We start from the raw sequence: 56,311 nt of genomic DNA, 5'->3' as shown, positions 1-56,311 counted from the left end.
GCAACTGAGTTTTCATGAAAGGGGGCCTGCGACGGGTGAAAAGTCGCCAAGGATAGCCGCAAATGCCCCCTTGCGGTTAGCCGGCCAGCACTTGCAGGCGCGCTGCGGCGTCCACGGCGCCCATGGTTTGCGCTGCCATCAGCGCGGTGGAACCACGGGCATCCTGACGGGCCGGGTCGGCACCCTGGGCCAGCAGGTAGTCGAGGATTTCGCTGCGGTTGAACATGGCCGCCAGCATCAGCGCGGTGCGGCCATCCTGCGCGGCGGCATCCACCGGTACGCCGTGCTCCAGCAACAGGCGGATCATGGCCAGGTCGCCCTTGAACGCAGCGCCGGCGATGGGCAGCTGGCCGTTATCGTTGGCAATCAGCGGGTCGGCGCCATGCGCCAGCAGCACCCGCACTGCATCGTGGTGGCCATGGTAGCTGGCCAGCATCAGCAGAGTGTCCCCCTTGTGGTTGCGCAAGTTGGGCGGCAGGCCGCTGGCCAGCAGGCGCCCGAGCATCTCGGCATCGCCCTGGCGGGCACGCTCGAACACCTGCTCGGCAAAGGCGGCTGTTTCGTCGTCGGTCATGGTGGCGGGCGTGGGTTGGCTGGACATTTGGAACCTCCTGGCAGAAATCGTTGCCCAAGTTTTTGTCAGGCAAGGCTGCCGGGTCAAAGGTTCAGATTCTATCGGGCCGATAGTTGGCGGCGGGTCGTGCAATATGCACTGTGCAAAATGCACGACCGTGCAGGTTGCACGACAGAGCCTCAGAAAATTAAACGTAACTACCTGAATTTTAAGACCTTTTCTAGAAAAAACATCCTGGCACGGTCACTGCAAACATCAACTCATGTCTGCCACGCAACAGCCAGGAGTTGATATGGACCTCATCCAGGAAAAGTTCGTTTCGGTATTTTCGGCCTATCAGGTGGATACCCAGGCCCGCCCCGACGGCGGGGTGATGCTGACCCTGCGCGCTGCTGACGGCAAGGTCACCCGCCGGGTGCTGACCTATGCGCAACTGCACAGCGCCGAGCAGCTTTCGTGGGCGATCAGCGCCATCCGCCGGGATCTGGCCGAGCAGGCCAGCGAGTTGCCAGTGATTTCGATGCTGCAGAGCCAGCAGCGGTTTGCCTTGCCGACCTATCGCTAAGTTTTGGGTTGGGTGATCTGGCCTCTTCGCAGCGCAAGGCTGCTCCTACAGGTACCGGTGACACTGGCCCTGTAGGAGTAGCCTTGTGCTGCGAAGAGGTCGGAAAAGCCATCACAACTCATCAATGCCCAGGAACGCCCGCGCAGTCACATCGCCGGTAAACTTCGGCTGCATGCCCTGCTCGCTGCCATACAACCGCAACGCCAGGCAAAACGGTGCATCGCCCAGCTCGACCCAGCGCCGGGTCCCCGCTGGCACCGCCAACTGGTCACCCTTTTCACACAATACCGAATACACCCATTCCCCCACACGCAGGCCAACCTGCGCCCGCCCGCTGACCACGGCAAACACCTCGTCGGCGTCATGCACATGCTCATCGCGCACATCTACCTGCGCCGGGGCCTCACCATCACGGTTGAGCACCACGAAGGCCTTGCTGCCATGCGCGGTCATCAACTGGTCCAGGTGATCGCGACAGGCCTCCAGCACCTCGTCCTGAGCCGTGCCCGGGCGCACCCGCAGGCCATGCTCGGCATGGGCAAAGCGCACGCCCTGCTCGGCCAGGGTGACGGCGATGTCGTCGTGGTGGGTCAGCACCTTGTTCGGCAGGTCCGGGCTGGAGGGGTGGAAAACGCAGAGAATGCTCATCAGGGGCGGGTCCTGGTCGGTTGCGAACAAAGGGTAATGATAACGGCTGCAGCCAAGGCTGCGGCACTGGCCATACCAAAGGTGAAGGTTGGGCCCAGCAGTTTCCAGCTGTAGCCCGAATACAACGCCCCCAGCGCACCCCCAGTGCCCGACAGCGCCGCATAAAGCGCCTGGCCCTGGCCCTGCTGGCGGGCGCCGAAGCTGGCCTGGACGAAAGCGATGCTGGCAGCATGGAAGCAGCCGAAGGTGGCCGCGTGCAACACCTGGGCGAAAACCAGCACCGCCGGCTCATCGGCCAGGTTGCCCAGCAACAGCCAGCGCAGCGCCGCCAGCACGAAGCTGGCCAGCAGCACCCGCTGTACCGAAAAGCGCGCGAAGATGCGGCTCATGGCCATGAACACCAGTACTTCGGCCACCACCCCCAGTGCCCACAGCAAACCGATGGCACCCCGGGCATAGCCCAAGTGTTCCAGGTGCAGGGTGAGGAAGGTGTAGTACGGCCCGTGACTGAGCTGCATCAGGGCCACGCAGGCGTAGAACGCGACCACCCCGGGTGCCCGAAGCTGCTGCAGAAAACCACCCGCGCCGCTGCGCTCGCCCTGCTCCGCTGGCTGGGCATTGGGCACCCACAGGCTGGCGGCGACGATGCCGGCCATGATCGTGACCAGCGCCACCGGGTAGATATCCAGGCTCAGCCATTCGAACAGCCGGCCCAGGCCGACCACGGTGAGGATGAAGCCGATCGAGCCCCACAGGCGCACCTGGCTGTAGCGCGCGGTCTGCCCGTGCAGGTGGGCCAGGGTGATGACCTCGAACTGCGGTAGCACCGCATGCCAGAAGAACGCGTGCAGGGCCATGACCAGCGCCAGCCAAGCGTAGCTTTTGCCAAGGAAGATCAGGGCGAAGGTGGCCAGGGTAGATAGCGCGCCCAGGCGCACGATCAGCAGGCGCTGGCCGGTGCGGTCGCCCAGCCAGCCCCACAGGTTGGGGGCGATGCAGCGCATCAACATCGGAATGGCCACCAGCTCGCCGATGCGTGCCGCAGAGAAGCCCAGGTGGTCGAAGTACAGCGCCAGGAACGGGGCTGTGGAACCGAGCAGGGCGAAGTAGAACAGGTAGAAGCTGGACAGGCGCCAGTAGGGGATTGGTTGCATGGGGGTGGCCTTGTGGGGACCTGTGCCGGCCTCTTCGCGGGTGCACCCGCTCCCACAGGTACCTCACTGCCCTCAGGCCTAGTGATATTCCTGTGGGAGCGGGTTTACCCGCGAAGAGGCCAGTACTGGCGAATCAGAGCTGGCCCAGCACCGGGGTATTCACCTTCACATCGGCATTCTGCGCGCGGTGGCGCAGCAGATGGTCCATCAGCACGATAGCCATCATCGCCTCGGCGATCGGCGTGGCGCGGATGCCCACGCACGGGTCGTGGCGGCCTTTGGTGATGACGTCCACCGGGTTGCCGTCGACATCGATGGAGCGCCCCGGGGTGGTAATGCTGGAGGTCGGCTTCAGCGCCAGGTGGGCAACGATCGGCTGGCCCGAGGAAATACCGCCGAGGATGCCGCCCGCATTGTTGCTGAGGAAGCCTTCCGGCGTCATTTCGTCACGGTGCTCGGTGCCGCGCTGGGCCACGCTGGCGAAGCCGGCGCCGATTTCCACGCCCTTGACCGCGTTGATGCTCATCAGCGCATGGGCAAGTTCTGCGTCCAGGCGGTCGAAGATAGGCTCGCCCAGGCCCGGCATGACGCCTTCGGCGACCACGGTGATCTTGGCACCCACCGAGTCCTGGTCGCGACGCAGCTCGTCCATGTAGGCCTCAAGCTCCGGTACCTTGCTCGGGTCAGGGCTGAAGAAAGCGTTCTGCTCCACCGACTCCCAGGTCTTGAACGGGATTTCGATCGGGCCCAGCTGGCTCATGTAGCCGCGCACGGTGATGCCCTGGGTGGCCAGGTACTTCTTGGCGATGGCACCGGCGGCCACGCGCATGGCGGTTTCGCGGGCCGAGCTGCGGCCACCGCCGCGGTAGTCGCGGATGCCGTACTTGTGGTGGTAGGTGTAGTCGGCGTGGGCCGGGCGGAACAGGTCCTTGATCGCCGAGTAGTCCTTGGACTTCTGGTCGGTGTTGCGGATCAGCAGGCCGATCGAGCAGCCGGTGGTGCGGCCTTCGAACACGCCGGAGAGGATTTCCACCTCGTCGGCTTCCTGGCGCTGGGTGGTGTGCCGGCTGGTGCCGGGCTTGCGCCGGTCGAGGTCGTGCTGCAGGTCGGCGAGGGAAATTTCCAGGCCCGGTGGGCATCCATCGACAATGGCGACCAACGCCGGGCCATGGCTCTCGCCAGCGGTGGTGACAGTGAACAGCTTGCCGTAGGTATTGCCGGACATGGACGCTCCGCGAGATCTGCCTGAAGTGAACGAAAGCGGCAGTATACAGATGGATTGACCGCCTGTGCTGGCCTCTTCGCGGGTAAACCCGCTCCCACAGAGTCATCACAAGATGCGAAAATTGTGCTGTACCTGTGGGCAACTATCTTGCTCAATTTCCAAAAGCTGGCGCGATCCCTGTGGGAGCGGGTTTACCCGCGAAGAGGCCGAACCTGCATGCACGGTCCGAGAACCTTCCCACGCACGCTGGGTCAAACCTTCATCTCCCCAAGTAGTACCGCATGATGTCGCGCCTCGTCGCTCTCTTCTTCCTCCTGTGTACCGGCCTGGCCCAAGCCGCCGCCCCAACTGTGCTGCAGCGCCCGATCGACCTCGACACCGGCCAGGGCGTGCTGCACGGCAGCCTGCTGCTGCCGCAACAGGCCACCCCGCCGCCGGTGGTGCTGATCATCGCCGGCTCCGGCCCCACCGACCGTGACGGCAACAACCCGGCGTCAGGCCGGGTCGACAACCTCAAGCGCCTGGCCCTGCTGCTGGCCAGCGAGCACATCGCCAGCGTGCGTTACGACAAGCGCGGGGTGGCCGCCAGCCAGCCGGCCACGCCCGACGAGCGTGACCTCAGCGTGGATCGCTACGTGGCGGACGTGGTCGCCTGGAGCCACAAGCTCAAGGCCGACCCACGCTTCGGCCCGTTGATCCTGATCGGCCACAGCGAAGGCGCGCTGATCGCCAGCCTGGCGGCCGAGCAGGCCGGCGCCAGCGCGGTGATTACCCTGGCCGGTAGCGGCCGGCCGCTGGCCGAGGTGCTGCGCGAGCAACTGGCCCAGCGCCTGCCGCCGGCGCAACTGGCCGGCGGCAGTGCCCTGCTCGACCGCCTGCAGGCCGGGCAGACCAGCCTGGAGGTACCGGCGCCGCTGCGCCAGGTGTTCCGCCCCAGCGTGCAGCCCTACCTGATTTCGCTGTTCCAGCAGAACCCGGCGGCGGCCTTTGCCCGGCTGCCCATGCCCGCGCTGATCGTGCAGGGGCGCAACGATGTGCAGGTGAGCGTGGTTGACGCCGAACGGCTGAAGGCGGCCAAGCCGGACGCCCAACTGGTGCTGATCGATGGCATGAACCACATGCTGCGCATCAGCCCCAAGGCGATGAGCCAGCAGCGCGAAAGCTACCTCAACCCTGAACTGCCGCTGGCCAGGGAACTTGGCGAGCAGATTGTGACGTTTATTCAGCATTTGCCTTCGGCGTAAGGGAAATAGGCTCAGGTCCTGGACGCTTCTGCCGATAGGGTGGATAACGGCGAAAATTGGGGCCGCTGCGCGGCCCTTCGCGACACAAGGCCGCTCCTACAGCGTTACGCGTCGTCTCTGCTATGCGCGATCCTCTGTAGGAGCGGCCTTGCGTCGCGAAAGGGGCACGCAGTGCCCCCTCTTGCAGCCGGCACGCACTTGAGGACAAGCCCTGATGACAACCGCCCCCGCCGCCGTAGAGCCGGCCGAAGAGCCCGAGGAAAGCACCGCCCTGCCCTGGGCCGAGCTGGCCGTCGAACATTTCCAGCTGTTGCGCCTGGCCGCCCTGCCCACCGACCGCAACACCGGCGCGCGGCCGCTGCGCTTTGTGCAGTTCGGCTATGCTGAGCGCCATGACCAGGCCCACAGCCTGTTACGCATGGAAGTCCAGCTGCCCGGGCAGAAGGTACACAAGGAAAAGAACCGCCTGGACATACGCGTCGACCACGCCACGCGCCTGGTGCGCATTGGCAATGAACATGGCCTGCAACTGGAGCCGCTGAACCGTGGCATCGGCCGCTTTCTGCTGGCCCAGGCCGCGCAATGGCTGCAGCGCAAGTGGTCGCACTACCGGATCGAGGGCATGGCACTGCCGAGCAAGGATGCGCTGAACGAAGACTCACGCCTGCGTCGTGACCACTGCCTGCGCGGGGTGGGGATCGAGGTGGAGTACGAGGACAGCCAGCACCTCAAGGGCCGTACCGTGGAAATGACGGTGGGCCAGCTCAAGGGCGCGTGGAACAGCGAGCGCTTGCAGCGAGTGGAGATACTGGATGCCGCCGGCCTGCTGCAGCAGGCTGACCAGCAATTGCAGGAGAAGGAAGGGCAACTGCGTGAGCGGGATGAGCGGGTAGCCAAGTACCAGCGTGAAGACAGCGGGTTGCGCTTTACCATTACCTGCCTGGTGGCGTTTGCGGTGTTCCAGGCGGGGTTGCTGATCTGGATTGCCACGCGCTGACACCGCGTCGCCTAGCCGTTAGGAATTGGGGCCGCTTTGCGGCCCATCGCGACACAAGGCCGCTTCTACAGGAGATCGCGTAGCACAGGGATGACGCGTATCCCTGTAGGAGCGGCCTTGTGTCGCGATGGGCTGCAACGCAGCCCCAATGAATCAGACCCGGGCCTTGAACAGTTCCTGATGCTGGCGACACTGCTCGGCAGTCAGCATGAACACTCCATGCCCGCCGCGTTCGAACTCCAGCCAGGCAAAGTCCACCTCGGGGTACAGCGCCTCGACATGCACCTGGCTGTTGCCCACCTCGACAACCAGCAAGCCCTTGTCGGTCAGGTGGTCGGCCGCTTCGGCCAGCATGCGCCGCACCAGGTCCAGGCCATCGTTGCCGCAGGCCAGGCCCAACTCGGGCTCGTGGTGGTACTCGGCCGGCATGTCGTCGAAGTCCTCGGCATCGACATACGGCGGGTTGGACAGGATCAGATCGAAACGCTGCCCCGGCAACCCGCCAAAGCCGTCGCCCTGCACGGTATACACGCGCCCATCCAGGCCGTGACGTTCGATGTTCTGGTTGGCCACTTCGAGCGCCTGGAACGACAGGTCGGCCAGCACTACCTCGGCCTCGGGGAAGACGTCGGCGGCAACGATGCCGATGCAGCCAGAACCGGTGCACAGGTCGAGAATGCGCGCCGGCTCGCTCGCCAGCCACGGCTCGAAGCGTTTCTCGATCAGCTCGCCAATCGGCGAACGCGGCACCAGCACGCGCTCGTCGACGATGAACGACATGCCGCAGAACCAGGCTTCGCCCAACAGGTAGGCGGCCGGCACGCGCTCTTCGATACGGCGCTTGAGCAGGTGCTGCAGGCGTACCCGCTCGTCGTCTTCGAGCATGCAGTCCAGGTAGCTGTCGGCCACCTCCCACGGCAGGTGCACTGCCCCCAGTACCAACAGACGGGCCTCGTCCCAGGCGTTGTCGGCACCGTGGCCGAAGAACAGGTCATGCTCGTGGAAGCGGCTGACCGCCCAGCGGATGTAGTCGCGCAGCGTGCGCAGGCGGGATGTGATCACGGGGTACTCCTAATTCAGACCGGACAAAAGTCTAACAGCCCCACCCGCACATTTGTTCCTTTGCCTTGCCCAATGGCTAGCCACAAGCCAGTAACCATGCCGCTTGCGTTGTCAACCATTCCCATTGGCGCCAAGGCAGGGGAGAATAGGTATACAAAAGCCCTATCCAAGGAGCCCTTGATGTCCGTTCCAACCACGATGTTTCGCCTCACTGGCCGCGACTACCCGCCGGCCAAGCTGAGCCACGCCAGCCTGATCATCATCGATGCGCAAAAGGAGTACCTCAGCGGGCCCCTGGCGCTGTCGGGCATGGACGAGGCCGTGGCCAACATCGCCAGGTTGCTCGACGCCGCGCGCAAGAGCGGCCGTCCGATCATCCACGTCCGCCACCTGGGCACTGTCGGTGGCCGTTTCGACCCACAAGGGCCGGCCGGCCAGTTCATTCCGGGGCTGGAGCCGCTGGAAGGCGAAATCGTCATCGAAAAGCGCATGCCCAACGCATTCAAGAACACCCAGCTGCATGAAACCCTGCAGGCGCTGGGCCACCTGGACCTGATCGTCTGCGGCTTCATGAGCCACTCCAGCGTCAGCACCACGGTACGCCGCGCCAAGGACTATGGTTACCGCTGCACCCTGGTGGAAGACGCTTCGGCTACCCGCGACCTGGCATTCAAGGATGGGGTGATCCCGGCCGCGCAGATCCACCAGTGCGAAATGGCCGTGATGGCCGACAACTTCGCTTGCGTGGCCCCCACCGCCAGCCTGATCTGATTCAGCCAGGCAACCGCCCGGCAGCCGGGCGGAACCCGATGGGCGGCCCCAGGTCCAATTCCGGATATCCACAGAGGAGAGCGGAATGAAGCTCAAAGGCAGTTTCGACGCCAAGCGCCTGCGCCCGCGCGAACCGCGTAACTGGGGCGCCCGCCTGGCGGCCGGCCTGTCGGCCATGCTGGCGACTCTGGGCGTGCTGCTGGCGATGGCCGGCGTCGCCGGCCTGCTGGGCAACTACCCTGCCCTGGCGGAGCTCAATGCCAACAAGCCGCTGGCCGGCATCCTCACCGTGGCCGGCTTGCTGCTGCTGTGGCTGGGCGTGCGCTTCTGGCGGCGCAGCCGCATTCGTCTGCGCCGCGGGCGGGAACTGAACCTGTCGCCGCACCTGATGAAAAAACACGACTGATAATTTTGTGTTGCCTGTGCGGGCCTCTTCACGGGTAAACCCGCTCCCACAGGCCCCACACTGCCCTCGGGTCCGGTGATATCCCTGTGGGAGCGGGCGTGCCCGCGAAAGGGCCGGCACAGGCTGCACAAGGCCCCACAGTCGCGTAAACTACGCCGCCCACGTGGAGGCATCATGCAAGACGACGATTTTTCCCTGTTCAAAGCCGAAGTGCGCGGTGTCAAACCGATCCGCCACGACCGCGCCGAAGTCGGCAAGCCCAAGGCCGACCGCCAGAAGCTGGCCGGCCTGCGCCAGGCGGCGACGGTGCGCAGTGACAAGGCGCTGGTGATCGACGGCATGTCAGACCAGTTCGTCATCGACGTTGGTGCCGAAGACGAGCTGATGTGGCGCCGCGATGGCGTGCAGGAAGGCCAGTTGCGCAAGCTGAAGCTGGGGCAGATCCCGTTCGAGGGCAGCCTCGACCTGCACGGCATGACCGTGGAAAAGGCCCGCGAAACCCTGTGGGACTTCATCGCCGAAGCTACCAGGCTGGAAGTGCGCTGCGTACGGGTGACCCACGGCAAGGCCGCGCGCCTGGATGGCAAGCGCCCGATGATCAAGAGCCACGTCAACACATGGCTGCGCCAGCACCCGCAAGTGCTCGGTTTTGCCTCGTGCAACGCCCGCCACGGCGGCACCGGCGCGGTGTATGTGATGCTCAAGCGAACCATGCTCGAAGGCCGCGACGAGTAACGCCGCGCTTGCAGCGCCGCCCTCACCGCCGTACCCTTCGTTTTTGCGATTTTTTCCCACAGGTAGATCCATGTCCCTGGAACAGAACTACACCGAGATCCTCAGCCAGATTGGCGAGGACGTCTCCCGTGAGGGCCTGCTCGACACGCCCAAGCGGGCTGCAAAGGCGATGAAGTACCTTTGCCGCGGTTATGAGCAAACACTGGAAGAAGTCACCAACAACGCGCTGTTCAGCTCTGACAACAGCGAAATGGTGCTGGTCCGGGACATCGAGCTGTATTCGATGTGCGAACACCACATGCTGCCGTTCATCGGCAAGGCGCACGTGGCCTACCTGCCCAAGGGCAAGGTACTGGGCCTGTCGAAGGTGGCGCGCATCGTCGACATGTACGCCCGCCGCCTGCAGATCCAGGAAAACCTCAGCCGTCAGGTTGCCGAGGCCGTGCAGCAGGTAACCGGTGCCGCCGGCGTTGCCGTGGTCATCGAAGCCAAGCACATGTGCATGATGATGCGCGGCGTCGAGAAGCAGAACTCGACCATGATCACCTCGGTGATGCTGGGTGAGTTCCGCGAAAACGCCGCCACCCGCAGCGAGTTCCTCAGCCTGATCAAGTGATTGGCTGCTGACCCCGAGCCGACCCTGCCGGGTCGGCTTTTTCATTTCAGGAGTTGCCCATGATCGTCAAAGCCCTGCGGGTTGGCCTCGGCCAGCTCATCGTGTTCGGCGACTGGATCAGCCGCCCGGCCAAGCGCAAGCGCGACGCCGCCGCCCAGGCCCGCGTCGAGCAAGCGGCCCAGGGCCTGGCGCTGTACCAGTTCCACGCCTGCCCGTTCTGCGTCAAGACACGCCGCACCCTGCACCGCTTGAACGTGCCGGTGGCGCTGCGCGATGCCAAGAACGACCCGGTGCACCGCCAGGCCCTGCAGGAAGGTGGCGGCCGGGTGAAAGTGCCGTGCCTGCGCATTGAAGAAGCGGGCAAGGTGACCTGGATGTATGAGTCCAAGGCGATCATTGCCTATCTGGATGAGCGGTTCGCGTCGGCCTGATGGGCTGCAGGCGGCCTGTGCCGGCCATTTCGCGGGTGAACCCGCTCCCACAGGGATATCACTGGACCTGAGGTCAGCGGGGTACCTGTGGGAGCGGGTTCACCCGCGAAGAGGCCGGCACAGGCTAAAAACTACCCCACCATCGGCACATGCCGTGGGTGGCTGCTGACCCGCTCCAGCCACGCCCGCACCGCCGGGTAGTCGGCAAGGTCGAACCCGCCCTGCTGCGCCACATGGGTGTAGGCGTACAACGCCACATCGGCAATCGAGTACTGCTCACCGACCAGGTACGGTGTCATCTGCAGCTGCCGCTCCATCACCCTCAACGCCTTGTACCCGCCCTTGTGCAGCTTGCGGTACTCCTCCAGGCGCTCGTCCGGCAAGCCCAGGTAGTACTGGATGAAACGCGCCACGGCAATGTACGGCTCATGGCTGTACTGCTCGAAGAACTGCCACTGCAACACCTGGGTGCGCAGGCGCGGCTCGGTCGGCAGGAACTCGCTGCCATCGGCCAGGAAGTTGAGAATGGCATTGGACTCCCACAGGTAGCTGCCGTCTTCCAACTCCAGCACTGGCACCTTGCCGTTGGGGTTCATCGCCAGGAACTCGGGCGTTTCGGTCTCGCCCTTGAGGATGTCCACCGGATGCCATTCGTATGGCCGGCCCAGCAGGCTCAACATCAGCTTGACCTTGTAACAGTTGCCCGACTGGTAGTCGCCATAGACCTTGTACATCGCCCCTCTCCCCTCTATGCCAAAGATCTCGCCTGGCCCTGTAGGAGCAGCCTTGTGCTGCGAAGAGGCCGTTACAGGCGCAGCACCTGCATGGGCTGAAACGGCCTCTTCGCAGCACAAGGCTGCTCCTACAAAAGCGGGCGCCATCTTGTGGCTGCCTGTGCAGTTCTGCATTTGCGCCCAATAGTTGGCGACTGTACGGCTAAAAGCAATGGCCGCTGTATGGCAAGGATCAACCTTGCTCGCTGTAGTCTGAAAAAACTGCTTACACCTTTACAAGGATTTTGTTCATGACCGATGCCACTTCCGCACGCCTGCGGCCCCTGGCAGACAGCTCCCCGTCGGCGGTGGTCGCCGGCTTCATCGCCATGCTCACCGGCTATACCAGCTCGCTGGTGCTGATGTTTCAGGCCGGCCAGGCAGCCGGGCTGACCAGCGCGCAGATTTCCTCATGGATCTGGGCGTTGTCGATTGGCATGGCGGTGTGCAGCATCGGCCTGTCGCTGCGTTACCGCACACCGATCACCGTGGCCTGGTCCACCCCCGGCGCCGCCTTGCTGATCACCAGCCTGGGCGGGGTCAGCTATGGCGAGGCGATCGGCGCCTACATCACCTGTGCCGTGCTGGTGCTGATCTGTGGCCTGACCGGCAGCTTCGAGCGCCTGGTCAAGCGCATCCCGGCCTCGCTGGCCTCGGCGCTGCTGGCGGGCATCCTGTTCAAGATCGGCAGCGAAATATTCGTTGCCGCCCAGCACCGCACCTTGCTGGTACTGGGCATGTTCTTCAGCTACCTGCTGGTCAAGCGCCTGTCGCCGCGTTACTGCGTACTGGCCGCGCTGCTGGTGGGCACGGCGCTGTCCGGCGCCCTGGGCCTGCTGGACTTCAGTGGCTTCCACCTGGAAGCGGCCACACCGGTGTGGACCACGCCAAGCTTCTCGTTGGCGGCGACCATCAGCATTGGCATTCCGCTGTTCGTGGTGGCGATGACCTCGCAGAACATGCCGGGTGTGGCCGTGCTGCGCGCGGACGGCTACCAGGTGCCGGCCTCGCCGCTGATTTCGGCTACCGGTTTTGCCTCGCTGCTGCTGGCGCCGTTTGGCTCGCACGGGGTCAACCTGGCGGCGATCAGCGCGGCGATCTGCACCGGGCCGCATGCCCATGAAGACCCGGCCAAGCGTTACACCGCGGCGGTGTGGTGCGGGATTTTCTATGGCATTGCCGGGGTGTTCGGCGCGACCTTGGCGGCGCTGTTCGCGGCACTGCCGAAAGAGCTGGTGCTGTCGATTGCGGCGCTGGCACTGTTCGGCTCGATCATGAACGGGCTGACCGTGGCCATGAGCGAAGCGCGTGAGCGGGAGGCGGCGGTGATTACCTTCATGGTTACCGCTTCGGGGCTGACCTTGTTCTCGATCGGCTCGGCGTTCTGGGGGATTGTCGCGGGGGTGCTGGCCTTGGTGATCCTCAACCCGCGCAGGGCCTGAAGATATTTGTTGCCTGTACCGGCCTCTTCGCGGGTAAACCCGCTCCCACAGGAATACCACTGGGCTGAATGCTGTGTGTTCCCTGTGGGAGCGGGCGTGCCCGCGAAGAGGCCGGTATGACAGAAGGTGTTCTGTAGCATTACTGGCCCCTTCGCAGCACAAGGCTGCTCCTACAGGACCTTCACTGGACCTGAAGGCAGTAGGGTCCCTGTGGGAGCGGGTTCACCCGCGAAGAGGCCGGCACAGGCAACACAAAGCCCAAGCCCGAATCACAACCTGAAATGCCCCACCATCCCCTTCAGGTCAGTGCCCAACTGCGCCAGTTCGATACTCGACCGGGCATTGTCCTGCATCGCCAACGCCGCCTGATCGGCACTGCCGCGAATCTGCGTGACGCTGCGGCTGATCTCTTCCGCCACCGAGCTCTGCTGCTCGGCCGCCGCGGCAATCTGCTGGTTCATCTGCTGGATCAATGACACCGCCGCGGCAATGCTGCCCAGCGCGCTTTCGGTCTGCAGCGCATCAGCCACCGCCAAACGCACCAGCTCGGTACTGCCGCGAATCTGTGCCACCGACTGCTGAGCATTGCCGCGCAGGCTGGCGACCAAGGTCTCGATCTGCTCGGTAGACTGCCGGGTACGCCGCGCCAGCGCACGCACCTCATCAGCGACCACGGCAAAGCCACGCCCCTGCTCACCCGCCCGGGCGGCTTCGATAGCCGCATTCAGCGCCAGCAGGTTGGTCTGCTCGGCTACGCTCTTGATCACTTCCAGCACATCGCCAATGGTGTGGATCTCGGCACTGAGGCTGTCGATACCGGCGCTGGCCGTCTCCGCCGCCGCCGCCAGTTGCTCGATGCGCTGCATGCTCTGGCGCACCACCTGCTGGCCGGAATCAACCTTCTCGTCCGCAGCCTGGGCCGCCTGCGCCGCCTCTTCGGCATTACGCGCAACATCGTGCACAGTGGCGGTCATCTGCTGCATGGCGGTGGCCACCTGCTCGGTCTCTTCCTTCTGGCTGCCCACTTCGCGGTTGGTCTGCTCGGTCACCGCCGACAGCGCCTGCGCATTGCCAGCCAGTTGCTCGATGCCTTGCTGCAAACCGCTGACAATGCCCGACAGGCCCGCCGCCATCTGCTGCATGGCCTGCATCAACTGCCCTACTTCGTCACGGCGTGGTGCCTGGGCGTCAAAGCTCAGCTCGCCGGCAGCAATGCGCTGGGCGCGGGCAATCACATGCTTGAGCGGCCCGACCACGGCGCGGGTGATCAGCCAGGCGGCCAGCACACCCACCAGCAGCGCCAATGCCGTAGCCAGGCCGATGGCCACGGCATTGCGTTGCAGTTCGCCCTGCAGGGCCTGTTCCTGCCCCATATAGGCCTGGTCGACCCGACTGGTGGCTTGCTCGGCACTGGCCTGCAACTGCGCCTTCAAGCCCTGTTCGCGGGCCAGCTGGTCAGTGTATTCGTTGAGTTTTTCCGAGAAGCTGCCAATGTGCCCCGCCACTTCGCCCAGCACGCTCTGGTAGCCGGCATCGCTGACCGCGCCCTGCAACTGGCTGACCAGGCTGGCGGCCTCGACCGTCTGGGCGATGCGCTCCTGGCTGACGCCCTCTTCGCCCTTGCGGCTTTTTTCCAGGCGTACCCGCGCTTCGTCCATGGCCTGCAACATCAGCCGCGACACCTGCGCCACCTGCGCGGCCTGCTCGAGGAATGCACCGCCTTGCTGGCCCAGGGACTGCTTGAGGGTGTACACGCCATCATCGGCCAGGCCGGCCTGCAGTACGTCGAGGTTGTTGGCCACGCTGGACACCGACCAGCTGGCCATGTCCAGTGCCAACTCCTTGGCCTGCACCGCCTCGACAAAGGCCTCGAACGCCTGGCCATAGGCCGCCAGGTCGGTTTCCGCCGCCGCCAGCGTCGGCAGGCCACGGGCGCGCTCGGTCAGGCCCTGCAGGCCGCTGCGCAAAGCCTCGGCTTGCTGCAGGTCGGAGCGCAGGGCAAAGGCCTGCTCGTGCTGGCGCAAGCGCAGCAGGTCGGTATTGAACTGGGCCAACTGGCGCAAACTGTCGAAGCGCTGGCCAACGCTGTGTAGCGCGGCAATGCCAATGGCCGCCACCGCCAGGGTCAGCACCAGCACCAGGGCAAAGCCCAGGCCAAGTTTGCGGGCCATGCCCAGGTTGGCCAGCACACCGTGCTTGCTCGCGCCCATGCCGATTCCCCTTCTGCGTGCGAGGTTATCCGAAGGCCAAGGGTGGCAACGTTGCCAGCCGATGAACAAGGGCCTGGCGTCAGAATGGTGTCAAATAGCTATGAGCGTGTCGCTATCAGATTGGCAGAGGTCGCCCTGCGTGCTGAAGGAAGGCCTGGGCGCGGGAGTCCTGCCCGTAGGCGACATTGATGCGCAGCCAGGCGCTGGCCGTGCCCTGGTAATCGAAGGCGCTGCCGGGGGTGAGCAGCACATCGTGTTCCAGGGCCAGGCGCTCCAGGCTGGCGAAATCCCGGCCTGGCACGCAGGCCCAGACGAACATGCCGCCGTAGGGCTCGCAGAACACCTGCCAGCCCGCCTGTTCCAGCTGGCCGAGCAGCCTGGCCATGTGCTGCCCCAGGCGCACACGCAGGCGCTGCACGCTCTTGCGGTAGCTGCCGTTGGCCAGCATCTGCCCCACCACCTGCTCGGCAAAGCGCGAGGTGCCGATGCCGCTGACCATCTTCAATTCGGCCAGGCGCGCCAGCAATGCCGGGTCGGCGACCAGGTAGCCGACCCGCAGCGAGCTGCTGAGGGTTTTCGAGAAACTGGCCATGTAGATTACCCGCTGCTCGCTGTCGAGGGTGGCCAGGCGGGTGGCCGGGCCTTCCTGGAAGTCGGCGTAGATATCGTCCTCAATGATGCGCAGATCGTGCTCGCGGGCCAGCTCCAGCAGGCGGTAGGCCACCTTGGGCGTCAAGCTGGTGCCGGTGGGGTTGTGGTACAGGCTGTTGATGAACAGGCAGCGCGGCTTGTGCGCCGCCAGCAGGGCTTCGAGGGTGGCCAGGCACGGCCCCTCGACGGTGCGTGGCACCGGCAGCATGCGCACCTGGTGCTGGCGAAGCAGGTTGTACAGGTTGTAGTAGCCGGGGTTTTCTACCAGCACCGTGTCGCCCGGGCGCAACAGGGTGCGCACCAGCAGGTCGAGGCCGTGGCTGGCGCCATAGGTGGTGAGGATACGTTCGGGCCCGGCGGCGATGCCCAGCTGCGCCAGGCGCTTGTGCAGCTGCTGGCGCAGGCTGGCCAGGCCCAGGGGTGGGCAGTAGTCGAACAGGTCCTGTGGGTTGCCGCGGCTGACCTGGCGCACTGCCTGGGCCAGCCCGGTGGCGGCGCGCCAGCTGCTGGGCAACCAGCCACAGCCCAGCTTGAGCAACTCGTCATGGCCCTCGCGGAACTGCCGCCAGCTGCCGTCGCCGGCCTCGCCCCAAGGTTGGGCGTCTTCCACGGCCAGGCCGGGTTTGCGCTCGGCGACGAAAAAGCCGGTGCCGTGGCGGGCCTCCAGCCAGCCGCTGGCGACCAGGCGGTCGTAGGCTTCGATCACACACGACGCACTTACCCCCTGGCTGCGTGCCAAGGCCCGGATCGACGGCAGGCGCGCGCCGGGGCGCAGGCGTTGCTGGTCGATCCAGGTTTGCAGGTGGTCGGTGAGTTGCTGTACCAGCGGGGTGGTGCTGGTGCGATCCAGGGGCAGGTGCATGGGCAAGTGTTCGCTGGTTTTGAGCGAACAGTTAAGCATAAAAGGGCTGTAGGTGTGTCTGGTGAGGGGAATGGGCTGGCATCAGAGTGGGCAGGCCCGGCCCTTTCGCGGGTGAACCCGCTCCCACAGGGATCGCACCCAACCCGAGAGCGGTGCAGTACCTGTGGGAGCGGGTTCACCCGCGAAAGGGCCGGTACAGACACTACAGAACCAGGACCCCTACCATGCCCTCCGCCCCGGCCCGCCTGGCCTTCGCCCTCTGCCTGATCACCCTGGCCGTCAACCTGCAGGCCCCGCTATACATCACCTACGCCGACCTTTCCGGCCAAGGCGCCGCCGCCACCGCAGTGGCCTTCTCCGGCTACGTGCTCGGCGTGCTACCCGTGCTGCTGGCCCTGGGCGGGCTGGCCGACCGGGTCGGGCGCAGGCCATTGGTACTTGCCGCGCTGGCCCTGTCGATGGTCGCCACCGTGCTGATGCTGCTGGCACCCAGCCTGCAAACCCTGGGCCTGGCGCGGCTGTTCCTCGGGCTGGGTACCGGCCTGGCTTCGGCCACGGCCACCGCCTACATGGGTGAACTGATGGGCGGCGCGGACAACACCCGCGCCGCCAACTGGGTCACTGCCAGCACCTCGCTGGGCTTTGGCCTGGGCGCGGCACTGACCAGCCTGTTCCTGTTGCGCGGCCCCAGCCTGACCCCGGGCAGCTTCCACCTGCAACTGCTGCTGGCGACGCTTGCCATGCTGCTGGCATGGCGCCTGCCCGACCCACGCCCGGCACAACGCAGCCCCATGCTGCGCCTGCCCTGCTACCCGCGTGGCAGCGTGGCCTTTGGCCTGGCTATTTTGCTGGCGTGGGCCTGCGTGGGGCTTGTGATCGCCCTGCTGCCCGGCGTCCTGCGCCAGCATGGGCTTAGCGCCTGGTCGGGGTTTTCGACCTTTTGCGTGATCAGCTGCGGGTTGTTGTTCCAGCCCATCGCACGGCGCCTCAGCAGCCGTACGGCCACCTTGCTGGGGCTGGTGATATTGCCGTGCAGCTATGCCGTGCTGGCCTGGGGCGCGGACAGCGGCCAGTTGGGCGCGGTATTGCTGGGTGCGGTGGCGGCCAGCAGCGCGTGCTACGGGTTTATCTACCTGGGCGGGCTGGCGGCGGTGAACCAGCTGGCCGGCAGCGAGAAGACACGGGCCAGTGCCGGGTTCTTTCTACTGGCGTACCTGGGGTTCAGCCTGCCGGTAATCTTTACCGGATTGTTGAGTGACCGGCTGGGGTCGCGGTTGGCGTTGCTGGTGTTTGGTGGGGTGCTGGTGGTGGGGTGTTTGGTGGTTGGGCTGGCATTGTGGTCTGCCAGGGCCTCTTCGCGGGCTTGCCCGCTCCCACAGGGAACTCACCAGCCCTGAGGCCAGCGGAGTACCCGCGAAGAAGGCCACACCGATATCAGATCAGATCGCCGTAGCCCCACCATCCACTGTCAGGCAATGCCCGGTAGTAAACGCCGCGCCGTCACTGCACAAGTACAGCACGGCACTGGCAATTTCCTCGACCGTGCCAATGCGCCCCACCGGATGCATGGCAGCGGCAAATTCGGCCTTGCGTGGGTCGGCCTCATAGGCGCGGCGGAACATGTCGGTGTCGATCACCGCCGGGCACACCGCATTCACCCGGATGCCCTTCTTGGCGTACTCGATGGCCGCCGACTTGGTCAGGCCGATCACCGCGTGCTTGGAGGCGCTGTAGATACTCATCTTCGGCGCCGCACCCAAGCCCGCCACCGAGGCGGTATTGACGATGGCCCCACCGCCCTGGGCCAACAGCAACGGCAGCTGGTACTTCATGCACAGCCAAACACCCTTCACGTTGACGCCCATGATGGCATCGAACTCCGCCTCGCTGCCCTCGGCCAGGCGACCCTGCTCGATCTCTATACCTGCGTTGTTGTAGGCATAATCCAGCCGGCCATAGGCAGCGATCAGGCGCTCGTGCAGTTGGCGCACTTCGGCATCACGGGTAACGTCGCAGGCAATGAACAGCGCCTCCCCGCCCGCCGCGTGGATCAGTGCCACAGTGGCCTCGCCACCGGCCAGGTCGAGGTCGGCCACCACCACCTTCAAGCCCTCCCGGGCGAAAGCCAGGGCGGTCGCCCGGCCGATGCCGGCAGCGCCGCCGGTGACCAGGGCTACCTGGCCGGAAAAGGTCATGCTCATCGCGTGCTCCAAAGGCTGCTTGGTGGGGTTCAGAGCATAGTCAGCCACCACCCGGCCGGGCAGCATCATAACCCCACCGGTTGGGCTACCATGCTTGTCAGTGATGTTAAGGACCTGCCTACATCAACAGGGTAGATTTGACGCCTCCCTCCTCCACTGCCCCAAGGACCCGCCATGACCAACACCAACCGCCGCTTTCTGCTCGCCAAACGCCCGGTCGGCGCCGTGCGCCGTGACGACTTCAGCTTCGAGACCGTGCCCGCCGAACAACCTGGCGAGGGCCAGGTGCTGGTGCGCAACCTGTACCTGTCGCTGGACCCGGCCATGCGCGGCTGGATGAACGAAGGCAAGTCCTACATCCCGCCCGTGGCCCTGGGCCAAGTGATGCGCGCGCTGGGTGTTGGCGAGGTTGTCGCCTCCAACCACCCCGCCTACAAGCCGGGCGACCATGTAAGCGGTGCACTTGGCGTGCAGGACTATTTCACTGGCGAACCCCAGGGCCTGCACAAGATCGACCCCAACCTGGCGCCCCTGCCCCGCTATCTGTCGGCGCTGGGCATGACTGGCATGACCGCCTACTTCGCCCTGCTGGACGTTGGCCAGCCCAAGGCCGGTGATACCGTGGTCATTTCTGGCGCAGCCGGCGCGGTGGGCAGCATTGTCGGGCAGATTGCCAAGATCAAAGGCTGCCGCGTGGTCGGCATTGCCGGCGGTGCCGAGAAGTGCCAGTACCTGAAGGACGAACTGGGCTTTGACGGGGTTATCGACTACAAGGCTGAGGATGTGCTGGCCGGCCTGAAGCGCGAATGCCCCAAAGGCGTAGACGTGTACTTCGACAACGTCGGCGGCGACATCCTCGATGCCGTGCTGACCCGCATCAACTTCAAGGCACGCATCGTGATTTGCGGCGCCATCAGCCAATACAACAACAAGGAAGCGGTGAAAGGCCCGGCCAACTACCTGTCGCTGCTGGTGAACCGCGCGCGCATGGAAGGCTTTGTGGTGATGGATTACACCAAGGACTACGGGAAGGCCGCGCTGGAGATTGCCGGGTGGCTGGCCAGCGGGCAGGTGAAGAGCAAGGAAGATGTGGTGGAAGGGCTGGAGACCTTCCCCGAGACTTTGCTGAAGCTGTTCAGTGGGGAGAACTTTGGCAAGTTGGTGTTGAAGGTTTGATTGAGGATTGTGATTGGGCTTTCAGGTGCCTGCCTTGGGTTTTGCAGCGCCTGTTAGATCGAGCGCCGCCCGCGCGGCGCTCGATCTAACAGGTACTACGGCCCCTGAGGCGTACTCCTGTCACCTGCTAGCCAGGAACAAGCTGCACTGACAGGGCAACGCAGCCCCTTGTGGAAGCGGCCGGTACAGCAGGCGCTTCCACACCGTTACAACCCCACACAAGTCTTCGCAACGTCGCTCTGGTAGCATCCGCCCCGCACCAACATCTTCGCTGCCTCAACCGGCAATCACAGCTAAATCAAGAGCATGGGCCTGGCAAGCAGCACGGCTCTAACGGGGGATCAATGGATTTATGGACTGCCTTCCAGGCACTCATCCTGGGAGTGGTTGAAGGGCTCACGGAGTTTCTACCAATCTCCAGTACCGGGCACCAGATCATCGTTGCCGATTTGATCGATTTCGGCGGTGAACGCGCGATTGCATTCAACATCATCATCCAACTGGCAGCGATCCTGGCGGTAGTGTGGGAGTTTCGCGGCAAGATCCTGGAAGTAGTGTTCGGCCTGAGCAGCCAGCCCACGGCACGGCGCTTCACTGGCAACCTGCTGTTGGCGTTCCTGCCGGCGGTGGTGCTGGGCGTGCTGTTCGCCGACCTGATTCACCACTACCTGTTCAACCCGATCACCGTGGCAACGGCCCTGGTGGTTGGCGGGGTGATCATGCTCTGGGCCGAACGCCGTACCCACCGTGTGGCGGTCGACCATGTCGATGACATGCGCTGGACCCATGCCTTGAAGATCGGCTTCGTCCAGTGCCTGGCGATGATCCCGGGCACTTCGCGCTCCGGCTCGACCATTATCGGCGGCCTGCTGTTCGGCCTGTCGCGCAAGGCGGCGACCGAATTCTCGTTCTTTCTGGCGATGCCGACCATGGTCGGTGCGGCGGTATATTCGGGCTACAAGTACCGCGACCTGTTCCAGCCTGGCGACCTGCCGGTGTTTGCCATCGGCTTCGTAACCTCGTTCATCTTCGCCATGATCGCCGTGCGTGCACTGCTCAAGTTCATCGCCAACCACAGCTACGCGACGTTCGCCTGGTATCGCATCGTCTTCGGTTTATTGATTCTGGCTACCTGGCAGTTCGGCTGGATCGACTGGTCGACAGCTCAGGGCTGATATCACGCCACAAAAATGAAAAAGGGCTGCATTCGCAGCCCTTTTCATTGGTCAGGTTCAGCCGCGTATTTCAGCGACTACCGCAGCCAGCGCTTGCGCCGGGTTGGCGGCCTGGCTGATCGGGCGGCCGATCACCAGGTAGTCCGAACCAGCATCCAGTGCCTGGCGCGGTGTGAGGATACGGCGCTGGTCATCCTGCGCACTACCCGCCGGGCGAATGCCCGGGGTCACCAGCTGCAGCGACGGGTGCGCAGCCTTCAGCGCCGGGGCTTCCAGCGCCGAGCACACCAAACCGTCCATGCCAGCCTTCTCGGCCAGCGCGGCCAGGCGCAGCACCTGCTCTTGCGGGTCGACATCCAGGCCGATACCGGCCAGGTCTTCACGCTCCATGCTGGTCAGCACGGTCACGCCAATCAGCAACGGCTGCGGGCCGCTGCGCTTGGCCAGCTCTTCGCGGCAGGCCGCCATCATGCGCAGGCCACCGGAGCAATGCACGTTCACCATCCACACACCCATCTCGGCCGCAGCCTTCACCGCCATGGCGGTGGTATTGGGGATGTCGTGGAACTTGAGGTCCAGGAACACTTCGAAGCCCTTGTCGCACAGGGTTTCGACAATGCCCGAAGCGCTGCTGGTGAACAGCTCCTTGCCAACCTTCACCCGGCACAGCGCAGGGTCAAGCTGGTCAGCCAGCTTCAGGGCGGCCTCACGGGTAGGGAAATCCAGGGCGACGATCAGGGGCGTCTGGCAGGCGGACATGGCAGGGTCTCTTGGCAAGTCGAAAACGGCGCGCATTGTAAACGATGTGGCACAGGCTTTGGGGCCCGCGGGTCACGGAATTGGCCCGGCAGTGGCTGGCTCCTATAATTGAACCAACGGAACGGGCAATTGCTCAACATTTGTACAAGCGCTGCCCATCACCAGCAAAGGAGAACGACAATGCCCTGGTATGCCTGGCTGATACTCATCATAGCCCTCGGCTCGATCGTCGGCGGGCTGATGCTGCTGCGCGATACGGCAAAAAAACTGCCACTGACCGAAGAACAGCTGCGCAAGGTGCATGAGCGCAATGCCGAAGCGGATGCCAAGGATGCGCAGGACCGCTAGCGCGCCTGCCGGCGCTGGCACAATCTGACCGGCTGATACGGTCCATGTGGGAGCGGCCTTGCGTCGCGAAAGGGCCGCAAAGCGGCCCCCGGGTTTCAGTGGCACTGCAGGAATAGCTGGGGCTGCCATGCAGCCCTTTCGCGACGCAAGGCCGCTCCCACAGGGAACGCGTCAACCAGCCAATTGAAGCGTCTACTTCATGAAAGTCAGGGCCAGGACACAAACCCCAGCCCCTTCCCCCCTTACTCCACCATCACTTTGTCCCGGTTACGCTCCAGCAACGCATTACCAATCCCCTTGATCTCCAGCAGCTCATCCACCGAAGCAAACGGCCCATTGGCCTCCCGGTAGGCCACTATGGCCTCGGCCTTGGCCTTGCCTATTCCGTTCAGCTCCTTCTGCAAAGTAAGCGCATCAGCCGTGTTCAAATCCAGCCGCTGCGGCTGCTGGCCCTGCTGCTGGGTTACCACCGGCACCGGCTCGGCCACCGCCGTGGTGCTGGCCGGGGCAGCGCTAAGGGAAAAGGACAGGCTGGCGAACAGCGGCAACAGCAAGTACGACAGAACGTTGTTACGCATGGTGAACACTCCTGGGTTGGTCATTTTCCAGCAGCCGTTTTCCTTCGGCCGCGCAATCAACCCTAGCGGCAAACCCCACACCGAAACAGCCACCATCATCGGCGAATGGTAACCAAATCGATCAATCACCCAGCCAACTTCGCCAACCCAAAAAACATCGGCCTTCCCCCGCCGCCACCCAGGCCCGCGAACATTGGCGCCATGCACCATGGCCTGTAGCCGAATACCCGTTGGTCCGATGCCGCATTCACAGCCAAACCCGCCCACATTCCTACACCCCCCGGTGAACAAGGCCTGAGCACGAACAACAGCAATCTCCAGCCAGGTAAACACCCCTCTCCAACTGGCATCACAGGAAGCAACTGCTAGATTTTTGAGCAATGGACTGCCGTTTGCTTGAAGGACCCAAGCCGCATGCCTCCACCTACCCGCCGCTTGCCCTCGCATCCAGCCCGTCCAGCAGGCCAGCCTTTCGCGCGCCTACCAGCCCCTTCGGCCCACCCGTACTGCCCCGTTCAGCAAGAGGATCACCGCCGTGCCCCTCAAGACCCTCACAGTATTCGGCACCCGTCCCGAAGCCATCAAAATGGCCCCCCTTGCCCTGCACCTAGCCCAGGACGCCCGCTTCGAGTCCCGCGTGTGCGTCACCGGCCAGCACCGGCAAATGCTCGACCAGGTGCTGGAACTGTTCGGCATCACCCCCGATTACGACTTGAACATCATGAAACCCGGCCAGGACCTGACCGGCGTGACCACGGGCATCTTGCAGGGTATCCAGCCGGTACTGGCCGCATTCAAGCCCGATGTGGTGCTGGTGCATGGCGACACCGCGACCACGTTTGCCACCAGCCTGGCGGCCTATTACCAGCAAATCCCCATCGCCCACGTAGAAGCCGGCCTGCGCACCAACAACCTGTATTCACCCTGGCCAGAGGAAGGCAACCGGCGCCTGACCGGCACCCTGGCCGCCCTGCACTTCGCCCCCACCGCCACCTCGCGTGACAACCTGCTAAGGGAAGGCACCGACCCGACGAGCATTTTCACCACCGGTAACACCGTGATCGACGCCCTGCTGGAGGTGGTGCACAAACTGCAGAGCCCGGCGTTGAGGGCGCAGTTCGAGCGCCAGTTCGATTACCTGGCTGCCAACCGCCGCATGGTGCTGGTAACAGGCCACCGCCGCGAGAACTTTGGCGGTGGCTTCGAACGCATCTGCCAGGCGCTGGTACAGACGGCGCGCCAGTTCCCCGATGTGGATGTGCTGTACCCCGTGCACCTCAACCCCAACGTACGCGAGCCGGTGAACCGACTGCTGGCGGATGTGGGGAATATCCACCTCATCGAACCGCTGGATTACCTGCCGTTCGTGTACCTGATGAGCCGTGCGTACGTAATTTTGACCGACTCGGGGGGCATCCAGGAGGAAGCGCCGGCACTGGGCAAACCGGTGCTGGTGATGCGCGATACCACGGAGCGGCCAGAGGCGGTGGCGGCGGGGACGGTGAAGCTGGTGGGTACGGAGGTTGGTTCCATTACGGGGGAACTGGCCAGGTTGCTGACGGATGAGGGGGCTTATCGGGAGATGAGTGTGGCGCATAACCCGTATGGCGATGGGAAGGCGTGTGGGCGGATCGTGCAGGCGCTTGCAGATTTTGCCGTTGCGCAGAGTGCGGAAAAGGCGCCAAGGGCTTGAGCCAGAGGGGCCGCCGATGCCGCCCCATACCATACGATCAAGTTAGCGACCGTCAATAAATTGTAGGAAAAATGTGAAAAATCTGTAAGATTGGATCCATTGCGATGTGGCTTTTTGATATTACAAGGACGAAGCGTGGTCGGCGACACCCAGATCTGGCAAGACGAATATCCTCATACCCTGCGCTATCGCGACACTACCCTGCACCTTCAGGGCCCCATTGCCCCTCACACCCGACAAGCCCTGGAACAGTTGATCGAGCAAAGCGCCAGCGCCAAGCGGGTCAGCGCCCCGCTCGCTTGCGTGCAGAGCCAGTTGTTCACCAAGCGCGAAAAACTCGACTCGCTGAAAAAGAAACTGCGCATGCAACGCGGAAGGCCCAAGCGCAACGGCATGTACGACTGGTCTCTCGAGGAACTGATCAATACGCGCGAAGCAGGCCGCCGCGGTGCACGGGTGCCAAGGCTGGTTGGCTACGGTTACAGCCGTTCCAGGTTCGGCCTGATGCAGGACTTCATTCTTATCACCGAATTGCTCAGTGGCCACGAGGACGGGTTGGCAAGAGTCCGCAGGGCGCCCGAAGCGGTGCACCAGGTAATCGAGGCCGCCTTCGAACTGTTGCATGCCCTGCACTCCAGAGGGGTCACCCACATGGACCTGTGGGCCGCCAACGTGATGCTCCCGCAACAAGGCAAAGCACAGGCCATCGACCTGGAGAACAGCTTCTCCGAGCCGAGCAACTTCTTCAGCGAAACCCTGGGCTTTCAGTTCGGCTTTTTCTACTACCGGGAAATTTACCGCTACATAACCGAAGCGGCCTACGATGCTGCGGTTGAATGCGCACTGGCCGAGTACTTCCCTGATGTGCAACGTGCTGCCTTCAACCGGGTGTACGCGCTTGCCAAGCATGAGGAAATCGGGCGCCTGAAGCGCCGCGAGATCTTCACCCGCGGTGTACTCGAAAGTCGTTGGTAGAGCGCCATCGCTACCCAGTTCGCCTGAGTCGGTCTGGCCAGATGTAGAAGGCTAGGTGACCTGCGCCGTGCCTACCGTATCCCTGAGATGCCCCTTCCTTTAGAATGGGAAATACCTGCCAGAGCCACTGAATTGCCATCAATTCAGAAAAGAGCAAGCAGGTAGCCTGCACAAAAGCTTCATACAAACGGATCAAAGCTAGGGATTTCACATGAGTTCTGAGAGTCACGAGGTTACTGACACTCCGTTGGTGACAGTGATAATCGCGTCGTACAACCACGCGCGCTACATCGAAGCAAGCATCACCAGCGTCATCAACCAGACCTACAAGAACATCGAGCTTCTGGTGATCGATGACGGCTCCAAGGACGACAGCCCTGCAGTGCTCAAGCGCCTTCAGGAGCAGTACGGCTTCGACCTGCGCTTCCAGGCCAACCAAGGCCTGGCACGCACCCTCAACGACGCGATCGCTCGCGCCAAGGGCGACCTGATCGTGCCTTTCGGCTCCGACGACATCATGCTGCCGCACCGTATCGCCACCCAGGTGCAGTACATGAACGGCAAGCCTGAAGTGGGCATCTGCTCGGCCAACATCGAAACCATCGACCAGGATGGCAAGGTGATGGGCGCCCGCGAGCAGCGCAACCGTAACCTGCCCTTCCGCCGCCTGGACTTCGACGACCTGTTCCTCGACCGCAAGCCTGGCCCCATGGCAGCCACATTGATGCTGCGCCGCGAGGCGCTGGAAAAAGTGGGCGGTTTCAATGCCGATATCCGCCTGGAAGACGTGTATATCGAGCTGTCGATCGCACGTGCCGGTTACTTCATCGACGTGCTTGGCGAGGTGCTGGCGCAGTACCGTGACCACCCGACCAACACCTTCAAGAACGGCCGCTTCATGGTGGATAACGTGTTGCGTACCTTTGCCGTGTTCAGCGACCACCCGCAGTACGAGCAGGTGTGCATGAAGTTCCGTAACTCCATGGTGCTGAAGTACGCCAACCGCGACAAGGCACTGAGCCGGGAGATCCTTTCGGAAATCCCGCTCAGATATTGGAACAAGAAGACCCTGCGCGGTATGTGGCGGATGGCCTGGGCTTAAGCCGCGCGGCTACGCTTCCAGTGGACCAGTGACTGGCCATAGACCAGGGCCATCGGGATCCAGATCAGGAACCAATGCTCCTTCGGGCGTGACATGAAGGCACTGCCTTCAGTCAAGCCCGAGGCGAAGCCGAAGATCAGCCAGGTTGCCGCAAGGGTAACACCGGGGTGTTTACGGTAAGCCCAGCAGAAGTACATGGCCACGCCGTAAATCGCCATCCACAAGGCCAAGCCTACGATCCCTCCGGCGTATAGCACGCCTAACTCTATGTTATGCGGATCGGCAAGTGTTCTTCCAAGCCCCGGGATAATCACCGTCATGGGTGAGTCGAAACCATGCCCTAACCATGGATGCTCACTGATCTGGCGCAGTGATTCCAACCAGATAGCCGGACGGAAAGATACACCACGCTGAGTGACGGCTTCGGGATACGCCAGTGCAACGCCAATCAACGCAAGCACAATCATCCCAACGGCCATGAGCCCACGCCTGCGGTCGCCAACGACCAGGAGCCAACCCAAAGCAGCCGCCAGGCCAATCAATGGCGTGCGTGAGCCGGTTGCGAGAACCGCCAGCCCCAAGATCGCCAGGCAAACCAGCGGCAATGGGCTGAGCGCGCTACGTGCCTGGAACCAGGACGCCAACCAGAACGCGGCGAATGCGCCAAACAAATGGGCGGTGAGTAAAGGGTTGTACAGCGCGCCATAACCTACCAAACGTCTACCCGTAAAAGAAGGGTTCAGGTAGAGGAAGTAAGCCAGTGAAACGCCTGCCGCAAGCGCTGCGAAGATAGCTGCCAGACGCGTGCATTGCTCCAGCTGCCCTGGAGAACGCAGGCTGATGATACCGGCAGCGAACAGCAACATTGCTATGTACAGTGGCCGCTTGAGCAAGCTGCCAACGGAGTTTTCCGTGTCGGACCAGGCGATGCTCAACAGGGTGTAGGCACTGAAGGCCAGGAACGCCAGGAACAGTGGGTTACAAACGAGAGGTTTGAACCATTTACGCTGTGCGATCAACATCCCAAGCGTGGGCAGGGCAAGAAAAATGTAGAAAAGCTTGTGGTAGGTAGTACGGTCCCAGGCCCAGAACATCCCTGTAAGGATGAAAAACCAGCCCAATGGCAACAGGTAGGTATTGACCAGACTTCCAAAGCGTTGAGCCGGGGACTCTAGTGATACATCAATCGACATCTAGCGTCCTCAGGCAAACGGCGTTCTTCATCACATATCCTATGCGAATTTAATTATAAAAATGCTGCAGCTGATGGAAATCGCCCTTTTCTGAAACAATTTCTTTTCCCGGCCCAGCTGCGAATTTCTGCCACGACCGGTGTCACCAATTGCAGCAGTGCCGTGCACAGCAAAAGCCACTGCTGCGGGGCGCTGCGCTTGGCAAGCGGTTCATGGCAGCTCGCCATCATACGCAGGCCACCAGAGCAATGCACGTTCACCGCCCCTTCCCCGCAGGTACCGTCAGTCGAACAGGTCGGCCTGCGCCAGCGCCTTGCCGAGCTGGTCCTTGGCAGACAGCGTGGGCTGGAAGTCTATCGGCCAGTCGATGGCAATTTGCTGATCATCCCAGGCAATGCAACGTTCGCTCTGGGCCGAGTAGAAGTCGGTGGTCTTGTAGACAAACTCGGCAGTCTCACTCAACGTCACGAAGCCGTGGGCGAAACCCGGTGGAATCCACAACTGGTTATGGTTTTGCGACGACAACACCGCACCGACCCATTTGCCAAAAGTGGGTGAGCTACGGCGGATATCCACCGCCACATCGAACACTTCACCCTGTACCACACGCACCAGCTTGCCTTGGGCGTGGGGCGGTAGCTGATAATGCAGCCCGCGCAGCACGCCCTTCACCGAGCGGGAATGGTTGTCCTGGACGAAGCCTGGCTGCAAGCCAGTCACTTCATTGAACACGCGCGCATTGAAACTCTCGTAGAAAAAGCCACGCTCATCACCGAAAACCTTTGGGGTAAACAGGAAGACTTCAGGGATGGCCAACGAAATAGCGTGCATCAAAATACCTTCACTTCAAGCAGGTTCTTCAGGTACTGACCGTAACCGTTTTTCAGCAACGGCTGGGCAAGGCGCTCAAGCTGTTCAGCGTTGATCCAGCCCGCGCGATAGCAAATCTCTTCAGGGCAAGCGACCTTGAGGCCCTGGCGCCGCTCCATGGTGGCAATGTACTGGCTGGCATCCAGCAAGCTGTCGTGGGTACCGGTATCCAGCCACGCATAACCACGCCCCATGATCTCGACCTGCAGTTGCTGCTGCTGGAGATACAAGTTGTTGAGGTCGGTGATTTCCAGCTCGCCCCGTGCCGAAGGCTTCAGTTGCCTGGCCAGGTCGACGACCTGGTTGTCGTAGAAATAAAGGCCGGTGACCGCATAGTTGGACTTGGGGACCTTCGGCTTTTCCTCAATCGACAACACGCGCCCGCTGCCGTCGAACTCCGCCACCCCGTAACGCTCCGGGTCCTGGACGTGATATGCAAAGACCGAAGCCCCGGCCTGCCGCTGGTCAGCGCTCAGAAGCAGCGCCTGGAAGTCGTGACCATAGAAAATGTTGTCACCCAGCACCAAGGCGGACGCGGCGTTGCCGAGGAAATCTGCGCCGATGGTGAACGCCTGGGCCAACCCGTCCGGGCTAGCCTGCACCGCATACGAAAGGTTGATGCCCCAACGGCTACCATCACCCAACAACTGTTCGAAGCGCGGCGTGTCCTGTGGCGTCGAGATGATCAGGATGTCACGAATACCGGCCAGCAGCAGCGTACTGAGCGGGTAGTAGATCATCGGTTTGTCGTACACCGGCAACAGTTGCTTCGATACCGACAATGTGGCCGGGTGCAGGCGAGTGCCAGAGCCGCCCGCCAGAATGAGTCCTTTGCGTGCCATAAAAATTCCTAGCGCTGGATTTCGTCCAGCATGCGTTGCACACCTTGTTGCCAAAGTGGCATCTTGAGATTGAAGGCCTCTTCGAGTTTAGCCAATGCCAGACGAGAATTTCGCGGGCGTGGCGCCGGCACCGGGTAAGCTTCGGTACTTATTGCGCCTACCTGCTCAGCTGTAACCTTCAAGGCAATGCCACTGCGGCTGGCATGCGCCAATACGAACTGGGCATACCCGTGCCAGCTGGTTTCGCCGGCTGCGGCAAGATGGTAAATGCCTGCCAAATGGCGCGCGTCCTGCACGCTGAATACTCGGTGCAGGATATGGGCGGTAACATCGGCGATCAGGTCTGCGCCGGTGGGGGCACCAAACTGGTCTGCCACCACGTTGAGCGCATCGCGCTCTGCCGCCAGACGCAGCATGGTCTTGGCAAAGTTGTGGCCGCGCGCAGCATACACCCAGCTGGTACGCAGCACCACGGCAGCGGCACCGCTGGCCTGAATGGCCAGTTCGCCATCGAGCTTGGTACGGCCATAGACAGACAACGGACCGGTGTGGGCACCCTCTTGCCACGGCGCCTGGCCACTGCCATCGAACACGTAGTCTGTGGAGTAGTGAATCAGCCATGCACCCAGCTTGGCGGCCTCACGCGCCAGAACGCCCGGCGCTTCGGCATTGATCCGGGCAGCCAGCTCTGGCTCGCTCTCTGCTTTGTCCACTGCCGTGTAGGCCGCAGCGTTGACGATCACATCCGGGGCTAGCGAGCGCACTGTAGCTGCCAGGCCTTCGAGGTCACTCAGATCACCACACAAGCTACCTTCGCCCTGGCGGTCAAGCGCAATCACCTCCCCCAATGGCGCGAGGGCACGTTGCAACTCCCAACCTACCTGTCCGTTCTTCCCCAACAGCAAGATTTTCAAACTTTTCCAGCCCCATACTGCTGCGCGACCCAGTCACGATAACTGCCGTCCATTACGCCTTTGACCCAGTCCTGGTTAGCCAGGTACCAGGTAACCGTCTTGCGAATGCCGGTTTCGAATGTTTCGGCAGGCTTCCAGCCAAGCTCGCGCTCGAGCTTGCGGGCATCGATAGCATAACGGCGGTCGTGGCCTGGGCGGTCGGCGACGAAGCTGATCTGGCTGGCATAAGACTGCCCGTCAGCCCGCGGGCGAAGTTCATCGAGCAGCGCACATACACGGTGGACGATGTCGAGGTTGGGCATTTCGTTCCAGCCGCCGACGTTGTAAACCTCACCCACCTGCCCTGCTTCCAGCACACGGCGGATGGCGCTGCAGTGGTCTTTGACGTACAGCCAGTCACGAATCTGCTGCCCATCGCCATACACCGGCAGCGGCTTGCCAGCCAAGGCATTGACGATCATCAGCGGGATCAGCTTCTCGGGGAAATGCAGCGGCCCGTAGTTGTTGGAGCAGTTGGTGGTGAGCACCGGCAGGCCGTAGGTATGGTGATAGGAACGCACCAAGTGGTCACTGGCCGCCTTGCTGGCCGAGTACGGGCTGTTTGGCTGGTATTGGTGGGTTTCGGTGAACGCAGGTTCACCGGCTTTCAGCGAGCCATAAACCTCGTCGGTGGAAACATGCAGGAAGCGGAACGCCGACCGCTCTGCCTCATCCAGGCCCTGCCAGTAGCCCCGCACTGCTTCCAGCAACTGGAAGGTACCCACCACATTGGTTTCAACGAACGCCTGGGGGCCGTGAATGGAACGGTCAACATGCGACTCGGCGGCGAAATTGAGCACGGCGCGCGGGCGGTGCTCGGCCAACAGCCGTTGCACCAACGGCCCATCGCCGATATCCCCATGCACAAAGACATGTTGCGGATTACCTTCCAGGCTAGCCAGGCTCCGCAGGTTGCCGGCGTAGGTCAGTTTGTCCAGGTTGACGATGGTTTCGCCTGACTGGCTAAACCAGTCCAGCACGAAATTCGCACCGATGAAGCCGGCGCCGCCGGTTACCAGGATTGTCATAGGGTTGAACGCTTCTCGAGTGAGTGTCGGGTAAAGATAACTGGGCGCAATTCTAGACGGGAAAGCTGCAGGAGTGTTGCGGTAAGACGCCGTTCACGCTTTTGGCTGTTGTTCTGTCATTGACGGCGGGGCAAAATACGACCCCTTCTCAGGAAAAGCCATCCGGGCTCACAGGGATTGTCCATGCCTTCTATTTTTCCTTCGGTCGCTGTTGCGGCCTTGTTTGCTTCCGCGCCTGTCTGGGCACAGTCCACGCAGCTTGCTGACCGGGTTATGACGCCGAGTGCGTTCCTGGGGGTTGATCTGCAAGGGGACTTCATGACCCAGGTGCCGGAGTGTGCAGCGGGGGATCTACGCCCTAGCGAACCTTGCCGGGTTGCGACCGAGAAAGCTGGGCGATTTGAGGTGCGGGGGTTGCCGTATCTGCCTATTTCTCCGGGGTACAAGTTGTTTGCAACGGTGGATGGCGGGGCTGTTAGTCAGTTGGTTTTGACCGGGAATGCTAATAATTTGTATCTGGTTAAAGAGATGCTGACTGATAAGCTCGGGCAGCCGGCGACTAGCGGGACTCATTGGGTGAAGTTGAAGTCCGGGGCTTCTTATGAGGCTGAGGTTTATAAGTGGAATTCTGAAGGGGTAGCTGTTGATTTTGGCCGAGATCTTAGTGATCTTGGGCGGTATTCGGTTACTTTTTCGACTTCGATGGTTGGTACGGATATGGGCCAGTTGGAGGAATTGCCACCGACTGACAGACCCAGTTTGTAAGTTGACAGGGCGCCAGCACATTCCCGCGCCCTCAGGTTTAGCATCGATTAGCACAGATGCAGGGCATAATCGGCAATTCAAGAACGCCGATTAGCCCTGACACAGTTAGATATCTCTTAACCGCTGTTGATACACCCAGTCTACAATCTCACCCTCTGGGGTGTAACCGCTTACCAGCTCCCTTAGCAACTGACGAACTACTGTGAAATCCTCAGTTTCAACTGCCTTAAGTAGTAGCGTCAGGCGATCCTTGAGCACATCCCAAACCAAAAAATCTTCGCTTGCTGTCAGAATCATCGGGTGCCGGGTAGGAGACACATTGTCCCCTATCAACAGTTCCTCGTATAGCTTTTCTCCTGGCCGCAGTCCGGTAAATTCAATAGCGATGTCACCGTGGGGATTCTTTTCGGACCTCACGCTCAAGCCCGACAGGTGGATCATTTTCTCCGCTAACGCCGCAATTCTTACAGGCTCGCCCATATCCAAGACGAATACATCCCCGCCCAGCCCCATTGACCCTGCCTGGATTACCAGTTGGGCGGCTTCGGGAATAGTCATAAAGTAACGGGTAATTTTTGGATGAGTGACCGTCAACGGTCCGCCAGCTTGGATCTGCTTATGGAAAAGTGGAATCACAGAGCCCGACGAGCCAAGAACGTTGCCAAAGCGCACCATCGTGAAGCGCGTTTTATTCACTCTGGCGACCTTACCGGAATCACCAAATAATACTGGTGCGACCTCCTTGCTCAACGCCTGCAAGACGAGCTCCGCCAGACGTTTAGTACTTCCCATCACATTGGTTGGCCGAACTGCTTTATCAGTTGAAATCAGTACAAAGTTCGCCACATTAGCCTGAAGCGCTGCCTGCGCCGTATTCAACGTGCCAATGACATTGTTTAAAACACCTTCAGCGATATTGTGCTCAACCAAGGGAACGTGCTTGTAGGCAGCTGCATGATAAACAGTGTTCACGCCCCACATTGTCATGGTATCGATCAAGTGTTTCTGGTTTCGGATCGAGCCAAGAAACGGTACCAGACGCACAGGAAGTGACTCACGTCGGATGCGCTGCTCCAACTCACCATGAATACTGTAAAGGTTGAATTCGCTGTGCTCAAACAGCAGCAACGCCTTGGGCTCCAGCATGAGGATCTGACGGCACAACTCAGAGCCGATTGAGCCACCAGCCCCTGTAACCATGACCACTTGACCTGTAACACAGCGGGAAAGTAAATCCTCTTGAGCCGGAACGGCATCACGGCCCAACAAGTCAGCAATATCGACCTCCTGGATATCATCAACTTTAACTCGGCCACTTGCCAAATCCATGAATCCAGGAACACTGCGTACATGCAAGGGGAAATTTTCAAGCAACCCCAATATTTCGCGACGACGTGCACGACTAGCAGACGGGATGGCCAAAAGAATTTCCTCGGCTCCCGTCGCATCGATCATTTTCTGAATATCATTGCCACGAAACACCTGAAGACCAGAAATAACTCGATCCGCGACACTCTCGTCATCGTCGATGAAAGCAACTGGGCGCATCATACGACCAATTCGCAGGGCAGCGACTAACTGATTCCCCGCAGCCCCAGCGCCGTAGATGGCAACTTTCGGCAAACCATTGTCACGGTTGGTGAAAGGAACATGCTGCCTGGCGGCGAACCAATCACCGAGGAAATACTGACGCATGATCAGGCGTAGTCCACCAATCAATACCAGACTCAGCCACCAGTAATTGAACACAATGGAACGAGGAACGATTGCAGTGTGATTGCTGTGCCAATAAACGACCAAGGCCAAGATCAGCGACGATAGTGATACTGCCTTGCCGATGGCAATTAACGCATCATTGCCGAAATAACGCATCACCGCGCGGTACATGCCAAAACGAATGAAAATAGGTATCGCAATGACCGGCGCAGCTAGGAACAACCAGTAGTGCAAACGCAGCGGGTGATAGATTTCATCTATTCCAAGACGAACCAAAAACGCCAGCCACAGGGCGAACCAAACCAACAGCACGTCAGTTACGACCTGAAGGGCGCGTTTGTAGCGCCGGGGCAACAACAGCATCCCCGTACGCAGCCTATCCGTCATCCGCTTACTCTCCTGATTCCGAACCAAACCAGATCCCTTCCTATCACATTTTTCCATACGAGCTTCTTGCCTTTGACGGCTGATCCGACCAAAACCAAGAAATCCAAGAAGGGCGTCGCCTGTTCGGCGTATAGCCTTTAGGCGGACGCCCAGAATTTCATCGACGAGCAGCGTCCTGCATGACTTTGATCAAGACATCGCAACTCTTCTCGATTTCGCTTGCCGTCAAGGTTGGATGGACTAGGAACATCAGGCTGGTTTCGCCCAATTGACGGGCCACAGGCAAGCGTTGCTCCGGTCGCCAACCCGTGTCATCGAAAGCTTTTTCCAGATATACCTCAGAGCAAGAACCCGAAAAACACGGCACACCCAACGAATTGATTTCATTCAGAATGCGATCCCGGCTCCAACCTTCGGCGAGCTGATCGGGCTCCACAAACACATAGCACTTATAGGCTGCATGCACGCTGTCGGACGGAATTTCAGGAACTCGCAACCCAGGCAGGCCCTTGGCGCAATCCCAAATGCGACGAGCATTTTCCACTCGCGACTGATGCCACTGAGGCATACGCTTCAACTGAATCCTGCCGATGCCGCCTTGTACTTCAAGCATCCGCCAATTGGTACCGAAACTCTCATGCAGCCAACGGAACCCAGGGGCATGCTCACGCTCATAAACGGCTTCCCAGCTCTTGCCATGGTCCTTGAACGACCACATTTTCGACCATAGCTCGCGATCGTTCGTGGTGACCATGCCGCCTTCACCGCCGGTGGTCATGATTTTGTCCTGGCAAAACGACCAAGCGCCGATATCGCCAATGGACCCGACAGGGCGGCCTTTGTACTGCGCTCCGTGTGCCTGCGCGCAATCTTCTATCACCCGGATACCATGTTCAGCCGCAAGAGCCATGATCGGGTCCATGTCACATGGCCAACCCGCCAGGTGAACGCAGATGATGGCCTTGGTGCGGGAGGACAACACCGCGCTGATAGTCGACACATCGATATTCTGGGAGTCGGCGTTTACGTCGGCAAAGACCGGAACAGCACCAGCATTGATAATGCTGGAGACCGAGGCGAGGAAGGTACGGGAGGTCACGATAACCTCGTCACCGGTGCCGATTCCCAGGGCCAGCAGAGCCAGGTCCAGCGCCACTGTTCCGTTGGCAACAGCGACTGCAAAATCAGTTTCAGTCCAGGCAGCGAATTCACGTTCGAACTGACGGCATTCCTGTCCTGTCCAGTAATTGACCTTGTTGGACAAAATGACATCACGCGCGCAGTTTGCTTCTTCTTCGGAGAACGACGGCCAAGGGGAAAAGGGTGTGTTCAGCATTGAATTGATCCTGATTCATTAAGCTGGCAAGAATGCAAACGGCTGTACCACACAGTCTACAGCCGCATCATTGATTTCGTGGAATTATTCCAGGGCCCGGGCAGGTACTCCGACCACCGTCATCCCCTCAGCGACATCGGATACGACTGCAGCTCCAGCGCCTACCACCACGTTTGCACCGATGCTAATCAGTTGCTTTACGCAGGCGCCGATACCCACCCATGAGCACTGACCTATCGTCACACCACCTGCAAGCCGGGCGCCCGGGCTGATATGGACAGAATCAGCAAGCAAGCAGTCGTGATCAACACTGCAACCCGTGTTCAAAATACCTCCTAGCCCCACGGAGGCGCCGGCATTCAGGACCGCACCGGCAAACACCACGCTTCCAGCCCCAACATTGGCATACCGGCTGACGTAAGCGAGTGGATGTATAAGGGTAGCCAGCGTAGCCCCCTGTTGGATCAACGCTGCGAGCTTCGCCTGGCGAATAGCGTTATTGCCGATGGCAACCACGACCCCGTCAAATTCATGAGCGTTCTCGAAAAAATCTTGGCCCGTGCCGACTACATCCCATACACCATTGGAGGTGAGAGAAGGCCAAGCGTCATCAAAGAACAAGATCTCTGTCCAGCCGCAAACCCCCGCAGTATCCGCAACTACCTTTCCGTGCCCACTGGCACCAAGGATGGCAAGTCTTTTCATCACTTGTTGCCCGTGAATTTCGACATGGTGACCTCGCCGCTGGCGCTAATGCCGTCTCTTTTTACAACTTTCTTGATGGTCAAAGCGATAATTTTGATATCCAGCCAAAGCGAGCGATTTTCGACATACCAAACGTCCAGCTCAAACTTTTCTGGCCAGCCCAGCGCGTTTCGCCCATTGATCTGAGCCCAGCCGGTTACCCCTGGTCGCACTTTATGACGCAAGTATTGCCGTTCGTTGTAGAGTGGCAGATATTCCATCAACAATGGCCTGGGCCCAACAAGACTCATCTCACCTTTGAGCACATTCCACAGCTCGGGCAGCTCATCGAGACTGCTAGAGCGCAGAAAGCTACCGAATGGCGTCATGCGTTGTGAATCCGGCAATGGCACACCATTGCTGTCGCAGGCATCGCGCATGGTGCGGAATTTGATCATCTCGAATGGTTTGCCACCTAGTCCCGGACGGACCTGGCGGAACAATACCGGCCCCCCGAGCCTACGCTTGATCAGCACTGCTACAACCAGGATGACCGGAGACAACACGATCAACCCAATCAATGCCCCGGCGAAGTCAATGACTCTTTTCATCTGCTGGACTCACAAGCCTCGTTGAGGCAACCCGCCAAGCTACCTGCAAGCTTGTCGAACCCATGCTCGACTTCAACATAGCGCCGGCCAGCACGCCCCATTGCAGCCCTATCTTCACTTGGCAACCGGGTCAACCTAGCTACTGCATCGGCCAAAGCCTCCGGGTTACCTGGTTGAACGGTGTACCCTGCCCCGGAATCTTCAATCGGGTTGTTACCCGCATCACAGCAAAACAGGACCGGACGCTGCCCAGCCATGAAATCGAACAGCTTGTTCGAACTGATACCGTACTTGAACACCGGGGCATTGATCAGATTGAATACAAATGCATCCGCTTGCGCCGCAAGTGCCGGAATTTCCCTTTTAGGAACGGGATCTTCAAAGCTGACACGCTTGAGACCAAACTTTTCAGCCATGGTGATCAACTCGGCTTTGCACGGGCCGTTACCGATAATCCGAAGGCGGACATTGGACATTTCAGGTCTTTGCTCGATGATCTGCTGTGCACGCAGCACATTGTCCAACCCGTTGGCTGGACCATGCGCACCAAAGTACATCAGCGTAAACTCATCCCCCGACACTTTATCCGCTGGGCACGGGAAGTCCTGAAGATCGACACCGTTCGGGATCCAGGCAATTTTTTTCGGATCGATGCCCATGGGTACTATGTACTCGTGAGCCTTGGGCAGCAGTACGACAATGCGTTTAGCGCGCTTGTACAGCCACTTCTCCAGCACTCGAAGCGAGCGGGCAATAAAGCTGTTACGCTCCAGCCGGCCCATGTCGATCAGCGTTTCCGGCCAGAGATCCCGCACTTCGAAAACGAAGGGAACCTTATGGCGCCACGCAAGCACTGCACCGGCAGCCGCTGCAAACGGGTGCACGCTCGAACCGATAATGACATCCGGTTTTTTCAAAGGCGAAAGCTTGCCGGGTTTGATTACCTGCCAAGTGTATTCCAGCATGTTACGCATACGCGCCGTGCCGTTGCCTTTGTATTCCGAAGTTCTAAGCCAAAGGAATGGAACACCGCTGTATTGGTCAAGCCTGATAGTTTCAGTATCAGCAAGTCGCTGCTTGCCAGACTGGTGCTCCACGCTGGCAGCAACAATCGACGCCTCCCAACCATGTGCCGGCAGGTTTTTCGCCAACTGATAATGCCGGGTACCGCCGGCGCCACCTGGCTCCTGAGCGTAGTGGTTGAGAATCCAGACGTTCTTCATTCAGCAAGGTCCTTGATAAGGCGTTGGATGATCAGTTCTGCTGCATTACCCTCACCGTAAGGTTCTACCGCCTCGCCTTTGCTACCCAGCGCCTGGCGAACGGCTGATGCCACTTCTTGTGCAGATGTTGGCGATACAAGCCGATTCCAGCCTGATTCAACCAATTCGACCCATTCGGTTTCATCGCGCAAAGTGACACATGGGACGCTGTAGAAGAATGCCTCTTTCTGGACACCACCAGAATCTGTGGCAATAAGTGCGGCATACTTCTCAAGCTGAACCATGTCCAGATATCCGACTGGGTCGATGAGGTGCAAGCCCGCTGGCATTTCATCCAGTTGTCCACGCTCCTGCAAAACAGCCTTGGTCCTTGGGTGCACTGGCCAAACGATCGGCAAGTCGGTAGATAAGTCGCGGAATGCTTCAACGATCGCGGCAAGACGTGCAGGATCGTCAGTATTTTCGGCCCGGTGGACGGTTGCCAACACGTAGCTGGCTTCTTCTAGACCAAGCTTGGCCAGGATCCGACCGCTTGCATCGACACGTTTACCATGAAACTTCGCAACGTCGTACATCACATCACCCACCGGGATAATGCTGGCCGCATCGACACCCTCCGACTTCAAGTGCTCTGCTGCTGTGATAGTGGGGGTAAACATCCAGCGGGATACCCGGTCAGTCAGGATCCGGTTCACTTCCTCAGGCATAACCATATTGAAGGAACGTAGGCCTGCCTCGACATGAGCGACAGGGATATGCAACTTGACGGCAGCTAACGCACCCGCGAGTGTAGAGTTGGTATCACCGTAGACGAGCACAACATCGGGGCGCTCTTGAAGCAGGACTTTTTCGATCTCAATGAGCATCCTGCCGGTCATGTCACCGTGACCGCCGCCATGAATGTCAAGCTGATACGCTGGTGTACTCATGCCCAGTTCTTTGAAGAAAACATCGGACATGTTTGAATCAAAGTGTTGACCGGTGTGAACGACAACCTCGTCCACCCCGGGAAGCATGGAGATAACATGGCTTACCACACTTGCCTTGATGAACTGGGGGCGTGCGCCGATAACGGTAAGAACTTTCATAAAAATCAGCCTTTTAGCAAATCAGTATAGAATTGGCTTAGCTTTTTAGCCTCTACGCCCCAGTTGTATTTCTCAAGTACGGCCCGCTGGCCATGGCGCCCCATTCTTTCCGCCTCAACTGGGTTAGCCACAAGATAGTCGATGCAGTTTGAAATTTTCTGAGGATCCAAAGGATCTACACAGATTCCGCACTTACTAGAGTCAATGATATCTCTCCAAAGGGGAAAGTCAGATGCGATGACAGGCAGACCTACAGCCATGTACTCAAACATTTTCACTGGCAAAGAGTCCAAGTAATTCGGCGTCGGATGCAATGTCACGAGACCGGCCATCGAACTATCAAGTAGGTGTTTTACACCTTGGCGATCCAACCAACCGAGAAAATCGACCTTGCCCCAGCCTCGCTCATTCTTTACTGAAGACTCGAAGTTGCCATCTGCAAAAACACCACCGATCACAAGCCGTATATCGGCTGAAGCCAAATCAACACCTTGAACTATTTCCCGGATACCGCGAATTTCTTCTAAGCCACCAATATAAACGACCTGAGGTAGCTTATCTGACCATTCAACCTGCCTAACCACCAATTCATCAACGATTGGATAATTATTAATATCAATAGAACGAGCGCCAAGGGAGCGGAACTTGTCGCGTATGTATGGCGTAGCTGCCAATACCGCATCCAACCTCCGACACGCCCAGGCCTCATAAAATGCAAAAATCTTCGAAATGAAGACCCGCACATATTTATTTAAGTATGACTTCCCAAGTATTTGCTTGGGAACATCTTCGTGGGCGTCAAAAACCACAGTCTTCCCGCATGCCTTCAGCTTTAGCCCGACAGGAATGAGTTCCGGATCATGAAGGTGATAGAGATCAGCGCCAAGGGCTACGGCTCGTCGGTGAAGGGCCTTGGTAGTTTTAAAGATTCTGTTAATCCGCCCACTCAGTTTTCCAACATCAACAAACGAGACACCTTCCTTAACTTCATCGCCTTTACCGTCAGCAACGACAAAATAAACCTCGTGCCCTTCCTTCGCGAGCGTTCGGCATTGCTTCTGGAAAATCCGTACATCGTACCTGGAATGAACTGATGACAGATGGACTATCTTGGCCACGTTATCTACCCCAACTCAAGAATACACATTAATGCGACGCCCCAGCATCCGCTGGACGATCCCCTGTGCCTTTTTCATGAGGTTTTTACGTGAATCCCAATTGTCAAAGTCTGTATAGTTATTAACCTTTGCCGACATCAACTCTTCAAACTCTGCGGCGGTGATCCGCATTTTTTTGCAAAAATACTCGATATCGACCTGTAACTCAGCAGGATCATACAGTGGCTCTGCCAACTTTTCGACGGCCTCCTCTCGACTCATTTGCCCCGAAAGCACCATGCTAGAGTAATGTAACTTGCGCTTATCATAACCAAACTTCGTTGGAAGATAGTAATTTTGAAATAGCTTGGTAAAAATTGACTCGCCATGCTTGTGAGCATATGAACGATAGCCAATGGTCTCCTGCAAATAGCGCTCCGCCTCCCGCTTGTCGTAATCCATGTAATTCAGTGGACGCACGGTGCGCATCCCTTTGAAAAATGGATACCAAATATAATACTCAACAAAACTGATAGTCTTGTAGTCCTGAAGCTTACGCTCACCATATTTCTTATGAATGGCCTTCAGATTAATTGCATCCATAGCACTTCCGTGCCAACTATCAGGAAATACCGATTCGGTTGCGAGATTACCACCACTGAGAATGTACTTGATGTCGTTTTTTACAGCAAAGTGATACATATTTGAAAAATACGCATGATCTTGCGGAACATCTTGATTGGCAACTGCTGCGCGCATATATGCCAACTGCAAGTCGCGCATCTCCTCCCAATTCATTACATGCGTATGCAAATCATAACCACAGTGCTTAATTACTTTCTCGATATTGCTAACCGCCAACTCACTATTCCAACCGGCGTCAACATGCACAACCAATGGCCGCAAGCCGAAATCTTTCACCTTGACAGCTAAATATGAGCTATCTACCCCACCACTGAGACCAATAATACAATCATATTCTTTTCCGGCACCCTCTTTTTTTATCTTTTCAATAATAGGCTGCAGGCGCTTTTCCCCATCATCCCCTGAAAAAAGCTGTTGCGACTGGAGATTGTCGAACTTATGGCAGTGATTGCATACTCCCGCGTCATCAAACACGATTTCAGCGTCAGACGTGTCCATGACACAGCGCGAACAGACCTTTACCACTCACCACCTCCTCAAACGTTTTCATCGGCCTGTCTGACGGGGACTCCCTGCAACAGACGTAGCATGTATGACATCCAAAATAGCGTAGTGCCTGTGCAAAGCCACTAAACACCAGAATAAACTGCCTTTCAAAACCTAAACTTTCTTACCCAGCGTTCAACACGTTAATATCTGGATAACTGATCAATACGGCACGGTGTTTGCCGTGAAACACAAATAGACTACCTGCGGCAACAGCCGAAACTCCGGTACGATCAAACAGATCAATCAAGTCCGCAGTGGAGCCAGCACCGCCACAAGCGATGACTGGAACGTGCACTTGGGATACAACGCTTTCCACCAGCGATATATCGAAGCCTTTCTGCGTACCGTCGCGATCAACCGAGTTCAGGAAAATTTCTCCAACCCCAGCAGCCTCAAGTTCCTGGGCCCATTCGACCGGCTGGCGCTTGGTATCTTTGGTACCATTTTCCGAATAAACCGAATAGCCGCTCCAAAAACCTTTACGGCAATCCATGGAACCTACGACACTTTGCGACCCAAACTTGTCGGCAATTTGACGAATAAGACTAAGATCGTCCAGCGCAGCCGTATTGATAGCGATTTTTTCGATACCAAGAGAAAATACTTTCTCGGCATGCCCCAAGGTCTTTATCCCACCACCATAACAAATGGGCATAAAGCACTCACCAGCCACTTCGGCGATCAACTCGTAGTTAGGCTCACGATTTAGCCTCGATGCTTCGATGTCGAGCAGCACCAACTCATCGACTTCTTTTTCATTAAAAATTCGAATAGCATTAATGGGGTCGCCTACATACTTGGGCTCTTTGAACTTCACAGTCTTGACCAGACCACGGTCTTTGAGCAACAAGCAGGGAATGACTCGCCTCCTGACCATTAGATCAACTCCACAAAGTTCTTGAATAGCTGCATGCCAAACTTATGACTTTTTTCCGGATGAAACTGGAAGCCGAAAATATTATCTTTGACCACCGCAGCGGTAAACTGCTGGTCATAGTTGGCGGTCAATAGGGTATTTTCTGCATGTCGGGGCAGCATGTAATAACTATGAACAAAATAGAAGCGACTTTCCTTATCGATTCCCGTCAAGATTGAATGTTGCAACTGAGGATTAACTTCATTCCAGCCCATGTGCGGAACTTTGCGCCCATCTCGCTTCTCGAAGCGAACGATGTCCATGTCGATCCAGCCAAGACCAGGTTCGTTGCCCTCTTCCGAGCCATTGCCCAGCATCTGACTGCCCAGGCAAACACCCATTACCGGCTTGTGCTTGTTCAAAACCTGCTCGTTCAACACCTCTATCAGGCCACTACTCCGCAGTGTCTGCATGCCTGCATCGAAAGCGCCGACACCTGGCAGAATGAGCTTGTCCGCCTGCTCAATATCTTCACGACTGTTCGATGCCTTGGCCTTGGCGCCCACTCGCTTTAGCATATTCAACACCGAAGCGATGTTCCCAACACCATAGTCAACTACGACGATCATTGCGAGCCTCCTTTCGATGCACGATAGGATATCCAGAAATAAATTATATACATTAATGCATATCCGACCGAATACGCCCAGAGAGCCGTATCAATTTTCCGGGGCAAGAGAAAACAAGCACACGTAAGCAAAAGCAATACTATTTGCCATAGCAAATCCAACTTCTGCCTCTGTGCAATGTAAATGGTATAGCTGAGCGGACTGACGACAAAGCGCATGAAAAAGAGAGGAATCAGTAATACTGCGTATCGCCCTGACTCAACCCATTCGTGGCCGAATACAAGGCCGAAGACCCACTCACCTAAGAATGCGAAAGCGATGAACGGGACGATGGCAAGCGCGACCAACAAATAAAACGTCTTCAAAAAAACACGCTGGCAGTTTCCATCAGACCGATAATCCCGTGCGGCTTGCTCTTTGAACACATCAAGAACAGACGCAGCCAACAGCGAAATTGGCGCTCCCATCATCTTTAGCGTCAGCGCAAACCATCCGGCTGCTTCGCTACCGAAACGCGAGGCTATGAATATAACCGGAAGTTGACTAGCCGCTGTATTCAGCAAGTCCGCCGGCAGCGAAAACTTTGGGAAATTCCTGTGTTGCGAAGCCAGGTCTCTTGCAGATTGCCAACTGCTACTTAAACAGCCTTTAAGCCAAGCATTATTAATCCACAGCAACGAAAGCCCAGTCGCAGCAATGACGCCAAGCACTTGCCCATGGATCAATCCAGATACATCCGTGGAAAAAAAGGCGGCAGATACTTGAGCCACCGCGATACATGCCGCCAGACTGACCCTGGAAACGCCAAGCTTGTTAAATGCCTGTTGATATGTCAATAGGGACAAGACAACTTTATTCATCCCAATACCCCAAATAACAACAACCAGCGAAAGCCAGAACAGCGAAATTACGGCAGGCAGATCTTGCACCAATCTATTCCACAACAATGCTGCGCCGACAATCAATACTGATGACGATATTGTAACCACAAAGATCAGCTTCAAGAGCGCCTGAATCGACGCTTGATCTTCGCAATTAAAAATTGCCATTTCATAACGTCCGGTAACAGCAACGGCAGCGATTGTGGCAAACGAAAGCCAGACACTAAATTCACCCAAGTCGATTGGAGTATATAGCCGAACCAGCAGAAGCATGACACCCATGGTAATCAGCTGTGCACCAATCGTACCGACTAAAACTCGGGTTATCCGACTGAAAAAACTAACGCTCATAGGGTTTCTTTCCAAAGGTGAACGGCACGGACACCAGCACAAGAAACGCCAACATCAGGAAAACGCCAGACCCCATCAATACGGTCAACAACGACTGTTCGAGGATCTTAGTCGCGAACAATAGCGCAACAGGAATGGTTATGAAGGCGCCAAACCGCATATACAGATAGTTTAACAGCATTACAACCGACCCTACGAATATAGCCTCTACCACAACTGCGGAGTAACCCGACTGCAAATAAGCTACGGCAAAAAAATTAACGTTGGCATTCAGTTTTGGGTTACTAAAAATCTCTTGCCCTATACGAAACGTCAGAGGCTCTGATTTAGTCACGCCCATTATCGAACTAAGCAGCGTGTCGCTGTATGAATTAAAACCAAACAGTGAAACAAAGTTATCGACCGCCCCTAAGAGTGTCGAAGGCACTACAAATGCCCGCCGCACAAAGTAGTCGTTCAGGTAAGAGTAGCCAAAAACCTCATGCTCCAGCGCCCCCAGAAGCAAAAACGTAATGGCCCCACCAAGCAGCCAAGAAAGTTTAACCCCGCCATAGCGGCGAAAGTACTGCATGAGAAGGTAAATCAACGCCAATACCATGAACGGATATTTCTGACCAAATGCACCCCACAAAACCAAAGCATTAGCTACGCCCAGCAACACGTAGGTACGGGACTTTCGGTATACACCCCATGCGAATAAAACGGGAAAAAAAGCTTGAGTTCCCATGGACGCCAAATAGCTAGCTCCGGAGCCTGCCTGGAAGACATCTCGCGCCAACGCCCGTCGCACATACTGCTCAGAAAAATTGAAAGAAAAATAACTGGCGCTTTTCAAAAAAATAAATAGGAGAACTAAGACGTTAAGCAACGCAAGCACAGTCAAACAGTGCCTGCTGAGTGAATCAGTTTGCCTGATTTGGCTTTCATAAAACCTAAACTTGTTCGCCGAAGCGATAATCAGCATACCCACTAGTACCCCTAACGAGACGCCCCCCCATGGCACCGCATCGGGCGCAAACTGGTTTGCAGCCTCCAACACCAAGGCGTGGGGAACCACCACTAGGAATAGCAAGGTGACAACCAGATCACCTGGCCTTTCGACCGTGGTCCCACACAGAAACGCACAAACAGGAGCCAGAACCGCGAGGTAAACGATCAGCCCGACGCTGACAGGTTTAACAGCCGCCCCCATGTACTCATGCAAGATATATACATAGCTGTTGTTTACCCACACCAATACCAAGAAGTAGATAAAGAATAGTAAGGCGTTTGAAAATACCGATTTATCGACTCGGGCTGATAAGTACATGGGCTTACCCTGCAATAACTGCAGAGATATGCCGGATCGACGCCTCTTCCAGGTACGGATGCATCGGTAGGCTCATCACCTGTGTCGCAACCTCATCTCCAACCGGCAAGGACGCCGCCACATCTGCGACGGCAGGCTGCTTGTTCAGAGGAATTGGGTAATGCACAGCTGTCGGAATACCCGCAGCCTTCAGCTTCGCCTGTACGGCGTCCCTGTCCTGTACCCGTACCGTGTACTGTGCGTAGGCGCTGATATTTTCCGCAGCGATATATGGCGTTGTCTCGATACCGACGGCTGCCAGTGCTCCGTCATACCATTTCGCGACCTGCTGACGCTGCGAAATCTCCTCTTCAAAAATCTCCAGCTTCGGTAGCAAAATTGCCGCCTGAAGCGTATCTAGGCGGCTATTCACCCCTACTCGAATGTGGTGATAGCGTCGATCCTGTCCGTGACGAGCAATCTGCCGCAAAACGACGGCCAACTCGTCGTCGTTTGTGAAGATAGCGCCACCGTCCCCATAGCACCCCAGCGGCTTGCTTGGAAAGAAACTAGTGCAGGAAATGGTAGAGAGGTTGCAAGAGCGCTTGCCCTTGTAGGAGGCGCCGAAGCTCTGCGCAGCATCTTCGATTACTGGAATACCATATTTTGCAGCCACAGCATTGATAGCGTCAAAATCTGCGCACTGACCATACAGCGAAACCGGAATGATCGCCTTGGTTCGCGGAGTAATTGCCGCTTCGAGCAACTGGGGATCAAGATTGTAGGTGCGCGGGTCGATATCCACATAGACCGGCTTCGCACCCAACAACGCGACAGTTTCGGCAGTGGCAATGTAGGTGAAGCCTGGGGTAATCACCTCGTCCCCCGGACCGATACCCAGTGCCATCTGCACAATTTGCAGAGCATCAGTGCCATTGGCGCAAGTGATGCAATACTTGGCACCGACGAAAGCAGCCAGGCGTTCCTCCAACTCAGCCACTTCAGGGCCGAGGATGTACTGGCCATGGCTCAGAACACGCTGGATGCCGGCATCGATCTTGTCTTTGATGCGTGCCTGCTGGCTTTTCAGGTCAATGAATTCAATCATGCTCAAACATCCATCTTGTTCAGTTGTTTGCCGTTCAGGACGTAGCGCGCCCCGGTGTGCGAGCAGGTGGCTTCGCCTTGCTCGTTCAATTGCAGCTGCTCGCCAAACTCACTCATCCAACCGATCTGCCGAGCAGGCACACCGACCATGAGCGCATAGGCAGGCACATCCTTGTTGATGACCGCGCCAGCGCCTACAAAAGCGTACTCGCCAATGGTTACGCCGCAGACGATCGTGCAGTTGGCCCCGAGCGTGGCGCCTTTCTTGACCAGAGTGTCACGATACTGGTCCTTTCGCTCGATCAGGGACCGTGGATTGTAGACGTTGGTGAAGACCATGCTAGGGCCACAGAAAACACCCTCTTCCAGCGTCACATTGTCGTAGACCGATACGTTGTTCTGTACCTTGCAGTGGTCACCGATAACGACCTTGTTGCCCACGAACACGTTCTGACCAAGCGAAACGCCAGCGCCGATCCGAGCGCCCCCACACACATGGACAAAGTGCCAGACCCGGGATTTCTCTCCGATCTGTGCTCCTTCGTCGACGATGGCACTTGGATGCTGATAGTAATTCATGGCTTCAGACTCACGTTGGACTGAGGTTGATCAAAAGCTCGCTGCAATTGCTGCGCCGCATAGTGGCCATAACGGCTAGCCCCCACTTCGTTGAGGTGGTGGCTGTCACGGTAGATCAGCAACCCTTGCTCGTAGGGCGCAGCAGCAAAGAAGCTACTGCTGGAAAAATCTAGAAACCGCACTCCTGGGGTGCGTTCGGCAATTGCCTTGACCTGCTGGTTGGCCGCCTGCCATTCGCGATTGAACGTGAGTGGTGCCGACAACCCCAATTCGGTGAAGCGCCTTACTCGCTGGACATCCGTCTCGAACATCGGCACCTGGGCAAGCACGACAACATTTTTGTTGGCCCCGGCCGTTGCGCTCAGAAAGTCAGTCAGCGCCTTGGTGAATGCCTGGCTTTGCATCTGGTACTGCCACATACCAGCAACGACTACTCGGTCTACCTCCGGCAGCGCCTTCGCGACCGCAGCAATCTGGTCACGGCAAGGTTTCTGCGCCCAGGTGGGCAGGCGTTCGACATCAAAGCCGGGAATAGGTACACAGCTGCTAGCCGTGAGCACCCGGTATGCAACGCCCTGCTCATTGCCCACCTGATCGAAAAAGTGATTCAGTTGAGCAGCATGGCTATCGCCTATGACCAGGGCAGCGACATCAGCGTCTGCCTTGCCTCGCATGCAGCTACCTACCTGGGTACCGTGGCAAATCGTTTCTGGCGCCGCGTAGCGGGTCAACTCTACCGGTAGAGGGACAACTAGCGATGCATTGATACGCACCGCACCCCACGCTACCAGCAAAACCACCATTGCAGCCATCGCCCACTTAGGAGTTTGGCGCACCAAGCCCGTTGCCTTCCTGGCTGGTGTTTCTATGAAACGGAAGGACAGCCAAGCCAATGCAACAGAAGCAATCGCAAAAAACAGCAACCAGGCGATCGTCAAGTCATACTGCCCGGTGTAATACCGAATCAACGCCAACACTGGCCAATGCCAGAGGTAAAGCGAGTAGGAAATACCACCAACCCAGACCATTGGCGCGGTAGCGAGCAATGTGCTCACAGGGCCGCGGCGAGCAGCAATGATCATCCCTGCCCCAACGCAAGGCACGATCGCCCAGAAGCCCGGAAATTGCTGCTTTTCAATTGCCAGTAGAGCCCACGCCAACAGAAGCGCACCGACTATGCCCAACGCACTGGCGAGTGTCTGGGGCAACTCTCGCTGCCGCATCAGTAACGCAACAACTGCGCCGACCATAAACTCTGGCACGCGTGCCAGCAGCGAAAAATACATTTCGTCTCTCTGCCCGCCGAGGGTGCGGTAACCAACCCAGGCAAACGCCACAGTAGCCAGCAGCAGAAAAGCCGGGAGCCGCCAACGCGCGGGAATACAGATAGCCATGATCGGGAAGAACAGGTAGAACTGCATTTCGATGGCAAGCGACCAGGTATGCAGAAGCGGCAACTCATCGGCCCGCGGCGCGAAATAACTGCCAAAGTGGGCAAAGTAATGGTTACTGGTAAACCATGCGGAAGATTTCAGGCTATCGAAAAAGAAGGCGAAATCGTCCGGCACGAAAAGTACCGCTGACAGCGCCGCGACTACAACCAGCATCGAAAAATACGCAGGAACAATGCGTTTGACCCGGCTTGCATAAAAGGCAGCAAGATCAACCTTGCCGCTGCGCTCGGTCAGCAATGCTGTGATGATGAAACCTGAAATAACAAAAAAAACATCGACGCCTACGTAACCGGCTTTCAACCAGCTGCCATTGGCGTGATAGAGCAAAACCGCCAGCACCGCGACCGCGCGCAAGCCTTGAACATCCAGGCGGATGCTACGCTCAACGCGTTTTGCACCTGCATCGTTCGGCTTATTGAAATTATCGTTCGACACGCTGACTGGCGACCCTGCTAAAAATAAAAAGGGGTGGCGGCAAGCCACCCGTATTGCTATCTGCTTTTAACGCGAAAGCGCCAGAACGAACGGGTGCCCTTCGTTGTCCGCCGCCGCAACAACCGGGGCGCTACGAATGGTGTTCACGGTTTCAACACAGTGACGCGCATCCTCGATACCGTAACCACGGCCAGCAAGAATCTCTTCATAGCTGGTAGTGTGCAGATCGGTGAAGCCTTCGGAGAACTCCATTTCCTCACCATTGACGGTAATCGAACGGTAGGTTGGCTTCTTGCCCTTGACCGACTCAGGCAGGTCATTGGCATCGACCGACAGGAACCAGCGTACGCGTGCTTTCTCGTACTCCAGGTAACCGGCGGCCTTGTGCTCGGAGGTGAAGTGCACAACGTTGCGCTGCAGCTTGCCGAAGATGAAGTGCAGCATGTCGTAGAAGTGCACGCCGATGTTGGTGGCCACACCAAACGACTTGCGTGGGTCACCCTTCCAGCTTTGCAGGTACCACTTGCCGCGCGAGGTGATGTAGGTCAGGTCGACTTCATACTTGTGCGGGTTGTTCTCGCGGGCAACCTTGTCCTTCAGGGCAAGGATTGCCTGGTGATGGCGCAGTTGCAGGATGTTGTACAGGCGCTTGCCGGTTTCCTGCTCGACCAGGGCCAGCTCGTCCAGTTGCTGTGGGGTCGGGACCAGCGGCTTTTCGCAAATTACATCACAGCCCAGGCGCAGGCCTGCGGCGATGTGCGGGTGGTGCAGGTAGTTGGGCGAGCAGATCGCAACGTAGTCCAGGGCAGTAGCCGGGTTGCGCTTCAAACCATGGGCGTGGTCGAGGAAGAACTCGAACTCGGTGAAGAACTCACTCTGCGGCGAGATGCTGTCGATGATACCTACCGAGTCATTGATATCGTACGCGGAGACCAGGCGGTTGCCGGTGTCCTTGATGGCGCGCATGTGGCGAGGGGCGATGTAGCCTGCAGCACCGATGAGAGCAAAGTTTTTCATGAGGCTTCCTTTGAAGACGAATGAATCCGCCTGCCCTTGAGGGCCAGGCGGATCAATTTGCTGGCGACGCCAATCAGGCCTTGATGATGTGGGCGGTCGGCGTGCGGTACTTGCCGCGGCTGTCGACAATCAGCTTGGCCTTGGCTTCGATCAGGGCATAGTCGAACTTGTCGTGATCGGTGGCCAGCACCACGGCGTCGAAGCTTGCCAGGTTCTCGGCGGTCAGCGGCTCGCTGCTCAGCTCGAAGTGGTGCTCGCGCATCTTCGGGAACACCGGTACGTGCGGGTCGCTGTAGGCAACCACGCCGCCCTTGGCTTCGATCAGCTCCATGATTTCGACGGATGGCGACTCGCGCATGTCGTCGACGTTCTTCTTGTAGGCGATACCCAGAACCAGCACACGGCTGCCCTTGAGTGCCTTGCCGGCATCGTTCAGGCCATCCATCAGCTTGCCCAGCACGTACTCAGGCATGGCCTGGTTGACTTCACCGGAAAGCTCGATGAAACGGGTGTGCAGGCCGTATTCGCGCGCCTTCCAGGTCAGGTAGAAGGGGTCGATCGGAATGCAGTGGCCGCCCAGGCCCGGGCCCGGGTAGTAAGGGGTGAAGCCGAAAGGCTTGGTCGCCGCGGCATCGACCACTTCGAAGATGTCGATACCCATGCGGTCAGCGACGATCTTCATTTCGTTGACCAGGCCGATGTTCACCGCACGGTGGATGTTTTCCAGCAACTTGGTCATTTCAGCAGCTTTGGTGGAGCTTACCGGTACGACCTGGTCGATGGCCTGCTCGTACAGGGCGATACCCACTTCCAGGCAATTTGGGGTGTGGCCACCAATGACCTTGGGAATGGTGCGAGTTTCGAAGTTCGGGTTGCCCGGGTCTTCACGCTCTGGCGAGTAGACCAGATAGATGTTCTCACCAACTACCAGGCCGCCTTCCTGCACACGTGGCAGCAGTTCTTCTTCGGTGGTACCTGGGTAGGTGGTGCTTTCCAGCGAAACCACCTGGCCTGCGCGCAGGTAAGGCTTGATGGCGTCGGTGGTGTTGATCACGAAGCTCATGTCGGGCTCGCGATACTTGTTCAGCGGGGTGGGCACGCACAGGATCAGTGCATCGCACTCGCTGGCACGCTTGAAGTCGACGGTAGCTTCAAAGCCGGTTTCACGCGCCTTGCTGATATTGGCAGCCGGGATGTGCTCGATGTAGCTCTGGCCGGCATTGAGTTTATCGACTTTCGATTGATCGATATCAATACCCAGCACATTAAAACCAATGGCGTTATAACGCAGCATCAGCGGCAACCCGACATAACCGAGGCCCACGATACCAATCAAGGCCTGCCGGCTTTTGAACTTCTCTACCACCGCATTCATATCTGTCATGCTTCCCAACTCACCTTGAATATACCTGCCCGTTTCCACGGCTGAACAACGGGTTATTGAACCTTCTTCGATTCATTCGTCAGTCGAGTGAATCCATTCGGCGACAGCGTGTATTACACATACTGTCGAGCAAAAAACGCCCACTTACGTTCGCCCGGGGAGCGGCCCGGTGGCTGCCATCAATGAGATGCGCCACAATCATATGCGGTTAGGCTTCGGCAATCCATCGGAGTTTTCCTGAGGCCTGCAACCGTCAAAATGCCATTAAAACAACATCATTCAATTGGGGCTCAAGCTTGCGCATCACTCAGCCTGGCATGGCTTTGCCCGGCCAATTCATCGGGTATGACGCGCTGTGCCGAACCCTCGATTTCAAGAACTCGTTGCTGCCTCGCATGGTCCTTGAAAGCACCTCGCAGCAGAGCAGCGACTGTTCCGAGCAACAGGCCACCAATCAATGCAAATAGCACGATAAGTGCTTTGCGCGGTTTCAAAGGCTTGCTTGAGGGCACCGCACGCTGGTCAATGTTTACCAGGTGCAGCCCCTGCAACTGAGTATCGATGGCCTGCAAGCGCGCACGCTCCACGCGAAGCCCCTCGATACCCTCCAAAAACGCAGCTTCACTAGCGCGGGCCTTGATTGCCTGGACTTTACGGTTGGTCGAAAGCAGGATGAGCTCTTTGCGGATCTGGCCGATTCTCGGCTCGACGAAGTCATCTGAAGTACGCTTGCGCAATGCTGCACGCTCGGCCTCAAGCACTTCGGTGCCCATGAAGTACAGCGGCACCGGCCTACCATTTACTTCGGTACGGATGACATTGCCATTTGCCGAGACTTCATCAGCCATCAGGGAGGGTGTCGAAGGCTTTTTCAAACCAAGGCTTCGCGCAACACTGATAGCCTCATCAAGCTCTGCCAATCGTGCTTCGCGGCGTAATTTCAGCTGAACGCGCAAAGCCTTGAGTTCATCGTTGAGCTGCGCACGCTTGATAGCATCTGCTTCTTCAAGGCGTGCGATACGGCTTTCATTCCCGGCCTGATATTCCGACACTGCAGAGTTCAGCTTCTTGTCCACCTCTGCCAAGCGGTTGGCCAAAATAATCTGCATATCCTTGGACAACTGGCTACGCTCTCGCTCAATGGCAAAATCGACGAAATCGTTGAGAATGGCCGCTCCATTTACGCCTTTTTCATAGCGCATCTTCAATCCGATAAAGTCGCTCAACGAATCGTTCTTTTTCGGGTCTGCCAAGACTACGCTGAGCGCATCGCGGTTGAAGTCTTCAAATGCCTGCTCGACACTTTGCCCTTCATCCTGAAAAGCATCGATGAGGTCTGGCCGGGAACGAAAGAAGTCCAAACGAGCGGTATAAGAATCCAGCGTTGCACCAACTCTCTTGAGCGCTTCCGCTGGCGGCAATGAATAGATTTTTGACCGATTCAAGGCGTCCAACTGGTTCAGGGCGACCGGCCTTAAACTCGTGGACGCCTCATATACAGGCGTGATGTTGTAGGCGACTGCAGCGCCGACAAGCGCGCAGATACCCCCAACGGCAGCAATTAGCAAACGCCTACGCCAGATTGTGCGTAGAACGTTGAAAAGATCGATTTCGCCTGAGGCGGCCATGGAGGCGGGACGCACAACGCTATTCACAATACTTCCCTGTCTATAAGGGGGTTAACCAAGACAGGCAGGGCAGATCAGCGTGTCGTGCTCGCTCTTCCAGCTTTCCATGTCATCGGCGACGAAAGGCTATTGTTACACCTTCCGCAAGCGACAACAACGCTTAGCGATACTCTGCGGTCAGGGAAGTTCCCCTCCGTTCGTCGCTTTGCGCCTGTACCATATGTCGCGCCCCAGCGCTACCAGCACACCAAGCCCTACCCCTACCAAAGCCGATAGCAACACGATGACAGCTTTTCGCGGCTTGATAGGCTTGTCAGGCTGGGAAACGGCACCATCCTGCTGGTACATCGCAACAAGAGAAGGATCGACCTTCAACGTGCGCAAGAAACTGAGCTTTTCCTCTTTTTCACGCAAATTCCGGATGAACGGGTCATCCGATGAGCGCGCTTCCAGGTTGGCGATTTCTGCCTCCAGCGCCTTGGTACCGCGCATGTAGGTGAGAGCCCCGCTCATACCGGCAGAAACTTCCTTGGACAGCGTCTCGGAAATGATCGGTGGCTTTTCCAGACCAATAGACCGCGCTACGCGCAACGCCTCCTTGAGCTGGGCAATCTGGTCCACGCGCTGATTGCTGGCAGTGGCGCGCGCGGCCTTAATTTGCTGATCAAGGTTATCAGCCATGATCGATATGTCACTGCGGGTACCGCTCAACAATTCGTTCTTTGCTCGCTCTGCAGCCAACTCGGCGTAATTCGAGACCCAGGTCGCCGCAAGGCGCGGGTCCTCAAGGTTCGCCGTCAGCACATAACGATCAGGCATGTCTTTGCTAGCCACGGCCACTTTCAGCATACCGTTGAACTGAGCATACAGCGCATCGCGAGAACCGCCCCGCTCTTCTTCGGTCAGCATGGGCAGGAAGGCGCTTCGAAAGAATTTGTCTCGTACTGCTTCAGACTGAAGGGACTTAAGGTAGATGCTGTACACATCCTTGGCACTCAGTGGCGCCAGGCCCGTTCCCTCACCACGACCGTAGTTCAGCTGGGCAATCTCGCTCTGAGAAGGAGGCTGTATATACAGCTTCGCCTCATACACCGGCGAAACCAGCATCACATAAGCCAACCCCAAAGCAATCACCGGTACTGCAACCAGCCCTACCCAGATTTTTTGGCGCCAAACACCCTGTACAAGCTCAATCAGGTCAATCTCGTCGCTACCACTCGGGCGCTCGCGTTCATTGCGCATTTAGTCTTTTTTTCCTTGGGTCTGTCTGACTGCATCATCTCGGGGCACGCTTCTGACCTAAGCGACTCAACACCCTTCGAATCAAGCGTAGCGGCTATTGGCCACTCTTTCCGCCATGCTTCTAACATTACTTCCAAGCAGTAGTAGAAAGACCCGCCTCGCAAAAGTTCCGCACTTTCTGACAGACATCAACCTTCCCGCCAGAAGGTCATTTCGCAACTGTGACGCATACCTCATGGCCCGGCTGTGCAAGCCTTTCGCGCAGGGCAGCCGCAAGCGTCCGCTTCGCCCTTTGCTCGCCATGCACCAACACTATCCGCCGAGCATTGCAGCCGTGCGCGAACGCCACCAACTGCGCCTGGTCCGCATGCCCCGAGTAGCCGCCCAAGGTCATCACCTTCGCCCGGATCTCATACATCTGCCCATCCAGATCAATCTGCACAAACCCTTCCGCCCCTTCACTGGCCTGTATCACCGCGCCCGGCGTGCCCTTGGCCTGATATCCGACAAACATCACCTCATGCCGCGGATCCCCCAGCATGGCCTTGAGGTAATTTACGATGCGGCCGCCCGAGCACATGCCATTGCCGGCAATCACGATCGCCGGGCGGCCAGTGCTCTTGAGGTAATTGACCACCTGCTGGTGGCGGGCGTGGGTGTCCACGCTAATAAGCTGGCTGAAACCGAGCGGGTCGCGCCCTTCGGCTAGGCGCGACCGGGCTTCGGCATTCCAGTAGTCGTGCAGTTTCCGGTATACACCGGTAATGCGCTGGGCCAGGGGTGAGTCGAGGATGATGGGCAACTGCGCCCAGTCGAGGGGGTCGCCATCGGGGGCCGGGCCGGCTTTGCTCAGCAGGGCCTTGCGATGAAGAATGCTTTCGAGTTCGTACAGCAATTCCTGGGTGCGGCCGAGGCTGAAGGCCGGGATCAGCAGCGTGCCCTGGTCAGCCAGGGCGCGGTCGATGGCCGCTTCCAGCCGCTGCTCACGGTCGCCCGCAGGCGGGTGCAGGCGGTCGCCGTAGGTGCTTTCCAGTACCAGCACATCTGCCCGTTCCGGGGGTTGCACGGGGCGCAGCAAGGGGTTGCCACAAGCACCCAGGTCACCGGAGAACACGTAGCGGGTGTTGGTTTGTTCATGCTGGATATCGCATTCGACATAGGCCGAACCGAGCAGATGACCGGCGCGCTGCAGACGGATGCGGCAAGTGACGCCGGGGCGCTCGACCAGGGTATGCCACTGCTCGAAAGGCAGGGGCACGATCAGGTCGCGGATGAAATCGAGGTACCTCGCCACTTGGGCGGGTTCGCTGCTGATGCTCAGCTTGTAAGCGTCTTCCAGCACCAATGGCAGCAGCTGGGCTGACGGCTCGCTGCACAAGATGGGGCCACGGTAGCCGGCAGCCAGCAGCGCCGGGATGCGGCCAACATGGTCTAGATGCACATGGGTGATGACCAGGGCCTGGATGCCCTGGACGTCGAAGCCGAGCGGCGCCGATGCTGCACCTGGCGCGGCATCGGCGCCCTGCTCCAGGCCGCAGTCGATCAGCAGGCTGGTGGACGGATCAAGGTGCAGTTGATGGCAGGAGCCAGTGACGCCGTGGGTGCCACCGTGATGGGAAAGGACGGGATATTCCATGCTGCGCACACTCGCCTGGGCCGAAAATGAAGTGCGCTATTACTCCATGACGGCCGGTGCTGGCATAGGTGAGGCTTTCCGAAACTGATGTAGGAAATGCCCTTAGTTACCGCTCAATGCTGCCTGGCGAGCAGAAGCCTTGATCTTGCGCTTGCTGCGCTGCACGCCGTAGGCACCGAGCAGCGGGCCGACTGCGAGGCCAATGACCAGGGCGGCCAGGACCAGTACGGCGACCGGCATGGCCGGGGCAGCCCAACCGAACAGGACCAACGAGACGGTTTGCTGGTTCTCCAGCACGAAGAACAGCACCACAGCCGCCAACAGCAGCACGAACACCGCCGCCAGGGCGCGCTTGAGGTTACGCATCAGATTGCTCCTTGTGGAATCAGGTGTGGGCCTCATCATGCTCTTCTTCATTGACCCGGTCGCGCAGCTCTTTGCCGGGTTTGAAGTGCGGCACGAAC

Annotated in this window: 55 protein-coding genes and 2 pseudogenes (1 of these 57 cut by a window edge); 17 read left to right on the top strand and 40 right to left on the bottom strand. The window is 58.9% G+C overall.

Annotated features, from left to right (window positions below; genetic code table 11):
• Together JV551A3_RS10030 and JV551A3_RS10025 are read right to left on the bottom strand one after the other, a co-directional pair.
• Window positions 1-16, bottom strand: partial view of a hypothetical protein gene (locus tag JV551A3_RS10030; protein ID WP_133970700.1) — the beginning only. The gene continues 515 nt to the left of window position 1, outside the view; the window shows 16 of its 531 coding nt (coding positions 1-16); its start codon is at window positions 14-16; the stop codon falls past the left edge of the window.
• A 60-nt stretch (window positions 17-76) separates the two neighbouring features.
• Window positions 77-601, bottom strand: coding sequence for an ankyrin repeat domain-containing protein (locus tag JV551A3_RS10025; protein ID WP_112251874.1), 525 nt, complete (start codon window positions 599-601; stop codon window positions 77-79).
• A gap of 265 nt (window positions 602-866) precedes the next feature.
• Between JV551A3_RS10025 and JV551A3_RS10020 the strand changes: the two genes are divergently transcribed.
• The gene (locus JV551A3_RS10020; RefSeq protein ID WP_112251830.1) at window positions 867-1,139 is read left to right on the top strand and encodes a DUF3509 domain-containing protein; all 273 of its coding nucleotides are present in this window, start codon (window positions 867-869) and stop codon (window positions 1,137-1,139) included.
• A gap of 111 nt (window positions 1,140-1,250) precedes the next feature.
• On the opposite strand, the gene JV551A3_RS10015 is transcribed toward JV551A3_RS10020, so the two are convergent.
• The 3 genes from JV551A3_RS10015 to aroC all read right to left on the bottom strand — a co-directional run bounded on the left by JV551A3_RS10015 (window position 1,251) and on the right by aroC (window position 4,166).
• The gene (locus tag JV551A3_RS10015) at window positions 1,251-1,787 is read right to left on the bottom strand and encodes an oxidase (RefSeq protein ID WP_133970699.1); all 537 of its coding nucleotides are present in this window, start codon (window positions 1,785-1,787) and stop codon (window positions 1,251-1,253) included.
• Window positions 1,787-2,941 carry an MFS transporter gene (locus JV551A3_RS10010; RefSeq protein ID WP_133970698.1) on the bottom strand — a complete coding sequence of 385 codons (1,155 nt, stop codon included), beginning with the start codon at window positions 2,939-2,941 and terminating at the stop codon, window positions 1,787-1,789. Before JV551A3_RS10010 ends, JV551A3_RS10015 begins: the two co-directional genes overlap by 1 nt.
• 133 nt (window positions 2,942-3,074) lie before the next feature.
• The gene (gene aroC / locus JV551A3_RS10000) at window positions 3,075-4,166 is read right to left on the bottom strand and encodes a chorismate synthase (protein WP_133970697.1); all 1,092 of its coding nucleotides are present in this window, start codon (window positions 4,164-4,166) and stop codon (window positions 3,075-3,077) included.
• A 281-nt stretch (window positions 4,167-4,447) separates the two neighbouring features.
• Between aroC and JV551A3_RS09995 the strand changes: the two genes are divergently transcribed.
• Both JV551A3_RS09995 and JV551A3_RS09990 read left to right on the top strand, forming a co-directional pair.
• The gene (locus JV551A3_RS09995) at window positions 4,448-5,410 is read left to right on the top strand and encodes an alpha/beta hydrolase (protein ID WP_133970696.1); all 963 of its coding nucleotides are present in this window, start codon (window positions 4,448-4,450) and stop codon (window positions 5,408-5,410) included.
• A gap of 214 nt (window positions 5,411-5,624) precedes the next feature.
• Window positions 5,625-6,407, top strand: a complete 783-nt coding sequence (locus JV551A3_RS09990) for a hypothetical protein (RefSeq protein WP_133970695.1) — start codon at window positions 5,625-5,627, stop codon at window positions 6,405-6,407.
• A gap of 153 nt (window positions 6,408-6,560) precedes the next feature.
• Here JV551A3_RS09990 and prmB read toward each other — a convergent pair whose 3' ends face one another.
• On the bottom strand, window positions 6,561-7,469 hold the full coding sequence (gene prmB, locus JV551A3_RS09985; protein ID WP_133970694.1) for a 50S ribosomal protein L3 N(5)-glutamine methyltransferase: 909 nt from the start codon (window positions 7,467-7,469) through the stop codon (window positions 6,561-6,563).
• 180 nt (window positions 7,470-7,649) lie between these two features.
• On the opposite strand from prmB, the gene JV551A3_RS09980 reads away from it, so the two are divergent.
• The 5 genes from JV551A3_RS09980 to JV551A3_RS09955 all read left to right on the top strand — a co-directional run bounded on the left by JV551A3_RS09980 (window position 7,650) and on the right by JV551A3_RS09955 (window position 10,428).
• Window positions 7,650-8,240 (top strand): cysteine hydrolase family protein, encoded by a 591-nt coding sequence (locus tag JV551A3_RS09980; protein WP_025338152.1) that lies wholly within the window; start codon window positions 7,650-7,652, stop codon window positions 8,238-8,240.
• A gap of 85 nt (window positions 8,241-8,325) precedes the next feature.
• On the top strand, window positions 8,326-8,646 hold the full coding sequence (locus JV551A3_RS09975; RefSeq protein WP_024086500.1) for a hypothetical protein: 321 nt from the start codon (window positions 8,326-8,328) through the stop codon (window positions 8,644-8,646).
• Between the two features lie 174 nt (window positions 8,647-8,820).
• Window positions 8,821-9,381: a Smr/MutS family protein gene (locus JV551A3_RS09965; RefSeq protein ID WP_133970693.1), complete on the top strand. Its 561-nt coding sequence runs from the start codon at window positions 8,821-8,823 to the stop codon at window positions 9,379-9,381.
• A gap of 70 nt (window positions 9,382-9,451) precedes the next feature.
• The gene (folE, locus tag JV551A3_RS09960) at window positions 9,452-9,997 is read left to right on the top strand and encodes a GTP cyclohydrolase I FolE (protein WP_013971502.1); all 546 of its coding nucleotides are present in this window, start codon (window positions 9,452-9,454) and stop codon (window positions 9,995-9,997) included.
• Between the two features lie 59 nt (window positions 9,998-10,056).
• Window positions 10,057-10,428: a glutaredoxin family protein gene (locus JV551A3_RS09955; protein WP_003260822.1), complete on the top strand. Its 372-nt coding sequence runs from the start codon at window positions 10,057-10,059 to the stop codon at window positions 10,426-10,428.
• A gap of 131 nt (window positions 10,429-10,559) precedes the next feature.
• Here JV551A3_RS09955 and JV551A3_RS09945 read toward each other — a convergent pair whose 3' ends face one another.
• Window positions 10,560-11,162, bottom strand: coding sequence for a glutathione S-transferase family protein (locus tag JV551A3_RS09945; protein WP_133970692.1), 603 nt, complete (start codon window positions 11,160-11,162; stop codon window positions 10,560-10,562).
• Between the two features lie 290 nt (window positions 11,163-11,452).
• Here JV551A3_RS09945 and JV551A3_RS09940 point away from each other — a divergent pair, with 290 nt between their 5' ends.
• A complete protein-coding gene (locus JV551A3_RS09940; RefSeq protein WP_133970691.1) occupies window positions 11,453-12,643 on the top strand; it encodes a benzoate/H(+) symporter BenE family transporter in 1,191 nt (396 codons plus the stop codon).
• Window positions 12,644-12,912: 269 nt separating this feature from the next.
• Here JV551A3_RS09940 and JV551A3_RS31360 read toward each other — a convergent pair whose 3' ends face one another.
• The 3 genes and pseudogenes from JV551A3_RS31360 to JV551A3_RS09930 form a co-directional block, all read right to left on the bottom strand.
• Window positions 12,913-13,776: a methyl-accepting chemotaxis protein gene (locus JV551A3_RS31360; protein WP_370290417.1), complete on the bottom strand. Its 864-nt coding sequence runs from the start codon at window positions 13,774-13,776 to the stop codon at window positions 12,913-12,915.
• Window positions 13,774-14,016, bottom strand: a pseudogene (locus JV551A3_RS31355) (HAMP domain-containing protein); the annotation flags it as partial. The gene JV551A3_RS31360 and the pseudogene JV551A3_RS31355, both read right to left, overlap by 3 nt.
• A gap of 952 nt (window positions 14,017-14,968) precedes the next feature.
• The gene (locus JV551A3_RS09930) at window positions 14,969-16,366 is read right to left on the bottom strand and encodes an aminotransferase-like domain-containing protein (protein WP_133970689.1); all 1,398 of its coding nucleotides are present in this window, start codon (window positions 16,364-16,366) and stop codon (window positions 14,969-14,971) included.
• A gap of 224 nt (window positions 16,367-16,590) precedes the next feature.
• Between JV551A3_RS09930 and JV551A3_RS09925 the strand changes: the two genes are divergently transcribed.
• Entirely contained in the window at window positions 16,591-17,763 is a 1,173-nt protein-coding gene (locus tag JV551A3_RS09925; protein ID WP_133970688.1) for an MFS transporter, read from the top strand.
• A gap of 42 nt (window positions 17,764-17,805) precedes the next feature.
• Here the strand turns inward: JV551A3_RS09925 and JV551A3_RS09920 are convergent, their stop codons facing one another.
• Entirely contained in the window at window positions 17,806-18,567 is a 762-nt protein-coding gene (locus JV551A3_RS09920) for an SDR family oxidoreductase (RefSeq protein WP_133970763.1), read from the bottom strand.
• 174 nt (window positions 18,568-18,741) lie between these two features.
• Here JV551A3_RS09920 and JV551A3_RS09915 point away from each other — a divergent pair, with 174 nt between their 5' ends.
• Window positions 18,742-19,743: an NADP-dependent oxidoreductase gene (locus tag JV551A3_RS09915; RefSeq protein WP_112251817.1), complete on the top strand. Its 1,002-nt coding sequence runs from the start codon at window positions 18,742-18,744 to the stop codon at window positions 19,741-19,743.
• Window positions 19,744-20,087: 344 nt separating this feature from the next.
• Window positions 20,088-20,918 carry an undecaprenyl-diphosphate phosphatase gene (locus JV551A3_RS09910; protein WP_133970687.1) on the top strand — a complete coding sequence of 277 codons (831 nt, stop codon included), beginning with the start codon at window positions 20,088-20,090 and terminating at the stop codon, window positions 20,916-20,918.
• Between the two features lie 57 nt (window positions 20,919-20,975).
• On the opposite strand, the gene pyrF is transcribed toward JV551A3_RS09910, so the two are convergent.
• On the bottom strand, window positions 20,976-21,677 hold the full coding sequence (pyrF, locus tag JV551A3_RS09905) for an orotidine-5'-phosphate decarboxylase (protein WP_021783074.1): 702 nt from the start codon (window positions 21,675-21,677) through the stop codon (window positions 20,976-20,978).
• 180 nt (window positions 21,678-21,857) lie between these two features.
• On the opposite strand from pyrF, the gene JV551A3_RS09900 reads away from it, so the two are divergent.
• On the top strand, window positions 21,858-22,025 hold the full coding sequence (locus JV551A3_RS09900; protein WP_010952850.1) for a DUF2897 family protein: 168 nt from the start codon (window positions 21,858-21,860) through the stop codon (window positions 22,023-22,025).
• A 242-nt stretch (window positions 22,026-22,267) separates the two neighbouring features.
• Here JV551A3_RS09900 and JV551A3_RS09895 read toward each other — a convergent pair whose 3' ends face one another.
• Window positions 22,268-22,603: a ComEA family DNA-binding protein gene (locus JV551A3_RS09895; RefSeq protein WP_133970686.1), complete on the bottom strand. Its 336-nt coding sequence runs from the start codon at window positions 22,601-22,603 to the stop codon at window positions 22,268-22,270.
• Between the two features lie 535 nt (window positions 22,604-23,138).
• On the opposite strand from JV551A3_RS09895, the gene wecB (JV551A3_RS09890) reads away from it, so the two are divergent.
• The 3 genes from wecB (JV551A3_RS09890) (at window position 23,139) to JV551A3_RS09880 (ending at window position 26,373) form a co-directional block, all read left to right on the top strand.
• Entirely contained in the window at window positions 23,139-24,296 is a 1,158-nt protein-coding gene (gene wecB, locus JV551A3_RS09890; protein WP_133970685.1) for a non-hydrolyzing UDP-N-acetylglucosamine 2-epimerase, read from the top strand.
• A 135-nt stretch (window positions 24,297-24,431) separates the two neighbouring features.
• The gene (locus JV551A3_RS09885) at window positions 24,432-25,271 is read left to right on the top strand and encodes a lipopolysaccharide kinase InaA family protein (protein ID WP_133970684.1); all 840 of its coding nucleotides are present in this window, start codon (window positions 24,432-24,434) and stop codon (window positions 25,269-25,271) included.
• Between the two features lie 211 nt (window positions 25,272-25,482).
• Window positions 25,483-26,373 (top strand): glycosyltransferase family 2 protein, encoded by an 891-nt coding sequence (locus tag JV551A3_RS09880; RefSeq protein WP_133970683.1) that lies wholly within the window; start codon window positions 25,483-25,485, stop codon window positions 26,371-26,373.
• Here the strand turns inward: JV551A3_RS09880 and JV551A3_RS09875 are convergent.
• The 5 genes from JV551A3_RS09875 to rfbB all read right to left on the bottom strand — a co-directional run bounded on the left by JV551A3_RS09875 (window position 26,370) and on the right by rfbB (window position 31,259).
• On the bottom strand, window positions 26,370-27,566 hold the full coding sequence (locus tag JV551A3_RS09875; RefSeq protein WP_133970682.1) for an O-antigen ligase family protein: 1,197 nt from the start codon (window positions 27,564-27,566) through the stop codon (window positions 26,370-26,372). The genes JV551A3_RS09880 and JV551A3_RS09875 overlap by 4 nt on opposite strands.
• 282 nt (window positions 27,567-27,848) lie before the next feature.
• Entirely contained in the window at window positions 27,849-28,397 is a 549-nt protein-coding gene (gene rfbC / locus JV551A3_RS09865; RefSeq protein WP_112251811.1) for a dTDP-4-dehydrorhamnose 3,5-epimerase, read from the bottom strand.
• Entirely contained in the window at window positions 28,397-29,278 is an 882-nt protein-coding gene (gene rfbA, locus JV551A3_RS09860; protein ID WP_133970681.1) for a glucose-1-phosphate thymidylyltransferase RfbA, read from the bottom strand. Before rfbA ends, rfbC begins: the two co-directional genes overlap by 1 nt.
• Window positions 29,279-29,286: 8 nt before the next feature.
• Window positions 29,287-30,192: a dTDP-4-dehydrorhamnose reductase gene (rfbD, locus tag JV551A3_RS09855; RefSeq protein WP_133970680.1), complete on the bottom strand. Its 906-nt coding sequence runs from the start codon at window positions 30,190-30,192 to the stop codon at window positions 29,287-29,289.
• Complete coding sequence (gene rfbB, locus JV551A3_RS09850) at window positions 30,189-31,259, bottom strand: dTDP-glucose 4,6-dehydratase (protein WP_133970679.1); 1,071 nt, start codon at window positions 31,257-31,259, stop codon at window positions 30,189-30,191. The genes rfbD and rfbB overlap by 4 nt, the downstream gene beginning before the upstream one ends.
• A 183-nt stretch (window positions 31,260-31,442) precedes the next feature.
• Here rfbB and JV551A3_RS09845 point away from each other — a divergent pair, with 183 nt between their 5' ends.
• Window positions 31,443-32,024, top strand: coding sequence for a hypothetical protein (locus JV551A3_RS09845; RefSeq protein ID WP_133970678.1), 582 nt, complete (start codon window positions 31,443-31,445; stop codon window positions 32,022-32,024).
• Between the two features lie 105 nt (window positions 32,025-32,129).
• On the opposite strand, the gene JV551A3_RS09840 is transcribed toward JV551A3_RS09845, so the two are convergent.
• The 22 genes and pseudogenes from JV551A3_RS09840 to JV551A3_RS09735 form a co-directional block, all read right to left on the bottom strand.
• Window positions 32,130-34,127 (bottom strand): polysaccharide biosynthesis protein, encoded by a 1,998-nt coding sequence (locus JV551A3_RS09840; RefSeq protein WP_133970677.1) that lies wholly within the window; start codon window positions 34,125-34,127, stop codon window positions 32,130-32,132.
• Between the two features lie 157 nt (window positions 34,128-34,284).
• The gene (locus tag JV551A3_RS09835; RefSeq protein ID WP_133970676.1) at window positions 34,285-35,463 is read right to left on the bottom strand and encodes a DegT/DnrJ/EryC1/StrS family aminotransferase; all 1,179 of its coding nucleotides are present in this window, start codon (window positions 35,461-35,463) and stop codon (window positions 34,285-34,287) included.
• An 84-nt stretch (window positions 35,464-35,547) separates the two neighbouring features.
• A complete protein-coding gene (locus JV551A3_RS09830) occupies window positions 35,548-36,168 on the bottom strand; it encodes an acetyltransferase (protein ID WP_133970675.1) in 621 nt (206 codons plus the stop codon).
• Window positions 36,168-36,758, bottom strand: a complete 591-nt coding sequence (locus JV551A3_RS09825; RefSeq protein ID WP_133970674.1) for a sugar transferase — start codon at window positions 36,756-36,758, stop codon at window positions 36,168-36,170. The genes JV551A3_RS09830 and JV551A3_RS09825 overlap by 1 nt, the downstream gene beginning before the upstream one ends.
• Window positions 36,755-37,981 (bottom strand): glycosyltransferase family 4 protein, encoded by a 1,227-nt coding sequence (locus tag JV551A3_RS09820; protein WP_133970673.1) that lies wholly within the window; start codon window positions 37,979-37,981, stop codon window positions 36,755-36,757. Before JV551A3_RS09820 ends, JV551A3_RS09825 begins: the two co-directional genes overlap by 4 nt.
• On the bottom strand, window positions 37,978-39,069 hold the full coding sequence (gene wecB / locus JV551A3_RS09815; protein WP_133970672.1) for a non-hydrolyzing UDP-N-acetylglucosamine 2-epimerase: 1,092 nt from the start codon (window positions 39,067-39,069) through the stop codon (window positions 37,978-37,980). Before wecB (JV551A3_RS09815) ends, JV551A3_RS09820 begins: the two co-directional genes overlap by 4 nt.
• Before the next feature lie 5 nt (window positions 39,070-39,074).
• Complete coding sequence (locus tag JV551A3_RS09810) at window positions 39,075-40,187, bottom strand: glycosyltransferase family 4 protein (protein WP_133970671.1); 1,113 nt, start codon at window positions 40,185-40,187, stop codon at window positions 39,075-39,077.
• Window positions 40,188-40,202: 15 nt separating this feature from the next.
• Window positions 40,203-41,336, bottom strand: a complete 1,134-nt coding sequence (locus JV551A3_RS09805) for an N-acetyl sugar amidotransferase (RefSeq protein ID WP_133970670.1) — start codon at window positions 41,334-41,336, stop codon at window positions 40,203-40,205.
• Between the two features lie 145 nt (window positions 41,337-41,481).
• Window positions 41,482-42,237: an AglZ/HisF2 family acetamidino modification protein gene (locus JV551A3_RS09800; protein ID WP_133970669.1), complete on the bottom strand. Its 756-nt coding sequence runs from the start codon at window positions 42,235-42,237 to the stop codon at window positions 41,482-41,484.
• A complete protein-coding gene (gene hisH, locus JV551A3_RS09795) occupies window positions 42,237-42,845 on the bottom strand; it encodes an imidazole glycerol phosphate synthase subunit HisH (protein ID WP_133970668.1) in 609 nt (202 codons plus the stop codon). The genes JV551A3_RS09800 and hisH overlap by 1 nt, the downstream gene beginning before the upstream one ends.
• Entirely contained in the window at window positions 42,842-44,077 is a 1,236-nt protein-coding gene (locus tag JV551A3_RS09790) for an oligosaccharide flippase family protein (RefSeq protein ID WP_133970667.1), read from the bottom strand. The genes hisH and JV551A3_RS09790 overlap by 4 nt, the downstream gene beginning before the upstream one ends.
• Window positions 44,067-45,386, bottom strand: coding sequence for a polymerase (locus tag JV551A3_RS09785; protein ID WP_166674225.1), 1,320 nt, complete (start codon window positions 45,384-45,386; stop codon window positions 44,067-44,069). The genes JV551A3_RS09790 and JV551A3_RS09785 overlap by 11 nt, the downstream gene beginning before the upstream one ends.
• 4 nt (window positions 45,387-45,390) lie before the next feature.
• Window positions 45,391-46,473 (bottom strand): DegT/DnrJ/EryC1/StrS family aminotransferase, encoded by a 1,083-nt coding sequence (locus tag JV551A3_RS09780; protein WP_133970666.1) that lies wholly within the window; start codon window positions 46,471-46,473, stop codon window positions 45,391-45,393.
• 2 nt (window positions 46,474-46,475) lie between these two features.
• A complete protein-coding gene (gene wbpD, locus JV551A3_RS09775) occupies window positions 46,476-47,051 on the bottom strand; it encodes a UDP-2-acetamido-3-amino-2,3-dideoxy-D-glucuronate N-acetyltransferase (RefSeq protein WP_133970665.1) in 576 nt (191 codons plus the stop codon).
• Entirely contained in the window at window positions 47,048-48,940 is a 1,893-nt protein-coding gene (locus tag JV551A3_RS09770) for an acyltransferase family protein (RefSeq protein ID WP_235874559.1), read from the bottom strand. Before JV551A3_RS09770 ends, wbpD begins: the two co-directional genes overlap by 4 nt.
• A 66-nt stretch (window positions 48,941-49,006) precedes the next feature.
• The gene (gene wbpB, locus JV551A3_RS09765) at window positions 49,007-49,957 is read right to left on the bottom strand and encodes a UDP-N-acetyl-2-amino-2-deoxy-D-glucuronate oxidase (protein ID WP_003260857.1); all 951 of its coding nucleotides are present in this window, start codon (window positions 49,955-49,957) and stop codon (window positions 49,007-49,009) included.
• Between the two features lie 73 nt (window positions 49,958-50,030).
• Window positions 50,031-51,341, bottom strand: a complete 1,311-nt coding sequence (gene wbpA / locus JV551A3_RS09760; RefSeq protein WP_133970664.1) for a UDP-N-acetyl-D-glucosamine 6-dehydrogenase — start codon at window positions 51,339-51,341, stop codon at window positions 50,031-50,033.
• A 290-nt stretch (window positions 51,342-51,631) separates the two neighbouring features.
• Window positions 51,632-52,996, bottom strand: a complete 1,365-nt coding sequence (locus JV551A3_RS09755; protein ID WP_235874558.1) for a Wzz/FepE/Etk N-terminal domain-containing protein — start codon at window positions 52,994-52,996, stop codon at window positions 51,632-51,634.
• Window positions 52,997-53,146: 150 nt separating this feature from the next.
• Entirely contained in the window at window positions 53,147-54,211 is a 1,065-nt protein-coding gene (locus JV551A3_RS09750; protein WP_133970663.1) for an LPS O-antigen chain length determinant protein WzzB, read from the bottom strand.
• Between the two features lie 208 nt (window positions 54,212-54,419).
• Entirely contained in the window at window positions 54,420-55,847 is a 1,428-nt protein-coding gene (locus JV551A3_RS09745) for an MBL fold metallo-hydrolase RNA specificity domain-containing protein (RefSeq protein WP_133970662.1), read from the bottom strand.
• Between the two features lie 102 nt (window positions 55,848-55,949).
• On the bottom strand, window positions 55,950-56,213 hold the full coding sequence (locus JV551A3_RS09740; protein ID WP_046615541.1) for a lipopolysaccharide assembly protein LapA domain-containing protein: 264 nt from the start codon (window positions 56,211-56,213) through the stop codon (window positions 55,950-55,952).
• Window positions 56,214-56,232: 19 nt separating this feature from the next.
• A pseudogene (locus tag JV551A3_RS09735) lies at window positions 56,233-56,311 on the bottom strand (integration host factor subunit beta); the annotation flags it as partial.

The sequence above is a fragment of the Pseudomonas inefficax genome, assembly GCF_900277125.1.
In the GTDB taxonomy this organism is placed as follows: domain Bacteria; phylum Pseudomonadota; class Gammaproteobacteria; order Pseudomonadales; family Pseudomonadaceae; genus Aquipseudomonas; species Aquipseudomonas inefficax.
This window is presented reverse-complemented; position numbering and strand designations above follow the sequence as displayed.

Excerpts from the sequence above, each read along its gene's own strand:
- JV551A3_RS09800 (WP_133970669.1), bottom strand. The coding sequence starts at position 42,237 with ATGGTCAGGAGGCGAGTCATTCCCTGCTTGTTGCTCAAAGACCGTGGT.
- JV551A3_RS09925 (WP_133970688.1), top strand. The coding sequence starts at position 16,591 with ATGCCCTCCGCCCCGGCCCGCCTGGCCTTCGCCCTCTGCCTGATCACC.
- JV551A3_RS09780 (WP_133970666.1), bottom strand. The coding sequence starts at position 46,473 with ATGATTGAATTCATTGACCTGAAAAGCCAGCAGGCACGCATCAAAGAC.
- wbpD (WP_133970665.1), bottom strand. The coding sequence starts at position 47,051 with ATGAATTACTATCAGCATCCAAGTGCCATCGTCGACGAAGGAGCACAG.
- JV551A3_RS09880 (WP_133970683.1), top strand. The coding sequence starts at position 25,483 with ATGAGTTCTGAGAGTCACGAGGTTACTGACACTCCGTTGGTGACAGTG.
- JV551A3_RS09990 (WP_133970695.1), top strand. The coding sequence starts at position 5,625 with ATGACAACCGCCCCCGCCGCCGTAGAGCCGGCCGAAGAGCCCGAGGAA.
- wbpA (WP_133970664.1), bottom strand. The coding sequence starts at position 51,341 with ATGACAGATATGAATGCGGTGGTAGAGAAGTTCAAAAGCCGGCAGGCC.
- JV551A3_RS09830 (WP_133970675.1), bottom strand. The coding sequence starts at position 36,168 with ATGAAAAGACTTGCCATCCTTGGTGCCAGTGGGCACGGAAAGGTAGTT.
- hisH (WP_133970668.1), bottom strand. The coding sequence starts at position 42,845 with ATGATCGTCGTAGTTGACTATGGTGTTGGGAACATCGCTTCGGTGTTG.
- JV551A3_RS09980 (WP_025338152.1), top strand. The coding sequence starts at position 7,650 with ATGTCCGTTCCAACCACGATGTTTCGCCTCACTGGCCGCGACTACCCG.
- JV551A3_RS09975 (WP_024086500.1), top strand. The coding sequence starts at position 8,326 with ATGAAGCTCAAAGGCAGTTTCGACGCCAAGCGCCTGCGCCCGCGCGAA.
- JV551A3_RS10025 (WP_112251874.1), bottom strand. The coding sequence starts at position 601 with ATGTCCAGCCAACCCACGCCCGCCACCATGACCGACGACGAAACAGCC.
- JV551A3_RS09945 (WP_133970692.1), bottom strand. The coding sequence starts at position 11,162 with ATGTACAAGGTCTATGGCGACTACCAGTCGGGCAACTGTTACAAGGTC.
- JV551A3_RS09740 (WP_046615541.1), bottom strand. The coding sequence starts at position 56,213 with ATGCGTAACCTCAAGCGCGCCCTGGCGGCGGTGTTCGTGCTGCTGTTG.
- JV551A3_RS10010 (WP_133970698.1), bottom strand. The coding sequence starts at position 2,941 with ATGCAACCAATCCCCTACTGGCGCCTGTCCAGCTTCTACCTGTTCTAC.
- rfbA (WP_133970681.1), bottom strand. The coding sequence starts at position 29,278 with ATGGCACGCAAAGGACTCATTCTGGCGGGCGGCTCTGGCACTCGCCTG.
- JV551A3_RS09840 (WP_133970677.1), bottom strand. The coding sequence starts at position 34,127 with ATGACGGATAGGCTGCGTACGGGGATGCTGTTGTTGCCCCGGCGCTAC.
- JV551A3_RS09900 (WP_010952850.1), top strand. The coding sequence starts at position 21,858 with ATGCCCTGGTATGCCTGGCTGATACTCATCATAGCCCTCGGCTCGATC.
- rfbB (WP_133970679.1), bottom strand. The coding sequence starts at position 31,259 with ATGACAATCCTGGTAACCGGCGGCGCCGGCTTCATCGGTGCGAATTTC.
- rfbC (WP_112251811.1), bottom strand. The coding sequence starts at position 28,397 with ATGCACGCTATTTCGTTGGCCATCCCTGAAGTCTTCCTGTTTACCCCA.
- JV551A3_RS09920 (WP_133970763.1), bottom strand. The coding sequence starts at position 18,567 with ATGAGCATGACCTTTTCCGGCCAGGTAGCCCTGGTCACCGGCGGCGCT.
- JV551A3_RS09910 (WP_133970687.1), top strand. The coding sequence starts at position 20,088 with ATGGATTTATGGACTGCCTTCCAGGCACTCATCCTGGGAGTGGTTGAA.
- folE (WP_013971502.1), top strand. The coding sequence starts at position 9,452 with ATGTCCCTGGAACAGAACTACACCGAGATCCTCAGCCAGATTGGCGAG.
- JV551A3_RS09940 (WP_133970691.1), top strand. The coding sequence starts at position 11,453 with ATGACCGATGCCACTTCCGCACGCCTGCGGCCCCTGGCAGACAGCTCC.
- wbpB (WP_003260857.1), bottom strand. The coding sequence starts at position 49,957 with ATGAAAAACTTTGCTCTCATCGGTGCTGCAGGCTACATCGCCCCTCGC.
- JV551A3_RS09875 (WP_133970682.1), bottom strand. The coding sequence starts at position 27,566 with ATGTCGATTGATGTATCACTAGAGTCCCCGGCTCAACGCTTTGGAAGT.
- JV551A3_RS09825 (WP_133970674.1), bottom strand. The coding sequence starts at position 36,758 with ATGAAAAGAGTCATTGACTTCGCCGGGGCATTGATTGGGTTGATCGTG.
- JV551A3_RS09915 (WP_112251817.1), top strand. The coding sequence starts at position 18,742 with ATGACCAACACCAACCGCCGCTTTCTGCTCGCCAAACGCCCGGTCGGC.
- aroC (WP_133970697.1), bottom strand. The coding sequence starts at position 4,166 with ATGTCCGGCAATACCTACGGCAAGCTGTTCACTGTCACCACCGCTGGC.
- JV551A3_RS09930 (WP_133970689.1), bottom strand. The coding sequence starts at position 16,366 with ATGCACCTGCCCCTGGATCGCACCAGCACCACCCCGCTGGTACAGCAA.
- JV551A3_RS09995 (WP_133970696.1), top strand. The coding sequence starts at position 4,448 with ATGATGTCGCGCCTCGTCGCTCTCTTCTTCCTCCTGTGTACCGGCCTG.
- JV551A3_RS09750 (WP_133970663.1), bottom strand. The coding sequence starts at position 54,211 with ATGCGCAATGAACGCGAGCGCCCGAGTGGTAGCGACGAGATTGACCTG.
- JV551A3_RS09965 (WP_133970693.1), top strand. The coding sequence starts at position 8,821 with ATGCAAGACGACGATTTTTCCCTGTTCAAAGCCGAAGTGCGCGGTGTC.
- JV551A3_RS09845 (WP_133970678.1), top strand. The coding sequence starts at position 31,443 with ATGCCTTCTATTTTTCCTTCGGTCGCTGTTGCGGCCTTGTTTGCTTCC.
- JV551A3_RS09790 (WP_133970667.1), bottom strand. The coding sequence starts at position 44,077 with ATGAGCGTTAGTTTTTTCAGTCGGATAACCCGAGTTTTAGTCGGTACG.
- JV551A3_RS09955 (WP_003260822.1), top strand. The coding sequence starts at position 10,057 with ATGATCGTCAAAGCCCTGCGGGTTGGCCTCGGCCAGCTCATCGTGTTC.
- JV551A3_RS10020 (WP_112251830.1), top strand. The coding sequence starts at position 867 with ATGGACCTCATCCAGGAAAAGTTCGTTTCGGTATTTTCGGCCTATCAG.
- JV551A3_RS10015 (WP_133970699.1), bottom strand. The coding sequence starts at position 1,787 with ATGAGCATTCTCTGCGTTTTCCACCCCTCCAGCCCGGACCTGCCGAAC.
- JV551A3_RS09785 (WP_166674225.1), bottom strand. The coding sequence starts at position 45,386 with ATGTACTTATCAGCCCGAGTCGATAAATCGGTATTTTCAAACGCCTTA.
- JV551A3_RS09820 (WP_133970673.1), bottom strand. The coding sequence starts at position 37,981 with ATGAAGAACGTCTGGATTCTCAACCACTACGCTCAGGAGCCAGGTGGC.
- JV551A3_RS09835 (WP_133970676.1), bottom strand. The coding sequence starts at position 35,463 with ATGCTGAACACACCCTTTTCCCCTTGGCCGTCGTTCTCCGAAGAAGAA.
- JV551A3_RS31360 (WP_370290417.1), bottom strand. The coding sequence starts at position 13,776 with ATGGCGGCGGGCCTGTCGGGCATTGTCAGCGGTTTGCAGCAAGGCATC.
- pyrF (WP_021783074.1), bottom strand. The coding sequence starts at position 21,677 with ATGTCCGCCTGCCAGACGCCCCTGATCGTCGCCCTGGATTTCCCTACC.
- JV551A3_RS09895 (WP_133970686.1), bottom strand. The coding sequence starts at position 22,603 with ATGCGTAACAACGTTCTGTCGTACTTGCTGTTGCCGCTGTTCGCCAGC.
- JV551A3_RS09745 (WP_133970662.1), bottom strand. The coding sequence starts at position 55,847 with ATGGAATATCCCGTCCTTTCCCATCACGGTGGCACCCACGGCGTCACT.
- wecB (WP_133970672.1), bottom strand. The coding sequence starts at position 39,069 with ATGAAAGTTCTTACCGTTATCGGCGCACGCCCCCAGTTCATCAAGGCA.